47 protein-coding genes and 1 tRNA gene (2 of these 48 running past the window's edge) are annotated in these 57,671 nt (G+C 66.7%); 28 read left to right on the top strand and 20 right to left on the bottom strand.

The features are described from left to right. Positions 1-104 carry the 5' end (the start) of a glycosyltransferase family 2 protein gene (locus AC3A6M_RS01720; protein WP_487851026.1) on the bottom strand. The gene continues 721 nt to the left of window position 1, outside the view, so the window shows 104 of its 825 coding nt (coding positions 1-104); the start codon lies at positions 102-104; its stop codon lies beyond the left edge, outside the window. A gap of 88 nt (positions 105-192) precedes the next feature. On the opposite strand from AC3A6M_RS01720, the gene AC3A6M_RS01715 reads away from it, so the two are divergent. Genes AC3A6M_RS01715 through waaF form a run of 3 tightly spaced genes read left to right on the top strand, consistent with a single transcriptional unit; the run spans position 193 to position 4,158 of the window. Further along, positions 193-1,401, top strand: coding sequence for an O-antigen ligase family protein (locus tag AC3A6M_RS01715; RefSeq protein ID WP_487851025.1), 1,209 nt, complete (start codon positions 193-195; stop codon positions 1,399-1,401). 58 nt (positions 1,402-1,459) lie between these two features. Beyond that, positions 1,460-3,124, top strand: a complete 1,665-nt coding sequence (msbA, locus tag AC3A6M_RS01710; RefSeq protein ID WP_487851217.1) for a lipid A export permease/ATP-binding protein MsbA — start codon at positions 1,460-1,462, stop codon at positions 3,122-3,124. Next, positions 3,121-4,158 (top strand): lipopolysaccharide heptosyltransferase II, encoded by a 1,038-nt coding sequence (gene waaF / locus AC3A6M_RS01705; protein WP_487851024.1) that lies wholly within the window; start codon positions 3,121-3,123, stop codon positions 4,156-4,158. Before msbA ends, waaF begins: the two co-directional genes overlap by 4 nt. Before the next feature lie 98 nt (positions 4,159-4,256). Here the strand turns inward: waaF and AC3A6M_RS01700 are convergent, their stop codons facing one another. After that, positions 4,257-5,201 carry a VirK/YbjX family protein gene (locus tag AC3A6M_RS01700; RefSeq protein ID WP_487851023.1) on the bottom strand — a complete coding sequence of 315 codons (945 nt, stop codon included), beginning with the start codon at positions 5,199-5,201 and terminating at the stop codon, positions 4,257-4,259. Positions 5,202-5,441: 240 nt separating this feature from the next. Beyond that, complete coding sequence (locus AC3A6M_RS01695; RefSeq protein ID WP_487851022.1) at positions 5,442-7,694, bottom strand: family 1 glycosylhydrolase; 2,253 nt, start codon at positions 7,692-7,694, stop codon at positions 5,442-5,444. Positions 7,695-7,885: 191 nt separating this feature from the next. Between AC3A6M_RS01695 and AC3A6M_RS01690 the strand changes: the two genes are divergently transcribed. After that, positions 7,886-8,122 (top strand): hypothetical protein, encoded by a 237-nt coding sequence (locus tag AC3A6M_RS01690; RefSeq protein WP_487851021.1) that lies wholly within the window; start codon positions 7,886-7,888, stop codon positions 8,120-8,122. Here the strand turns inward: AC3A6M_RS01690 and AC3A6M_RS01685 are convergent. After that, positions 8,119-9,615 carry a class I adenylate-forming enzyme family protein gene (locus AC3A6M_RS01685; RefSeq protein ID WP_487851020.1) on the bottom strand — a complete coding sequence of 499 codons (1,497 nt, stop codon included), beginning with the start codon at positions 9,613-9,615 and terminating at the stop codon, positions 8,119-8,121. The two genes, AC3A6M_RS01690 and AC3A6M_RS01685, sit on opposite strands and share 4 nt — an antisense overlap. Before the next feature lie 79 nt (positions 9,616-9,694). Continuing rightward, entirely contained in the window at positions 9,695-10,816 is a 1,122-nt protein-coding gene (locus tag AC3A6M_RS01680; RefSeq protein ID WP_487851019.1) for a substrate-binding domain-containing protein, read from the bottom strand. 128 nt (positions 10,817-10,944) lie between these two features. On the opposite strand from AC3A6M_RS01680, the gene AC3A6M_RS01675 reads away from it, so the two are divergent. The 7 genes from AC3A6M_RS01675 (at position 10,945) to AC3A6M_RS01645 (ending at position 20,613) form a co-directional block, all read left to right on the top strand. Next, positions 10,945-12,639, top strand: a complete 1,695-nt coding sequence (locus tag AC3A6M_RS01675; RefSeq protein WP_487851018.1) for an OFA family MFS transporter — start codon at positions 10,945-10,947, stop codon at positions 12,637-12,639. A gap of 80 nt (positions 12,640-12,719) precedes the next feature. Then, complete coding sequence (locus tag AC3A6M_RS01670; protein WP_487851017.1) at positions 12,720-14,432, top strand: NAD(P)H-dependent oxidoreductase subunit E; 1,713 nt, start codon at positions 12,720-12,722, stop codon at positions 14,430-14,432. Then, entirely contained in the window at positions 14,429-17,245 is a 2,817-nt protein-coding gene (gene fdhF / locus AC3A6M_RS01665; RefSeq protein ID WP_487851016.1) for a formate dehydrogenase subunit alpha, read from the top strand. Before AC3A6M_RS01670 ends, fdhF begins: the two co-directional genes overlap by 4 nt. Then, the gene (locus tag AC3A6M_RS01660; protein ID WP_487851015.1) at positions 17,238-18,107 is read left to right on the top strand and encodes a formate dehydrogenase accessory sulfurtransferase FdhD; all 870 of its coding nucleotides are present in this window, start codon (positions 17,238-17,240) and stop codon (positions 18,105-18,107) included. Before fdhF ends, AC3A6M_RS01660 begins: the two co-directional genes overlap by 8 nt. 226 nt (positions 18,108-18,333) lie before the next feature. Next, the gene (locus AC3A6M_RS01655; protein ID WP_487851014.1) at positions 18,334-19,035 is read left to right on the top strand and encodes an ABC transporter permease; all 702 of its coding nucleotides are present in this window, start codon (positions 18,334-18,336) and stop codon (positions 19,033-19,035) included. A 10-nt stretch (positions 19,036-19,045) separates the two neighbouring features. Then, complete coding sequence (locus AC3A6M_RS01650) at positions 19,046-19,777, top strand: energy-coupling factor ABC transporter ATP-binding protein (RefSeq protein ID WP_487851013.1); 732 nt, start codon at positions 19,046-19,048, stop codon at positions 19,775-19,777. A 17-nt stretch (positions 19,778-19,794) separates the two neighbouring features. Continuing rightward, entirely contained in the window at positions 19,795-20,613 is an 819-nt protein-coding gene (locus tag AC3A6M_RS01645; protein ID WP_487851012.1) for an ABC transporter substrate-binding protein, read from the top strand. Between the two features lie 63 nt (positions 20,614-20,676). Here AC3A6M_RS01645 and AC3A6M_RS01640 read toward each other — a convergent pair whose 3' ends face one another. From AC3A6M_RS01640 to hemF, 7 genes are all read right to left on the bottom strand, one after another. Beyond that, on the bottom strand, positions 20,677-21,780 hold the full coding sequence (locus AC3A6M_RS01640; RefSeq protein ID WP_487851011.1) for a glycosyltransferase family 9 protein: 1,104 nt from the start codon (positions 21,778-21,780) through the stop codon (positions 20,677-20,679). A 300-nt stretch (positions 21,781-22,080) separates the two neighbouring features. Beyond that, entirely contained in the window at positions 22,081-23,547 is a 1,467-nt protein-coding gene (gene rng, locus AC3A6M_RS01635) for a ribonuclease G (RefSeq protein WP_487851010.1), read from the bottom strand. Positions 23,548-23,683: 136 nt separating this feature from the next. After that, the gene (locus AC3A6M_RS01630) at positions 23,684-24,304 is read right to left on the bottom strand and encodes a Maf family protein (protein ID WP_487851009.1); all 621 of its coding nucleotides are present in this window, start codon (positions 24,302-24,304) and stop codon (positions 23,684-23,686) included. A gap of 23 nt (positions 24,305-24,327) precedes the next feature. Next, a complete protein-coding gene (gene rlmH, locus AC3A6M_RS01625; protein WP_487851008.1) occupies positions 24,328-24,798 on the bottom strand; it encodes a 23S rRNA (pseudouridine(1915)-N(3))-methyltransferase RlmH in 471 nt (156 codons plus the stop codon). A 19-nt stretch (positions 24,799-24,817) separates the two neighbouring features. After that, a complete protein-coding gene (gene rsfS, locus AC3A6M_RS01620) occupies positions 24,818-25,534 on the bottom strand; it encodes a ribosome silencing factor (protein ID WP_487851007.1) in 717 nt (238 codons plus the stop codon). After that, positions 25,534-26,193: a nicotinate-nucleotide adenylyltransferase gene (locus AC3A6M_RS01615; protein ID WP_487851006.1), complete on the bottom strand. Its 660-nt coding sequence runs from the start codon at positions 26,191-26,193 to the stop codon at positions 25,534-25,536. The genes rsfS and AC3A6M_RS01615 overlap by 1 nt, the downstream gene beginning before the upstream one ends. Then, a complete protein-coding gene (gene hemF, locus AC3A6M_RS01610) occupies positions 26,190-27,101 on the bottom strand; it encodes an oxygen-dependent coproporphyrinogen oxidase (RefSeq protein ID WP_487851005.1) in 912 nt (303 codons plus the stop codon). Before hemF ends, AC3A6M_RS01615 begins: the two co-directional genes overlap by 4 nt. 207 nt (positions 27,102-27,308) lie before the next feature. On the opposite strand from hemF, the gene AC3A6M_RS01605 reads away from it, so the two are divergent. After that, entirely contained in the window at positions 27,309-27,638 is a 330-nt protein-coding gene (locus tag AC3A6M_RS01605) for a GIY-YIG nuclease family protein (RefSeq protein ID WP_487851004.1), read from the top strand. Positions 27,639-27,704: 66 nt separating this feature from the next. On the opposite strand, the gene purD is transcribed toward AC3A6M_RS01605, so the two are convergent. The 3 genes from purD to AC3A6M_RS01590 form a co-directional block, all read right to left on the bottom strand. Next, entirely contained in the window at positions 27,705-28,973 is a 1,269-nt protein-coding gene (gene purD / locus AC3A6M_RS01600; RefSeq protein ID WP_487851003.1) for a phosphoribosylamine--glycine ligase, read from the bottom strand. 18 nt (positions 28,974-28,991) lie between these two features. Continuing rightward, entirely contained in the window at positions 28,992-29,717 is a 726-nt protein-coding gene (locus AC3A6M_RS01595) for a YebC/PmpR family DNA-binding transcriptional regulator (protein ID WP_487851002.1), read from the bottom strand. Positions 29,718-29,787: 70 nt separating this feature from the next. Then, complete coding sequence (locus AC3A6M_RS01590; protein WP_487851001.1) at positions 29,788-30,558, bottom strand: DUF2182 domain-containing protein; 771 nt, start codon at positions 30,556-30,558, stop codon at positions 29,788-29,790. A gap of 130 nt (positions 30,559-30,688) precedes the next feature. On the opposite strand from AC3A6M_RS01590, the gene AC3A6M_RS01585 reads away from it, so the two are divergent. Genes AC3A6M_RS01585 through AC3A6M_RS01570 form a run of 4 tightly spaced genes read left to right on the top strand, consistent with a single transcriptional unit; the run spans position 30,689 to position 33,148 of the window. Further along, on the top strand, positions 30,689-31,612 hold the full coding sequence (locus AC3A6M_RS01585; RefSeq protein WP_487851000.1) for a DMT family transporter: 924 nt from the start codon (positions 30,689-30,691) through the stop codon (positions 31,610-31,612). 9 nt (positions 31,613-31,621) lie between these two features. Next, entirely contained in the window at positions 31,622-31,999 is a 378-nt protein-coding gene (locus AC3A6M_RS01580) for a methylglyoxal synthase (protein WP_487850999.1), read from the top strand. Between the two features lie 17 nt (positions 32,000-32,016). Next, positions 32,017-32,991, top strand: a complete 975-nt coding sequence (locus tag AC3A6M_RS01575; RefSeq protein WP_487850998.1) for a quinone oxidoreductase family protein — start codon at positions 32,017-32,019, stop codon at positions 32,989-32,991. A 4-nt stretch (positions 32,992-32,995) separates the two neighbouring features. Next, positions 32,996-33,148, top strand: a complete 153-nt coding sequence (locus tag AC3A6M_RS01570) for a hypothetical protein (protein ID WP_487850997.1) — start codon at positions 32,996-32,998, stop codon at positions 33,146-33,148. A 126-nt stretch (positions 33,149-33,274) separates the two neighbouring features. On the opposite strand, the gene AC3A6M_RS01565 is transcribed toward AC3A6M_RS01570, so the two are convergent. Next, the gene (locus AC3A6M_RS01565) at positions 33,275-33,913 is read right to left on the bottom strand and encodes a DUF4136 domain-containing protein (protein ID WP_487850996.1); all 639 of its coding nucleotides are present in this window, start codon (positions 33,911-33,913) and stop codon (positions 33,275-33,277) included. A gap of 213 nt (positions 33,914-34,126) precedes the next feature. Here AC3A6M_RS01565 and pepN point away from each other — a divergent pair, with 213 nt between their 5' ends. The 9 genes from pepN (at position 34,127) to AC3A6M_RS01520 (ending at position 48,223) form a co-directional block, all read left to right on the top strand. Next, positions 34,127-36,781 carry an aminopeptidase N gene (gene pepN / locus AC3A6M_RS01560; protein ID WP_487850995.1) on the top strand — a complete coding sequence of 885 codons (2,655 nt, stop codon included), beginning with the start codon at positions 34,127-34,129 and terminating at the stop codon, positions 36,779-36,781. 83 nt (positions 36,782-36,864) lie between these two features. Then, entirely contained in the window at positions 36,865-37,866 is a 1,002-nt protein-coding gene (locus tag AC3A6M_RS01555; RefSeq protein WP_487850994.1) for a class 1 fructose-bisphosphatase, read from the top strand. A 112-nt stretch (positions 37,867-37,978) separates the two neighbouring features. Continuing rightward, a tRNA-Thr gene (locus AC3A6M_RS01550) sits at positions 37,979-38,054 on the top strand. Positions 38,055-38,254: 200 nt separating this feature from the next. Beyond that, positions 38,255-42,826, top strand: coding sequence for a beta strand repeat-containing protein (locus AC3A6M_RS01545; RefSeq protein ID WP_487850993.1), 4,572 nt, complete (start codon positions 38,255-38,257; stop codon positions 42,824-42,826). Positions 42,827-43,149: 323 nt separating this feature from the next. After that, positions 43,150-43,935 (top strand): ElaB/YgaM/YqjD family protein, encoded by a 786-nt coding sequence (locus tag AC3A6M_RS01540; RefSeq protein WP_487850992.1) that lies wholly within the window; start codon positions 43,150-43,152, stop codon positions 43,933-43,935. Positions 43,936-44,112: 177 nt separating this feature from the next. Then, complete coding sequence (locus AC3A6M_RS01535; RefSeq protein WP_487850991.1) at positions 44,113-45,609, top strand: DUF4331 domain-containing protein; 1,497 nt, start codon at positions 44,113-44,115, stop codon at positions 45,607-45,609. A gap of 12 nt (positions 45,610-45,621) precedes the next feature. Beyond that, a complete protein-coding gene (locus AC3A6M_RS01530) occupies positions 45,622-45,894 on the top strand; it encodes a hypothetical protein (protein WP_487850990.1) in 273 nt (90 codons plus the stop codon). Next, positions 45,891-47,072, top strand: a complete 1,182-nt coding sequence (locus tag AC3A6M_RS01525) for a hypothetical protein (RefSeq protein ID WP_487850989.1) — start codon at positions 45,891-45,893, stop codon at positions 47,070-47,072. Before AC3A6M_RS01530 ends, AC3A6M_RS01525 begins: the two co-directional genes overlap by 4 nt. Then, entirely contained in the window at positions 47,069-48,223 is a 1,155-nt protein-coding gene (locus AC3A6M_RS01520; RefSeq protein WP_487850988.1) for a HupE/UreJ family protein, read from the top strand. Before AC3A6M_RS01525 ends, AC3A6M_RS01520 begins: the two co-directional genes overlap by 4 nt. Before the next feature lie 123 nt (positions 48,224-48,346). Here AC3A6M_RS01520 and AC3A6M_RS01515 read toward each other — a convergent pair whose 3' ends face one another. The 3 genes from AC3A6M_RS01515 to AC3A6M_RS01505 are packed head-to-tail and all read right to left on the bottom strand — an operon-like array spanning position 48,347 to position 53,007. Further along, positions 48,347-51,463 carry an efflux RND transporter permease subunit gene (locus AC3A6M_RS01515; RefSeq protein ID WP_487850987.1) on the bottom strand — a complete coding sequence of 1,039 codons (3,117 nt, stop codon included), beginning with the start codon at positions 51,461-51,463 and terminating at the stop codon, positions 48,347-48,349. Positions 51,464-51,473: 10 nt separating this feature from the next. After that, complete coding sequence (locus AC3A6M_RS01510; RefSeq protein ID WP_487850986.1) at positions 51,474-52,649, bottom strand: efflux RND transporter periplasmic adaptor subunit; 1,176 nt, start codon at positions 52,647-52,649, stop codon at positions 51,474-51,476. Between the two features lie 7 nt (positions 52,650-52,656). Next, positions 52,657-53,007, bottom strand: a complete 351-nt coding sequence (locus tag AC3A6M_RS01505; RefSeq protein WP_487850985.1) for a DUF3147 family protein — start codon at positions 53,005-53,007, stop codon at positions 52,657-52,659. Positions 53,008-53,184: 177 nt separating this feature from the next. On the opposite strand from AC3A6M_RS01505, the gene AC3A6M_RS01500 reads away from it, so the two are divergent. Together AC3A6M_RS01500 and AC3A6M_RS01495 are read left to right on the top strand one after the other, a co-directional pair. After that, the gene (locus AC3A6M_RS01500; RefSeq protein WP_487850984.1) at positions 53,185-54,768 is read left to right on the top strand and encodes a DUF1800 domain-containing protein; all 1,584 of its coding nucleotides are present in this window, start codon (positions 53,185-53,187) and stop codon (positions 54,766-54,768) included. Positions 54,769-54,788: 20 nt separating this feature from the next. Beyond that, the gene (locus tag AC3A6M_RS01495) at positions 54,789-56,036 is read left to right on the top strand and encodes a DUF1501 domain-containing protein (RefSeq protein WP_487850983.1); all 1,248 of its coding nucleotides are present in this window, start codon (positions 54,789-54,791) and stop codon (positions 56,034-56,036) included. A 279-nt stretch (positions 56,037-56,315) separates the two neighbouring features. Here AC3A6M_RS01495 and AC3A6M_RS01490 read toward each other — a convergent pair whose 3' ends face one another. Beyond that, a complete protein-coding gene (locus AC3A6M_RS01490; protein ID WP_487850982.1) occupies positions 56,316-57,068 on the bottom strand; it encodes a 2OG-Fe dioxygenase family protein in 753 nt (250 codons plus the stop codon). 220 nt (positions 57,069-57,288) lie between these two features. Between AC3A6M_RS01490 and AC3A6M_RS01485 the strand changes: the two genes are divergently transcribed. Beyond that, on the top strand, positions 57,289-57,671 hold the 5' portion of the coding sequence (locus tag AC3A6M_RS01485; protein ID WP_487850981.1) for a CehA/McbA family metallohydrolase. It continues 2,116 nt past the right edge of the window; 383 of the gene's 2,499 nt are visible here — the first part of the coding sequence; the start codon lies at positions 57,289-57,291; its stop codon lies beyond the right edge, outside the window.

Here is a 57,671-nt window from a genome sequence, read left to right as displayed (position 1 = left end):
AAATTCTTGTCGTTTTGCATGAAACATGCCCTCACCACGGCTTCCAGCGCGTCCGGCCGGTTATAGGTGGTGATCACGACCGAGATTGTCTGTGCGTGCTGCATATGGTCCGATGTACACTGCTGTATTCAGGGGCAAGAGTATCCCACAACAATATCAATGAACAGTAATCTGACGCATACGAGGGATCCGGTGCAGTTCTGGATTGGCTCCCTGGCCTTCCTGTTTCCTTTTGTAAGCCTCGTCACCAAGTCCGGTGTAAGTGTCGCCAGTTTCTTGTTCCTGATCACCGCTTTGATCCTGTTCAAGCCGTGCCGGCATGCGCTGGCGCGCCACTGGCCGCAGGTGCGCTGGGTCGTGCTAGCCTTTCTGCTGCACTTCCTGTTCGTGCTGGGCTGTGCCCTGGTGCGCGGAGCGAATATGAACACGGTGGACAAGCCGTCACGCATGTTCTTCGCGGTCAGCGCGCTGGCCGCGGTGCTGGTCGCGCGCCCGCAGCGGCGCATGCTGTGGTGGGGCGTGATCGCCGGTGCGCTGGCGGCCTTGCCCTTCGTGGCCTGGCAGCGGCTCGCGCTGGGGATCGAGCGCCCGGGTGGCCTGATCAATGCGATCACCTTCGGCGACATGGCGCTGCTGCTGGCCCTGCTGGCGGTGACGGCCGCGATCGATATGCGCGACGATGCGCGCCAGGCCGGCCTGGCGGCGCTCGGGGCGATCGCCGGCCTGGCGGGGTCGCTGCTGACCGGCAGCCGCGGCGGCTGGGTAGCCCTGGTCGTGGCGGCGTTGTTGTTTCTACGCCATGCGCGCGGGCTCCGGGGACGCTTCGTGCGCATCCTGCTCGCGACCGGGGCGGTGGTGGTGCTGGCCGCCTGGTTCGTCCCGGCCACGGAAATGCAGGCGCGCTTCGACGAAGGCGTGGGCGACGTGCGCACCTGGGCCGAGGGCGGCAACGTCAACACCCGGGTCGGCACCCGGCTCGAGCTGTGGAAGGGCGCATCCATGCTGATCGCCGAGCACCCCGTGTTGGGGATGGATTTCGTGGCTTGCCGCGAACGCCTGGCCGAATTTGCGCGCGACGGCAGGCTCGATCCAGTGGTATTGACGCTGCCGCACCTGCATAATGATGCACTGCAGGAATTGGCGACGGGTGGCGTGGCCGGCTTCGCGCTGTGGGCGGCGATCCTGGTGGCGCCGCTGCTGTTCTTCGCGCGCGAGTTGCGCGCGGGGACGGAGGGGCCGCAGTTCGCGGCCGCGCTGGCCGGGGTATTGGTGGTGACCAGCTATGTGAGCTTCGGCCTGACCGAAGTGATCTTCTGGTCGATGAAGGGCAGCCTGTTTTACGCGCTCATGGTGTTCGTGCTCATGGGCTTCTGCCTGAATGCGAAAGAGAAAATTGGATAACCGTATCATCATCAAGCGCCTCTGGGCGATCCTGAAACCCTATCGCGGGCGCGCCTTCATGGCCTTGCTCGCGATGGCGCTGACGGCCGCTACCCAGCCGCTGCTGGGCGAAGCCTTGCGGCTGCTGATGGACAAGGGTTTCAAGCACAAGGTCCCGTTCTCGCTGTGGTGGATCCCGGGCGTGCTGGTGTCGATCTTCGTCCTGCGCGGCATCGGCACCTTCGCCACGGCCTATTACAACAACTGGGTGCTGAGCCGGGTCACGAACGACCTGCGGGCGATGGCCTTCGAGCGCCTGCTGCGGCTGCCGGTCGGGCGCTTCCACCAGGAGTCGACCGGCAAGGTGATCAATACCGTGGTGGGCGACGTGCGCCAGGTGGTCGACATGATCCAGTCGGTCTTCGTGGCCTTCGTGCGCGACACGCTGGTGGTCACCGGACTGCTCGGCATGCTGCTGTGGCTGAACTGGAAGCTGACCCTGGTCGCGATCGTCGTGGTGCCGTTGACGGCCGTGATCGTGCGCACCACCAGCAAGCGCCTGCGCCACCTGAACCGCGAAAACCAGCGCGTCACCGCCGAGATGACCCAGGTGGTCGAGGAAGCCGCGCGCGGCCACCAGGTGATCCGCGTGTTCGCCGGCGAGCGCTATGAAAGCCGCCGCTTCTTCCAGCGCAGCGAAGCCATGCGCGGCTTTTCGCAGCGCATGACGGTGGCCTTTGCCGCCACCACCCCGGTGACCCAGATCGCCACCTCGCTGTCGCTGTCGCTGGTGGTGGTGCTGGCGCTGCGCGCCAACATGACGGTCGGCGAATTCACGGAATTCGTCACCCTGATGCTGATGCTGCTGACGCCCCTGAAGGCGCTGGCCGAAGTGAACGGCCCGATGCAGCGCGGGATCGCCGCCGCCGAAACCGTCTTCGAACTGATCGACGCGCCCATCGAGCACGATCCGGGCACCCGCGTGCTGGGCCGCGCGCAAGGCCAGGTGCGCTTCGAGAACGTGAAGTTCCGCTACCCGAACTCGCAGTCGATGGCGCTGGACGGCGTCTCGCTCGACGTCAAGCCGGGCCAGACCGTGGCCCTGGTCGGCATGTCGGGCGGCGGCAAGTCCACCTTCGTGAACCTGGTGACCCGCTTCTACGAGCCGGAAGCCGGCCGCATCCTGCTGGATGGCGTGCCCTACCAGGACATCATGCTGCCCAGCCTGCGCGCCCAGCTGGCGCTGGTGAGCCAGAACGTGGTGCTGTTCGACGACACGCTGAAGGCCAACATCGCCTACGGCGTCGAAGAAGTCGACTACCAGCGCCTGGCCGCGGCGATCAAGGCCGCCCACCTGGACGACGTGGTGGCGCGCCTGCCGGAAGGCGTCGAGACGAATATCGGCGAGAACGGCATGCGCCTGTCCGGCGGCCAGCGCCAGCGCGTGGCGATCGCGCGCGCCATCTACAAGGACGCGCCGATCCTGATCCTGGACGAGGCGACCTCGGCGCTGGACAACGAATCCGAGCGCGCCGTGCAGGCCGCGCTCGACACCCTGATGGCCGGCCGCACCACCTTCGTGGTCGCGCACCGCCTGTCGACCATCGAGCGCGCCGACCTGATCGTCGTGATGGAGCGCGGCCGCATCGTCGAGCAGGGTACCCACGAACAATTGCTGGCCGAGGGCGGCACCTACGCCAACCTGTACCGCCTGCAATTCACCACGCCGGCGGAAGCGCTATGAGCGGCCAGGCGCGCACCCTCGTCATCTCGCCGAACTGGATCGGCGACGCCGTGATGGCCCAGCCCCTGCTGCGCCTGCTCAAGCAGGCCCATCCGGAGCGCGCCATCGACGTGCTGGCCCCGCCGCAGGTGGTGCCGGTATGGCGCCGCATCCAGGAAGCCGACCACATCATGGAGACGCCGTTCCGCCACCGCGCCCTGCAGCTGGGCGAGCGCGTGAAGACGGCCAACCGGCTGCGCGAGCGCGGCTACAGCGACGCCTACGTGCTGCCGAACACCCTGAAGTACGCCCTGATCCCGTGGCTGGCGCGGATCCCGAAGCGGGTCGGCTACAAGGGAGAGATGCGCTACGGGATGGTCAACGTGATGCACCACGACGACTGCCCGCCGCGCTCGATGGTGCCGTTCTACGCGGCGCTGGCGGGCGAGCCCGAGCTGCCGCTGCCGGGTCCGCTTTCGCGGCCGTCCCTGGTCGTGGCCGGCGAGGAGAGCGAGGCCGTCGCCCAACGTCTCGACATCGCGCTGGACCGCCCGCTGGTGGCCTTCGCCCCGGGCGCCGAGTTCGGCATCGCCAAGCGCTGGCCGCCGGCCCACTACGGGCAGCTCGCGGCGCGCGTGGCCGAGGTCCTGCCCGACGTGCAGATCGTGCTGATGGGGTCGGCGAACGACCGCGACACCTGCGAGCAGGTCCAGACCCAGGCCGGCCTGGCCGCCGGCATGGTGCGCAACCTGGCCGGCGAGACCTCGCTCGACGAAGCCATCGTCCTGCTGGCGCAGGCGCGCGCCGTGGTCTCGAACGACTCCGGCCTGCTGCACATCGCCTCGGCCCTGAACCGCCCGGTGGTGGCGCTGTACGGCTCGACCGACCCGAATTACGCGCCGCCGCTGTCGGAAGTGGCGCGCACCGTATCGCTGCGCCTGGAATGCTCGCCCTGCCGCAAGCGCGAGTGCCCGCTGGGGCATCACGACTGCATGAACAAGATGAGCGTGGACCGGGTGTGGAGCGAGCTGGCGCCGATCCTGGCGCGGGCCTGACCCGCAACAAACCGGGGTCAGACTCCGGCTTTTGGAAACGTCGCCTGAGAAACTAAAAAATTGCCAAAATCCGGAGTCTGACCCCGGTTTGAGGTTTGTCAGCCGCGGGCCCGCAGTCCGGTTGCCACGCCGTCCGCCAGGCGGCACAGCAATTCGTACCGTTTCCTGGCTTCGGAGCGCTTCTTTGACGGAATGTTGTCCAGGTCCGGGGCCGCGATCGGTGCGCAGTCCAGCTCGTAGTCGCCGCTGGCGTTCTTCCGCGCGCCCAGCTCTTCCCACAGCAGATCGTAATCGGCCAGCACGCGCCCGTGGCGGATCGCTTTATAGATCACGCGGTTGCGGTTCGAGACCAAATGCAGGCGCTCGCAGCCGTACTCGAAGCCGAGCTGGCGCACCAGGCTGACCATCAGCTGCTTCGGACGGATGCCGTGCAGGTCGCGGGTGGCCAGGCGGATCGCTTCGCGCGCGTCCGCGGTCTTGCCGCCCTGGACGCAGCCGATGCTGAGCGCGGCGCGGCCGGCGCGCGGCGCGACCGTGAAGGCGACGGTATAGATGATTTTGTCGCCCTGGGCCAGCTGCAGCACCAGTTCGCCCTCGCGGTCGAACATGTTCACCGTGCGCAGCTGGATCTCGTACGGCAGGCCGCTCTTGCCCTCGGCGGCGGCCAGCATCACCGGCCCCAGGCTGGCGCGCGCCACCGTCTGGCCGAGGCCGCGGCGGAACATGAAGTGGTAATGGGCCTGGATCGCCGCCAGCCTCTGGTCCGGATCCAGGGCCTTGCTGATGTAGGGCCGGTAGACCTTGTACAGGAAGCGCGGACAGTTGCGCACGTATTCCGAAAACGCCGGATGCGAATTCAGCAGGTGCAGCCAGGCCGGTGTCTGCAGCGGGTGCAGCAGGGCGCGCACGCGGATCTTCAGCCGTTCGCGCAGTTGCGGCAGGCGCGACAGGTGGGAAGGCACCGCCGAATCCAGCGTGACCGATGGGGTGGCGGCAGCGAACAGTAGCTCGGCCCAGCCATATTCTCCGCGATAGAGCTTCATGCCGGCTGTCCAGTGCAGGTAAGGGTGGATCGATGTGATGACATGGAAGAGCAGGCAGGCATGGCTGGATACGCTAAGTTTCGCAGAGTAACGCTATGTAACACAGTGTAACGAAAGAAATGACGACGGTAAATATATAGCTATTCGTAAAGCATATAAAACCGCAACAGCCGCGTTTTTGGGGCGCGGCTGTTGCGATTTCGTCAGATTCGTCAGATGAAAGGGACGGCAATCTCCGGATCAGCTGGCGTAGTGGGCGGTTTCCTCCTTGCCGGCGCGCTCCTGGCCCAGCTCCCGTTCACGCAGATAGCGCGCCAGGGCATCGCCGAACGACGGCAGGATCAGTCCGCGCTCGCTGGTCAGGGCACTGTTGAGGGGACGTGGCGCCGTCATGCCCAGCTCGGCGGCAGGACGTTCTTCCAGCCCGGCCGGATCGATGCCGGCGGCGGCGCAGGCGCGCCGGGCCAGCTCGGCCCAGCTCATGGCCTCGCCATTGGTCAGGTGCCAGATGCCGCTTTCCTTGTCGATCAACAGGTCGAGACAGGCATTCACCAGGTCCGGCACATAGGTCGGCGACACCGTCATGTCGCCGGCCGCCGCGAACGGCCGGCCTTCGCCCAGCGCCGCCAGGGCCTGGGTCACGAAGTTGTGCCGGTCCCAGGGACCGAAGAAGGAACTGGTGCGCACCACCAGCGCCTGCGGATCGGAGTCCAGCACGCGGCGCTCGGCCTCGGCCTTGCTGCGGCCATAGGCGTTCAGCGGCGCCACCCGGTCGGATTCGACGTAGGGGCGGCCCAGGGTGCCGTCGAACACCAGGTCGCTGGAGAAGGTCAGGAAGCGCACCGCGTGGCGGATCGCCGCCAGCGCCAGCACGGTCGGGCCGTGGGCGTTCTCGCGCAGGCAGCGCTCGGCTTCGCGTTCGGCATCGTCGACCCGCACATAGCCGCTGGCGTTGATGATGGCCCAGGGCTTGTAGCGCACGATCGCCGCTTCCACCGAGGCCGGGTCGGCAATGTCCATCTCCTGGCGGCTCAGCACGTGGCAGGCCAGGTTGCGCCGCTCGCAGATGCGGGCGAAGGCGCGGCCCAGGGTGCCGGTGGCGCCGGTGATCAGGATCGGCTGCGGGAAGGTCGAACGGAAGGCCCCGCGTTCGGCGAGGTCGGCCACCGTCGTGCGGGTCGCCACCGGCCTGGCCCAGAAGCGGCCCGGACGGCGCCACCAGCCCTGGCCCTGCAGCACCGGATGCGACAGCGGGCGCCCGCTGGCCAGCTCGCGCATCAGGTGCGCCACCGCGGTCGGGCGCGGCTGCGGGCCGCGCACGTCGTAGGGCCCCGGCTCGTAGTAGCCGCGGCATTCGGTGACCAGGCAATTCCAGTCGAAGGAGCCGAGCAGGGCCCAGACGGTGACGGCGCGGATGTCGGCGCCGCTCTGCTGGACGCGCTTGGCGGCGTTCCAGATTTCCACCAGCCAGCGCAACTGGTCTTCGCGGTTGGCGTCGATGTGGGCTTCGGTGACCGCGAGCGGCAGGCCGTAGCGGTCCCAGGTTTCCTGCAGCAGCGGGCCGATGCCCGGGGTCGGCGTGGCCAGCACGCGCGGGCATTCGATGTCGACATGGGGGACGCCGCGATACTGGGTGCGGTGGCTTTCCGGATAACGCTCGAGGCGATGGTCGAGCCAGCGCTCGCTGGTGATGTAGTAGTTGACGCCCATGATGTCGGGCGGGCAGGCGTTGTCCTTGAACCAGAGCAGTTCTTCCGGGGTGGCTTCCGATTCGAGCAGGTAATCCCACAGGGCGTGGCTCTCGTCGACCTTGCCGCACAACAGGTCCCAGCCGAGCCAGCGGCGCTCATTGAAGAAATTCGTGAACTCCGCCATCTCCGGCGTGCCATAGGTGCGCGACAGGTCGTCGGTCTGCACCAGCTTCGCTTCCGGGTTGACCTTGCGGATTTCGCGCATCGCCAGCACGGTTGCGCGGCACTGGATGATGAGGGCGCGCACGAACATCGCTTCGCTGTTGCCGTGCGGGTACCACACGCCGTTCAGTCCCGAGAAGCGGGCAGTGGTGCAGATTTCGTTGACCGGGGTGTAGTACTCGACCCAGGGGTAGCGCCGGGCGACCGCGCCGGCGTATTCGGCCAGTTTTTCCGGGAAGTCCGGGCTGACCAGGCTGGTATGGCGCGGGCCGCTGCCGTGGTGGACCAGGCCGACGATGGGCGTGACGCCCAGTTGCTGCAGCACGGGCAGGCGTTCGTCCGGCCATGACCAGTCTGCGCTGTCGATGCCGTCGGGCGCGGTGCGCTCCCACAGCACTGGATAGCGGATCGCCCGGATACCGAGCGATGCGAAACGCTCCAGGTCCTGCAGGCGTTCTGCATGGCCGTTGCGATCCATCTGGGAGAAGTAATTGTCGCGTACGCGGTTGACGGTGCATTCGAGGCCGCCCCAGAGCTGGAGCGGCGAACTTGCGGGCTGGATATGACTATTAAGATTCATGGGCCTTTCCTGCGTTTTTGATTCAAGGTGCTAGCCTAGTCGGCGGACACAGCTTCTTGTGTGAGGCACCGAACATATAAGGCGGATTTAGGACAAGTCCTACGTACTGTCAGCGTTGTTCAAGACATGCGCCGAGTTCCGTGCTGCCTGTGCGAAAATGCCGGCAAATCGACGAGGAAGGGGAAAAAAGGATGTACATGGTGTACTGGACCACCATCGAGGACGAGGCTGGCGTGCCGCATGCCGAGCCCTTCGACACCAGCGAGATGGTGGCGGCGATGAAGTTCATGGAAGCGCTGCGTGCGCGCCAGCGCGCGGGCGAGCCGGTGCGTTTCATCACCATGTGTTCGGAGCACCCGGACGTGGTCGGGCACGCCGGCGTGGACGTGACCGGACCGGACTACAACTGGAAGAAAAGGCGGCGTTAAAAGTCCGTCACGCTCTTCAGTTTGTGCTTGAGGACCTTGCCGCTGGCCGCCGCCGGCAGGCTGTCCATGAAGACGATGCGGGCCGGGCGCTTGTACGGGGCCAGGCGCGCGCCGGCCCAGTCGCGCAGCGCGTCGGCCGACACCTGCTGGCCGGCGGCCGGCTGGACGAAGGCCACGACTTCCTCGTTGCCATCAGGCAGGCTGCGGCCGACCACCGCCGACTGCGTCACCGCCGGGTGCGCGTTCAGCATGGTCTCGACTTCGAGCGGATAGACCTTGAAGCCGGAGCGGATGATCAGTTCCTTGCTGCGCCCGTCGATGAACAGGGCGCCATCCGGATCCTGGCGCGCCAGGTCGAAGGTAGCGAGCCAGCCATCCTCGCCCAGCACGGCGCGCGTGCCCGCCGGATCGCGGTAATAGCCCTGCATCACGTTCGGGCCGCGCACGTACAGTTGCCCATCCTTTCCAAGCCGGATCCCGACGCCCGGGATCGCATGGCCGACCGAGGTGTCGGCGCGCGGCGCGTCCAGGCGGGTCTGGCTGACCGTGGGCGCGGCTTCGGTCAGGCCGTAGCCGTTGTGCAGCGGAACGCCCAGCAGCGTTTCCACGGCGCGCTTGAGGGTCGGGTCGAGCGGCGAGCCGCCGGCGTAGGCGAAGCGCAGCCTGGAAGCCAGCGGCGGAGCAACACCTTCGGCCGCGCACAGCTCCAGCAGGCGCGCATACATGGCCGGCACGCCCTGCACGATGGTCAGCCCGCCGCCGCGGATCGCTTCAAGCATGGCCTGCGGCGTGAAGCGCGGCGCCAGTTGCAGGCAGGCGCCGGCATATAAAGTCCCCAGCAATACCGAGGTCAGGCCGTAGACGTGCGAGACCGGCAGCACGCCGTAGGCCAGGTCGCCCGGGGCCAGGCCGCGCAGGCGGCTCGACACGGCCGCCACGAACAGCAGGTTGCGGTGGCTGAGCATCACGCCCTTGGGCCGGCCGGTGGTGCCGGTGGTGTAGACCAGCGCCGCGACGGGTTCGCGCGCCAGGGGCTCGGCCGCGCTATCGTCCGCATGCAGGCTGGCCAGCAGTCCGCCATGCGCGTGCGCGTGCGCCCCCGCGTGCGCGGCGTGCGCGGCCGCATCCGGCGAGGCCGCCGCCGTGTACAGCACCACGCGCGCGCCGCAATGCGCGCGGATCGCCGCCAGTTCCGGCGCGGTCAGGCGCGCGTTCACGTTGACGAACCAGGCGTCCAGGCTGGCGATGGCGAACAGCGCGCTCACTTGCGCCGCGCAGTTCTCGCTGACCAGCATCACGCGCTCGCCGGCCCGCACGCCGAGCCCGCGCAGCCAGGCGGCGCAGGCATCGATCCCGTCCGCCAGCTCGCGGTAGCCGAGCGTGCGGCCGTCTTCGCGCAAGGCCGGCGCATCCGGCGTGGCCGCGGCATGCCGGCGCACGATGGCGTCGATGCGCGCCGGCAGCGCTTCCAGCAGGGCGTCCACATCGATCATGGCTGCGCCCTGTCGATCATGTTGCGCACGAAGCGGGCGATGCTGTCCTCCAGCGGGGTCGGGGTTTGCTGGTCGCGGATCATGCCGGCGTGTCCGGTTCGGGCAAGGGTTGTCGGGGTCCGCCGGCGCTGCCGAAGGCTTCCTGGAGCGATTCGATGCTGCCGGTGCGGCCGGCATCGTAGCCGGGCAGGGCGTTCACCAGGCGATGGTAGCCGGGCTGGCGCAGCACCGCCAGCAACTGGGCCATCAGGCTGTCTTCGAGGGCGTCCACGTGCAGGGCGAAAAAATAGCGTTCGCGCACCAGCGGGATGAAGCCGAGCTTGAACTGCTCGGCCGCGGTGCGCATGCCGATGCCGACATCGGCCATGCCGCTGGCGATGTAGGCGGCGACCGCCGAGTGGGTGAACTCGGCGCTGTTCCAGCCGTTGATCGCGTCGAAGTCGATACCGTCGCGCCCGAGCATCATCTCGAGCAGCATGCGGGTGCCGGAGCCGGCCTGGCGGTTCACGAAGCGTACGTTGGGGCGCAGCAGGTCGGCCAGGCCCTGGATGCCGAGCGGGTTGCCGGGCGCGACCAGCAGGCCTTGCTGGCGCCCGCAGATGTGGACCAGGCAGTGCCGCTCCGGGTCGAGCCAGCGCAGGTAGCGGCGCGCCGTCGGTTCTTCGAATTCGCCTTCCGGGACATGGAAGCCGGCCAGGTCGCACTCGCGCTGCGCCAGCGCGGCCACCGCATCCAGGCTGGTGCGGTAGCGCAGCTCGACCGGCAGTTCGAGCTTGTCCAGGTAGCCGGTGAGGGCGGCCACCGCGAAGCCGTGGCTGGCGTCCATCCGGATCGTGCGCAGGCCAATGCCGCGCATGCGCACCTTGCCCAGTTCGGTCTCGAGCTCGGACGCCAGGCTGTCCAGGGTCGGCGACAGGCGCGCGGCGATGCGGCGGTCGGCCCACACCAGCTTTTGCGCGAGCAGGGTCAGGCGGGTGCCGCGCCCGCGCCCGGTCTCGAGCAGGGGCTCGCCGAACAGTTCCTCGGCTTCGCGCAGCAAGCCCCAGGCATAGCGGTAGGACAGCCCGGCATCCTTGGCCGCCGCGGCAATCGAGCCGTGGTCCTGGATCGCCAGCAGCAGCGCCAGCAGGGTCGCCGTGTCGAGCGGCGCGTCATTATTGAAACTTATTTCCCAGTGTGGGCGAATATGGACCTTCAACATCGCTTATATGCTTTATAAAGCCTATTTATGACAGCGAAAGCCCATGATACGCTCGGCGCTGCAGTAAAAGTATGCCGGAAGTATATGCTTTTTAAAACATATTAGTTCAAACAAAAAACGGAGGAGACATGGCTTTACTGGATAAGCTCGACAAAGAGCACACGATCGCGAGACCCGGCTTCAACCGCTGGCTGGTACCGCCGGCCGCCCTGGCGATCCACCTGTGCATCGGCATGGCCTACGGCTTTTCGGTGTTCTGGCTGCCGCTGTCGAAAGCGATCGGCATCAAGGAATCGCTGGCCTGTCCAGCCGACATGGGCTTCTTCGCCGAGATCACGTCCACCACCTGCGACTGGAAGATCTCGATGCTGGGCTGGATGTTCACCCTGTTCTTCGTGTTCCTCGGCCTGGCCACCGCGCTGTTCGGCGGCTGGCTCGAGCATGCCGGTCCGCGCAAGGCCGGCGTCGTCTCGGCCCTGTGCTGGTGCGGCGGCCTGGTGATCTCGGCCCTCGGCATCTACACGCACCAGATCTGGCTGATGTGGATCGGCTCGGGCGTCATCGGCGGCATCGGCCTCGGACTCGGCTATATCTCGCCGGTCTCCACCCTGATCAAATGGTTCCCCGACCGCCGCGGCATGGCGACCGGCATGGCCATCATGGGCTTCGGCGGCGGCGCCATGATCGGCGCGCCGCTGGCCGACAAGCTGATGAAGCACTTCGCCACCGCCGCCTCGGTCGGCGTGTGGGAGACCTTCCTGGCCCTGGCCGTCATCTACTTCGTCTTCATGATGGCCGGCGCGCTGGCCTACCGCGTTCCGGCCAGCGGCTGGAAGCCGGAAGGCTGGACCGCTCCCGCCGCGAAGAGCGGCAATGCGATGATCACCAACCGCCACGTGCACGTGAACCGCGTCTGGGGCATCCCCCAGTTCTGGCTGGTGTGGCTGGTGCTGTTCCTGAACGTCTCGGCCGGCATCGGCATCCTGGCGATGGCTTCGCCGCTGCTGCAGGAAGTGTTCGGCGGCCACCTGATCGGCGTGAACCTCGCCTTCAATGAACTGAGCACCGCGCAGAAAGCGCAGATCGCCACGCTGGCCGCATCGTTCACCGGCCTGCTGTCGCTGTTCAACATCGGCGGCCGCTTCGCCTGGGCCACCTGCTCCGACTACATCGGCCGCAAGATGACCTACTTCGTGTTCCTGGTGCTGGGCTTCGTGCTGTACGCCGCGATCCCGACGCTGGCGCACAACGGCAACCAGGCGCTGTTCATCGCCTCCTTCTGCATCATCCTGTCGATGTACGGCGGCGGCTTCTCGACCGTGCCGGCCTACCTGGCCGACCTGTTCGGCACCCAGATGGTGGGCGCGATCCACGGCCGCCTGCTGACCGCCTGGGCCGCCGCCGGCGTGCTCGGCCCGACCCTGGTCAACTACATCCGCGAGTACCAGATCGGCCACGGCGTCGCCAAGGCCCAGGCCTACGACACCGCGATGTACGCGATGGCCGGCCTGCTGGTGCTGGGCTTCGTCTGCAACCTGCTGGTGCGCCCGCTGGCCGACAAGTACTTCATGAGCGATGCCGAACTGGCGGAAGAGAAGCGCCGCGCCCATGAGCGCGACGTCGCCGCCTCGGCCGGCAGCCGTGCAGCCGCCGCGAATGGCGGCGCCGTGGTGGCCGATGTCTCCGGCGCCGGCGTCATCGCGGCAACCCCGGTGGCGGCAGGCGGCGCGTTCGTCACCCTGCTGGCCTGGGCCGCGGTCGGCATTCCGCTGCTGATCGGCGTGTGGATCACGCTGCAGAAGGCGATCGTGCTGTTCAAGTAAAGGCAATGTACCCGGCGGGGCCGACCAACCCCGGCTCCGCCGCGCGATCCAGAGAACATACGCAACACAGGAATACCGCCATGAACCACCCCGTCATCCCGATCGCCGTGCAAGGCGCCAGCCGCCAGCGCAAGCGCGAAGCCCCGAAGGGCCGCCGCGCCGACCCGCAGGCTTTGCGCGAGGTGCAGGACCTGCTGGGCGACAGCCCGCGCCGGCGCGACCTGCTGATCGAATACCTGCACCGCATCCAGGATGGCTTCGGCGCCCTGTCGGCCGCCCACCTGGCCGCGCTGGCGCAGGAGCTGAAGCTGGCCCAGTCCGAGGTCTACGAGGTCGCCAGCTTCTATCACCACTTCGACGTGCTGCGCGATGGAGAACAGGCGCCGGCATCCCTGACGGTGCGCGTCTGCGCCGGCCTGTCCTGCGAGATGGCGGGCGCCCAGGCCTTGCTGGACAAGCTGCCGGCCATCCTCGGCCTCGATGTGCGGGTGCTGGCCGCGCCCTGCATCGGCCGCTGCGAGCAGGCGCCTGCGGCGCTGGTCGGCCAGCATCCGGTGCCGCGGGCGACGCCCGAGGCCGTGCTGGCCAAGGTGGTGGCGAAGGAAACCTCCGACGTGCACCAGGGCCATGCCGACCTGGCGGCCTACCGCGCCGGCGGCGGCTACGCGCTGCTGCGCGACTGCGCCGAAGGGCGGCGCGACGTCGACGGCGTGATTGCCGCGCTGGAAGCGTCCGGCCTGCGCGGCCTGGGCGGCGCAGGCTTCCCGGCCGGGCGCAAATGGCGCATCGTGCGCGCCGAGCCCGGTCCGCGCCTGATGGCGATTAACATCGACGAGGGCGAACCCGGCACCTTCAAGGACCGCGTCTATCTCGAACGCGACCCGCACCGCTTCCTGGAAGGCGCGCTGATCGCCGCGTGGGCGGTCGGCATCGAGACCGTCTATATCTACCTGCGCGACGAATACCACGGCCTGCGCGCCATGCTGGAAGCCGAGCTGGCGGCGTTGCGCGCCGACCCGCCGGTCGAGAACATGCCCGAGCTGGTCCTGCGCCGCGGCGCCGGCGCCTACATCTGCGGCGAAGAGTCGGCCATGATCGAGTCGATCGAAGGCAAGCGCGGCATGCCGCGCCTGCGCCCGCCCTACGTGGCCCAGGTCGGCCTGTTCGGCCGTCCGACCCTCGAACACAACTTCGAAACCCTGCACTGGGTGCGCGACATCGTCGAGCAGGGCCCGGAACGCTTTGCGAGCTACGGCCGCCACGGTAGAAAAGGGCTGCGCTCGTTCTCGGTCTCGGGCCGGGTGCGCGATCCGGGCGTCAAGCTGGCCCCGGCCGGCATCACGATCACGGAGCTGATCGAGGAATACTGCGGCGGCATGGAAGAAGGGCACCAGTTCTACGCCTACCTGCCGGGCGGCGCCTCGGGCGGCATCCTGCCGGCCTCGATGGGCGACATCCCGCTCGACTTCGACACCCTGCAACCGTACGGCTGCTTCATCGGTTCGGCCGCCGTGGTGGTGCTGTCGCACCAGGACAGCGCGAAGGCCGCGGCCCTGAACACGCTGCGCTTCTTCAAGGACGAATCCTGCGGCCAGTGCACGCCCTGCCGCGCCGGCACCGCCAAGGCCGTGGCCATCATGGAGCAGCCGGCCTGGGACGTCGAACTGCTGGGCGAACTGTCCCAGGTGATGCGCGACGCCTCGATCTGCGGCCTGGGCCAGGCCGCGCCGAATCCCTTCGATTGCGTGATCAAGTACTTCCCGCATGAACTGAATCAGAAGGTGCAAGCATGAACGCCAGTCTTCAAACCGTCAGCTTCACGATCAACGGTCGCGAAGTCCAGGCCCTGCGCCACGAAACATTAATCGAGGTCGCCGACCGCGAAGGCATCTCGATCCCGCGCCTGTGCTACAAGGAAGGCATGGAGGCGGTCGGCAACTGCCGCTCCTGCATGGTCGAGATCGACGGCGAACGCGTGCTGGCGCCGTCCTGCTGCCGCCATCCTTCGCAAGGCATGAAGGTGACCACCGACAGCGAGCGCGCCGTGAAAGCCCAGAAGCTGGTGCTGGAACTCCTGATGGCCGACATGCCGGAGAAGGAGTACACGCGCCACAACGAGGTCGACGAATGGGCGCTGAAGCTCGGCGTCGGCAAGCCGCGCTTCCCGGCCACGCGCGCGGAGCCGCAGCAGGACGCCACCCACGCCGCGATCACCGTCAACCTGGACGCCTGCATCCAGTGCACGCGCTGCGTGCGCGCCTGCCGCGACGAACAGGTCAACGACGTGATCGGCCTCGCTTTCCGCGGCCAGGACGCGAAGATCGTGTTCGACCAGGACGACCCGATGGGGCTTTCCACCTGCGTGGCCTGCGGCGAATGCGTGCAGGCCTGCCCGACCGGCGCCCTGATGCCGGCGCGCGATGCGGCCCTGTCGGTCCCCGACAAGCAGGTCGATTCGGTGTGCCCGTATTGCGGCGTCGGCTGCCAGCTGACCTACAACGTCAAGGACAACAAGATCCTCTACGTGGAAGGGCGCGACGGCCCGGCCAACCACGGCCGCCTGTGCGTGAAGGGCCGCTACGGCTTCGACTACGCGCACCACCCGCACCGCCTGACGAAACCGCTGATCCGCCGCGAAGGCGTGCCCAAGACCGGCGGCTTCACGATGGACCCGACCACCGTGATGGAAGTGTTCCGCGAAGCGAGCTGGGAAGAGGCGCTGGCGCTGGCCGGCGGCACGCTGGCGGGCATCCGCGACGTCCACGGCAAGCGTGCGCTGGCCGGCTTCGGCTCGGCCAAGGGCAGCAACGAAGAGGCTTACCTGTTCCAGAAACTGGTGCGCACCGGCTTCGGCAGCAACAACGTCGACCACTGCACCCGCCTGTGCCACGCCTCCTCGGTGGCGGCGCTGCTGGAAGGGATCGGCTCGGGCGCGGTCTCGAACCCGGTGATGGACGTGACCCGCGCCGAGGTCGTGATCGTGATCGGCGCGAATCCGACCGTGAACCACCCGGTGGCCGCGACCTGGATGAAGAACGCGGTCCGCACCGGCACCAAGCTGATCCTGATGGACCCGCGCCGCTCCGAGCTGGCGCGCCACGCCCACCGCCACCTGCAGTTCAAGCCGGACACCGACGTCGCGATGCTGAACGCGATGATGCACGTGATCGTCACCGAAGGCCTGGTCGACCAGGACTTCATCGCCAGCCGCACCATCGGCTACGACGAGCTGGCGAAGAACGTCGAAGGCTACAGCCCGGAAGCGATGGCGCCGATCTGCGGCATCGACGCGGAGACGCTGCGCTACGTGGCGCGCCTGTACGCGACCTCGAAGGGCTCGATGATCCTGTGGGGCATGGGCGTATCCCAGCACGTGCACGGCACCGACAACGCGCGCTGCCTGATCGCGCTGGCGCTGATGACCGGCCAGATCGGCCGTCCCGGCACCGGCCTGCATCCGCTGCGCGGCCAGAACAACGTGCAGGGCGCCTCGGACGCCGGCCTGATCCCGATGATGTACCCGGACTACCAGCGCGTCGACAACCCGCAAGCCAAGGCGCGCTTCGAGCAGGCCTGGGGCATGCAGCTGGACGACAAGCCGGGCCTGACCGTGGTCGAGATCATGGACGACATCCTGGCCGGCGGCATCAAGGGGATGTACATCATGGGCGAGAATCCGGCCATGTCGGATCCGGATGCGAACCATGCGCGCGAGGCCCTGGCCGCGCTCGAGCACCTGGTGGTGCAGGACATCTTCCTGACCGAGACCGCCTACCTGGCCGACGTGATCCTGCCGGCGTCCGCCTTCGCCGAGAAGGCCGGCACCTTCACCAACACCGACCGCCTGGTGCAGCTGGGCCGCCAGGCGATCCAGCCGCCGGGCGACGCGAAGCAGGACCTGTGGATCATCCAGCAAATGGGCCAGCGTCTCGGGCTGCCATGGAACTACGGCCACGTGTCCGAGGTGTTCGACGAGATGCGCAGGCTGATGCCCAGCATCGCCGGCATCACCTGGGAGCGCCTGGAGCGCGACGGCGCCGTCACCTATCCCTGCATGGTCGAGGGCGACCCCGGCCAGCCGGTGGTGTTCACGGAAGACTTCCCGCGCGGGCAGGGCATCGATGCGGGCAGGGCGCGTTTCGTCCCGGCCGACATCATCCCGGCCAACGAGCGCCCGGACGCCGACTACCCGATGGTCCTGATCACCGGCCGCCAGCTCGAGCACTGGCACACCGGCAGCATGACCCGGCGCGCCGGCGTGCTGGATGCGATCGAACCCGATCCGGTGGCGCTGGTGCATCCGCTCGACCTGGAAGCGATGGGCGGCAAGCCGGGCCAGGTCATCACGATCACCTCGCGGCGCGGCGAAGTCAGCCTGTATGCACGCGCCGACGACAGCTCGCCGCGCGGCGCCATCTTCGTCCCGTTCTGCTATTACGAAGCGGCGATCAACCGCCTCACCAACGCGGCGCTCGACCCCTTCGGCAAGATCCCGGAGTTCAAGTACTGCGCGATCCGCGTGCAGCTGGGCGGGGAGGTGGCGCACCAGGGTTCCTATGGTGGCGGCCAGATTCTGGCAGGCGTGGCACAATCACAACATGAATGAGCAACGCTATCGACCCCGGCTATCCCACGCAAGCGCCAGCCTGACCCATGAAGTGACGGCGGTCGACGAGCGCGGGCGCCGCTCGGCGCTGCACATCCCGGCCGAGCGCCCGCTGACGGTCTACGTCGACAAGCGCGAGCTGGTGACCCTGATGACCCTGGGCGGCGCCCCCGAAGCGCTGACCCTGGGCTACCTGCGCAACCAGCGCCTGGTGCGCTCGCTCGAGGACATCGTCTCGGTCCAGGTCGACTGGTCGGTGGACGCGGTGGCGGTCGTGACCCGCAACGGCATCGCCGGCGTCGAGGAACGCACCGCGAAGAAGGTCGTCACCACCGGCTGCGGCCAGGGCTCGGTGTTCGGCGGCCTGATGGACGAGGTCGACCAGATCCGGCTGCCCGAGGATGCGCGCCTGGCCCAGTCCGTGGTCTACCGCATCGTCGAGACGATCCGCACCCAGCAGTCGATCTACAAGCAGGCCGGCTCGGTGCACGGCTGCGCGCTGTTCTCGAACACGGGCGAGCTGCTGTACTTCGTCGAGGACGTGGGCCGCCACAACGCGGTCGACGCGATCGCCGGCCTGATGTGGCTGGACGGCGTGAGCGGCGAGGACAAGGTGTTCTACACCACCGGCCGCCTGACCTCGGAAATGGTGATCAAGGGCGCCCAGATGGGCATCCCCTTCCTGCTGTCGCGCTCCGGCACCACCCAGATGGGACATATGGTGGCGGAGAAGGTCGGCATGTCGCTGCTGGCGCGCTGCAGCGGGCGGCATTTCCTGCTGCTGTCGGGGGAGGAGCGGCTGGTGTTCGAGCCGGAGTTCCTCGAGGCGCTGGAAGCGGAGCGCCAGCGGCATTATGCGTAACCAGTACGTCGACCGCGCGCGTCATCCCGGCGGCCCCGCGCTTTACCCCGTCGTCCCCGCGCTCTACCCCGTCGTCCCCGCGCTCTACCCCGTCGTCCCCGCGCTCTACCCCGTCGTCCCCGCGCAGGCGGGGATCCAAGTTTGCCCCCGCAACCATGACGCAAACAGCACTTGGCCCCCCGCCTTCGCGGGGGCGACGGTGTGATATCGGGAACGGCGATTCGTCATGCTTGACGCAACACTCCGCGCCTTCGCCCTGCTGTTCTCCGGCGACCCCGACCTGTGGCGCATCATCTGGGTGTCGCTCAAGACCAGCGTGGTCGGCCTGCTGCTGGCCACGCCGCCGGCCATCCTGCTGGGCTACCTGGTCGCCATGCACCGCTTCCGCGGCCGCCGCATCGCGATCTGGCTGGCGCAGGCGGCGCTGTCGCTGCCGACCGTGCTGATCGGCCTGCTGCTCTACCTGCTGCTGTCGCGCCACGGGCCGATGGGCGGGCTCCAGTGGCTGTTCTCGCAGCCGGGCATCATCGCCGGCCAGTTCGTGGTCGCGCTGCCGGTGCTGCTGGCCTTCACGCTGGCGGCGGTGCAGGGCATCGATCCGCGCTATGCCGAAACCGCGGTCGCGCTGGGCGCCTCGCGCTGGCAGACCATGCTGCGCGTGCTGCACGAGGCGCGCTTCGGCGTGATGGCGGCGGTGCTGTCGGGCTTCGGCCGGGTGATCTCGGAAGTCGGCTGCGCGCTCATGGTCGGCGGGAACATCGAAGGCGAGACCCGTACCATCACCACCGCGATCGCCCTGGAAACCAGCAAGGGCGAGTTCGCCCAGGGCATCGCGCTGGGCATCGTGCTGGTGACGCTGGCGCTGCTGATGAACGGCGCGCTGATGCTACTGCAGGGCGACGCCCACGCCGCGCGGGAAAGAGGCTGAGGGAGCGCGGATGAGCTTCACGATCCACACCAGCATCAGCGCGGCCGTCTACGAAAACGAGGGCGTGCAGCCCAGGGACGAGCGGCGCAAGGCCCTGCTGGGCGTGCGCGGCCTGCGCAAGCGCCATGGCGAGCACCTGCTGTTCGACATCGACGTGCTGGACATCGCCACCCACAGCGCCTATGTGCTGACCGGGATGAACGGCGCCGGCAAGAGCACCTTGCTGCGGGTGCTGGGCGGCCTGGAGCGCGCCGAGATCGACAGCCTGCGCTTCGAAGGCGAGGACGTGCTGCGCGCGCACCCGTATCCGCGCGCGCTGCGCGAGGCCATCGTCTACGTGCACCAGCACCCGATCCTGTTCTCGACCAGCGTCGCGCACAACATCGGCTACGGCCTGCAGGTGCGCGGCCTGCCGAAGAGCGAGGTGGCGCGCCTGGCCGGGGAAGCGATGGCCTGGGCCGGCGTGAGCCACCTGGCCGAAACCGATCCCACCAAGCTGTCGGGCGGCGAAAAACAGCGCGTGGCGCTGGCGCGCGCCAGGGTGCTGAGCCCGAAACTTCTGCTGCTCGACGAGCCGACCGCCAACCTGGACGGCCAGGCGCGCGAGCAGGTGATCGCATTGATTCCCACCGTGGTCGAAGCGGGCGGCACCGTCATCATCGCCTGCCACGACCGCGACCTGATCGGCCTGCCCGGCGTGCAGCGTCTCAAGCTGCGCGACGGCCGCCTCGAAGTTCGTTGACAACAAGGAGAACACCCATGCAACGCCGTCTGTTCAGTCTCGCCCTCGTGCTGGGCGCCACCCTCGGGATGCCGTACGCGCCGGCGCAGGCCCAGCAGCAAGTGCTGCGCCTGTCCACCACCACCAGCACCGAGAACTCCGGCCTCCTGAAGTACCTGTTGCCGGGCTTCGAGCAGAAATTCGGGATCAAGGTCAACGTGATCTCGGTCGGCACCGGCAAGGCCCTGGAGCTGGGCAAGAACGGCGACGTCGACGTGACCCTGGTGCATGCGCGCCAGCTCGAAGACAAGTTCGTGGCCGAGGGTTGGGGCATCGACCGCCGCGACGTGATGTACAACGACTTCATCGTGGTCGGCCCGGCCTCGGACCCGGCCGGCATCAAGGGCGGCCATGACGTGCTCGGCGCCTTCAGGAAGATCGCCTCCACCAACGTGAAGTTCATCTCGCGCGCCGACAATTCCGGCACCGACGTGATGGAGAAGGGCTACTGGAAGGAGGCCGGTACCCGGCCGGCCGGCGGCAACTACGTAGCGGCCGGCCTGGGCATGGGCGAGGTGCTGAACATGGCGGCCGAGATGAACGCCTACACACTGACCGACCGCGCCACCTATGGCGCGTACAAGGCCAAGACCGGCCTGGCGATCCTGGTGGAGGGCGACAGGCGCATGTTCAACCCCTACGGCATCATTGCGGTGAATCCGGAGAAGCACAAGGGGATCAACTACAAGGGCGCGAAGCAGTTGATCGAGTGGATCACCTCGCCGGAAGGGCAGGCGAAGATTGCGGCTTTCAGGCCGGACGGGGAGCAGTTGTTTTTCCCGTCGGCGGGTAAATAAAACCAACCCGCGCAAAACAAAGGGCCGCATCGCGGCCCTCGTTACATCAAGCTTCAGAACCGATCACGCCAGCGCGTGCATCACATCCTGCACCGGAATCGCCTTCACCCAATCGCGCCGCTGATGCGCCGTGATGACGGTGCTGTTGGCCTTGTCCACCGGCGCCCATTCCGGCGTCTTCTGGCGCATCAGCGCCACCACCGGCACGCCGACCGCGTTCGCCAGGTGCATCACGGCGGTTTCCACCGAGACGATCAGGTCGCACTGGGCCAGCATGGCCGGCAGCTGGAAGAAGTTCTCGTTGGCGCTGAACAGCTCGGTGCGGTCCAGCTGGCGCTCGGCCAGCAGCGTTTTCACGCGCCCGACTTCCTGCGGCACCGCATTGACGATGAAGCAGGCGTCACGCCATTCCGGCTGGGCGCGCATGGTGGTGATCAGTTCGACCACGCGCTCGACCGGCCAGCAGCGCTTGCGGGTCTTGGCGAAGGGATTGATGAAGACCAGCTTGCCCTGGCGCTTGTCGAAGCCCCATTCGTGCAGGCGGGCCTTGGCGCCCTCGATGAAGCGATCCGGGATGTGGACGAAGGGAATCCGCTCGCGCGGCGGAATGTCCACGTTGGCCAGCTGGCGGAACCATTCGGCGTGCACGTCGCTGATGTGCGGTGCGGCGCTGCGGTCGGCCACGTCCGGGTCGAGGGCGGCGTCCAGCTTGCGGTAGGTAAAGTAGTGGGGCAGGCCGGACAGGCGCATCGGCTTCTTCAGGCCGACCACGAAGCCGTCCGGGCTGATCCGGCGCGCCAGGTTGGCGTAGAAGTGCGGACGCAGGGTGCCGAGCGATACCACGATCGGGTAGTGCTCCTCGCGGGCGGCCTTGACCGAGGCTTCGAACAGCTCGGGCGAATAATTCTGGTTGTAGACCTTGTCGATGAAATCGCAGGCGGCCAGCCAGTCGTACAGCACGTTCTTCTTCAGATGCGGCCATTGCGACGCATCGCTGGTGCGGCGGACCTCGTCGACCCACAGGTGCAGCTTCAGGTGCGGGTAGGCCCGCGCGAATGCCTGGAAGCAATTCTGCAAATAGGTGTAATCGCCCAGCGCCAGATGGGCGATGAACAGGATCTTGTCCGATTTCTTCAGCAAATCGGAAGGGATGAGTGAATCGTTCATTGTCTCTTACGGGTCGCTAGCCAGCACGATATCGACGCCGCCAGTATTCATCAGAAAGCCTGCGGAACAGTTTGCGATTCCGCAGCGCCGGTCGGTCGGCTGGTCGCTCTGCAAGCAAAACGCCTGGAACCGCGGCACCGCCAACTCTCTAAATATCAGCAAATTGTCACGAATTGTAGTCCAAACTGGCCGACTGCGTTACCCCGCATCAGATATTTAACGGTATTGTCCTGTGAGCGCAACAGGAATCGGGCAGTATGACAAATGCAAGCTGCCTGGCCGGCGAACTTGTATGAAAGATCACATCAGGATCACGTCGTATTGTTCCTGGTGATAGCCTTTTTCGACCTGCAGCGAGATTTTCTTGCCGATGAAGTCGCCCAGCATGGCCAGGTGCTGCGATTCCTCTTCCAGGAACAGGTCGACCACTTCCTGGGAGGCCAGGATCCGGAACTCGCGCGGGTTGAACTGCTTGGCTTCGCGCAGCAGTTCGCGCAGGATCTCGTAGCAGATGGTGCGCGAGGTTTTCACCTGTCCGCGGCCAGCGCAGGCGGGGCAGGGCTCGCACAGGATGTGGGCCAGCGACTCGCGCGTGCGCTTCCTCGTCATCTCGACCAGGCCCAGCGCCGAGAAGCCGCTCACCGACACCTTGGTGCGGTCGCGCGACAGGGTCTTCTTGAGCTCCGCCAGCACGGCGTTGCGGTGCTCGTTGTTCTCCATGTCGATGAAGTCGAGGATGATGATGCCGCCCAGGTTGCGCAGCCGCAGCTGGCGCGCGATCGCGTGCGCCGCCTCGAGGTTGGTCTTGAAGATGGTGTCGGCAAAATTGCGCCCGCCGACGAAGCCGCCGGTGTTCACGTCGATCGTCGTCATCGCCTCGGTCTGGTCGACGATCAGGTAGCCGCCCGACTTCAGGTCGACGCGGCGGCCCAGCGCGCGCAGGATCTCTTCCTCGACGCCGTACAGGTCGAACAGCGGCCGTTCGCCGGTATAGTGCTGCAGGCGCGACAGCACGCTGGGCGTGTAGACCTGGGCGAATTCCACCAGCTTCAGGTAGTTTTCGCGCGAGTCGACCAGGATCGCCGCCGTCTCGTCGTGCACGAAGTCGCGCAGCACGCGCTGGGCCAGGTTCAGGTCCTGGTACAGCAGGCTGGTGGCGGGACGGGTGCGCGCGCCGGTGGTGATCGCGCCCCAGGTCTTGCGCAGGTAGTCGATGTCGGCCGCCAGGTCGGCGTCCGAGGCTTCCTCGGCCTGGGTGCGCACGATATAGCCGCCTTTTTCCTCCGGCGGCAGCAGGCCCTGCATGCGCGTGCGCAGCGCCTCGCGCTCGGACTCCTTCTCGATCTTCTGCGAGATGCCGATGTGCTTGTCCTGCGGCAGATAGACCAGCATGCGGCCGGCGATCGAGATCTGGGTCGACAGGCGCGCGCCCTTGGTGCCGATCGGGTCCTTGATCACCTGCACGGTCAGCACCTGGCCGTCGAACAGGATCTTTTCGATCGGGGTCGGCGCGGCATTGCCGTTGCCGTCGTGGGGACGGGCTTCCCAGATGTCGGCCACGTGCAGGAAGGCGGCCCGTTCCAGGCCGATGTCGATGAAGGCGGACTGCATCCCCGGCAGCACCCGCACGACCTTGCCGAGATAGACATTGCCGGCCAGCCCGCGCGTGAGCGTGCGTTCGATGTGCAGTTCCTGCACGGCTCCCTGTACCACCAGCGCGACGCGCGTTTCCTGCGGGGTGATATTGATCAGGATGTCTTCAGTCATGAGGGCCGGCCGTGCGTGAAATGTTCAAGGTGCCATCATACCGTAGGGTGGGCAGCTCGACCATGATCGCAAGAATACCCGCGACCTGAACGCTGCCCACGCGTGACAGACGCACAGTGTTGGCCATCGGCCAGCCCTACATGAACTCGACGCCAGCCTTCCTCAGCAGCCGCGCCGTCTCGAACACGGGCAGGCCCATGATGCCCGAATGGCTGCCCTCGATATGCTCGATGAACAGCGCCGCCAGCCCCTGGATGCCGTAGGCGCCGGCCTTGTCGTAGGGTTCCGGGGTGGCGCAGTAGGCCTTGATGGTCGCCGGCGAAAGGGTGGCGAAGCGCACGTTGGACACCTGGGTCACCTGCTCGGCGACGTCGGTGTGGTGCAGGGCCACCGAGGTCAGCACCTGGTGGGTGCGGCCCGACAGGCGCTCCAGCATGGCGGCCGCTTCATCCTTGTCGGCCGGCTTGCCGAGGATCTGGCCGTCGATGGAGACGGTGGTGTCGGCCGACAGCACCGGGCGCAGCGGCATGCGGCGCAGGTGCAGCACGTTCCAGGCGAACGCGCCCTTTTCGCGCGCCACCCGCGCCACGTAGTCGAGCGGAGACTCGCCGGGACGCTCGTCCTCGCTGACGTCGGCGCCGCGCGCGGGATCGGTACGCAGGCTCAGCAGTTCGAATTCGACGCCGACCTGGCGCAGCAGCTCGCGCCGGCGCGGGCTCTTCGAAGCGAGGTAGATTTTTTTATCGAGCAGTTTCATTTCGAAGAAAGCCGGGAGGCGTCCTAGACTCTGTGGTAGGGATGGTTTTGGGTAATCGACCAGGCACGATATAACTGTTCCGCCAGCATCACGCGCACGATTCCGTGCGGCAGCGTCATGCTGGAGATGCGGATCAGTCCATCGGCGCGGGCCTTCAGCTCGGGATCGAGGCCGTCCGCGCCGCCGATCAGGAAGGCGACATCGCGTCCGTCCTGCTGCCAGGCTTCCAGCTGATGGGACAGGCCGACGCTGGTGAGATCCTTGCCGCGCTCGTCGAGGGCGATGATGCGCACGCCCTTCGGCAGCACGGCTTCGATGCGCTCGCGTTCGAGCGCCATCGCGGTGGCCGCGGTCTTGCTGCCGGAGCGCTCGACCGGCTTGATTTCCTTGAGCACGATGCGCAGCTCCGGCGGCATGCGCTTCACGTACTCGGCAAAACCGGTCTCGATCCAGGCCGGCATCTTGTGGCCGACCGCGACAATCATCAACTGCATCGAAGCTTGTCCGGACCGGTTATTCGTCGGCCTTCTTGATGCGGCGGATGACCTTCTTGGCCGGTGCTGCGCCCTCGGCGGCCGGGGCGGCGGCCCTGGTTGCGCGCTTCGGTGCGGCGGCCTTGGCAGCCTTCGCGGCAGCGGCGGATGCGGCGGCGGTCTTCGATACGGCCACCTTCACGCGGCCACCGGTCGGGATCTTGGCGGCCGTTTTCTTGGCTGCGGCGCCTTCGCCGGCGGCCGTCTTCGAGGCGGCGGTGGCGCGCTTGGCGGCCGGCTTGCGCTCGTTGACCGGCTTGGCTTCCGGCTGCTCCTGGTTGGCGGCCAGGTGCTTGCCCTTGACCGTCTTCGGTGCGGCGGCCGCTTCGACGGCTTCCGCGCTCGACTTGCGCTTGGCCGCGCCCAGCTTGACCGGCTTCTCGCCCCAGATTTCTTCGAGGCGGTAGTACTGGCGGATCGCCGGTTGCATGATGTGCACGATCATGTCGCCCAGGTCGACCAGCACCCATTCGCCGGTGTCTTCGCCTTCGAGGCCGACGACATCGCCGCCTGCTTCCTTGACCTTGTCGCGCACCGAAGCGGCCAGCGCCTTGGTCTGGCGATTCGACGTGCCCGAGACGACCGCGATACGGTCGAACAGGCTGGTCAGGTTCGTCGTGTCGAACAGGGCGATGTCCTGGCCCTTGACGTCTTCGAGGGCGTCGACGACGACCGCTTGCAGTTTCTTGATATCCATTAGTTCTTGTATAAGTGGTGTTGTTGAATATAGTCTAGCACTTGCGGCGCAAGGAGCGCGCTTACCTTTGCCGCTGCATTTTCTTTTAGTGCGGCACGTACTTCGGTGGCCGAAACGTCGACCGCCAGCGTGTGCGCCAGGCATACCTTGCCCGCCTTGCTTGCCCGGACTTCCTCCGGCATGGCGATGCGCGGCGCCAGTTCCCGCGCCACCGCGGGCGGCAGCGCTGCGGCGTCGAGCCGGTAGCCGGGACGGGCGGCGACGCCGAAATTCGCCAGCGCGAACAGGTCCTGCCAGTCGCGCCAGCTGTCCAGCTTCTGCAGCTGGTCGGCGCCCATCAGGAACACGATCGAGGCATCGGGTCCGAGTTCGGCGCGCAGCTCGCGCAAGGTCTCGACCGTGTAGGTCGGGGTCTGGCGCTCGATCTCGCGGGTATCGATCGTGACCGGAAACGCCGCTTTTTCGAATGCCAGTTCCAGCATCGCGACGCGGTCGGCATCGCTGGCCTGCAGGCCGGCCTTCTTTTGCCACGGCTGTCCGGCCGGCAGGATGCGCAATTCGTCGGGAGTCAACTGCCGCGCAAACAGCTCGGCCAGCGCGACATGGCCGTGATGCACCGGGTCGAAACTGCCTCCCAGTAGGGCAATGCAGAAACTCACGGGGCCAGCCAGTCCCGGTGGACGAGGAAGTCGCTGTACAGCTTCGCCTCGGGGCTGCCGGCTTCGGGATGCCAGTCGTAGCGCCACTTCACGATCGGCGGCATCGACATCAGGATCGCCTCGGTGCGTCCGCCCGACTGCAGGCCGAACAGGGTGCCGCGGTCCCAGACCAGGTTGAACTCGACATAGCGTCCGCGGCGGTAAGCCTGGAAGTCGCGTTCGCGCTCGCCGTAGGGCTGGTCCTTGCGCGCCTGCACGATCGGCAGGTAGGCATCGAGGAAGCCGTTGCCGACGCTTTGCATCATCGCGAACGACCGGTCGAAGCCGAGTTCATTGAAGTCGTCGAAGAAGACACCGCCGACGCCGCGCGCTTCCTTGCGGTGCTTCAGGTAGAAGTAATCGTCGCACCAGCGCTTGAAGCGCGGATGCAGGTCGTCGCCGAAGGGCGCCAGAGCATCGCGGCAGATGCGGTGGAAATGCCGCACGTCGCCTTCATCGGCGTAGTAGGGCGTCAGGTCCATGCCGCCGCCGAACCACCAGACCGGATCCTTGCCCTCGGCCGTCGCCTCGAAGAAGCGCACGTTCATGTGCACGGTCGGGGCATACGGATTGCGCGGATGCAGCACCAGCGATACGCCCATCGCTTCCCAGGCGCGGCCTGCCAGTTCCGGCCGCGCGGCCATCGCGGAAGCGGGCAGGCTTTTGCCTTGCACGTGCGAGAAATTGCAGCCGCCGCGCTCGAACACATTGCCTTCCTCGATCAGCCGCGAAATCCCGCCGCCACCCTCGGCACGCTCCCAGGTGTCGCGCAAGAACGGCTTGCCGTCGACGTCCTCCAGCGCCTGCACGATGCGCGCCTGCAGGTCGAGCAGCCAGGCCTTGACGGCGGCAGGATTCGGGGTGGACATGTGGGATGGGGTGGTGGCTGAAAAAATGAACGGGGATTGTACACTACTGCCCATCGGGAAGTCATTCTCGCGGCAGTTGAGTCGTCATTCCCGCGAAAGCGGGAATCCATACTGAGCCAATACCAAGCCAGCTTGTTTGCTTGCCGTACCTCAGCAAAGCATCGCTCGATTAACCCGACCATGCTCCGTCGATATTGGGGAGCAAGCATGGACAAGTCGAGCTACGTATATATCCTGGCGAGCGGTCTGAACGGGACCTTGTACATTGGGGTGACGAGCAACCTGATCAAACGCATCTGGGAGCACCGCGAAGGCGTCGTCGAAGGTTTCTCGAAACAGTATGGCGTCAAGCATCTGGTCTGGTACGAGGTGCACTCGGAGATTGTGGAAGCCATTCGCCGGGAAAAACAGATCAAAAAATGGAATCGGCGCTGGAAGATTGAGTTGATTCAGAAAGACAATCCTCGGTGGCGTGACCTTTATGCTGATATTACTGCTTGGCACGCTCAGCATGGATTCCCGCCTTCGCGGGAATGACGGCGGAAAAACAAAACGGGACGCCGCCTTCGCAAACGTCCCGCTTTTATCGAGTAAGCAGAAGAATTACTGCTTGATCCCACGCCACCCAATATCGCGGCGGTACTGCGCGCCGTTGAAGTGGATCTTCTCGACGGTTTCGTAGGCCTGCTTCTGCGCCATCTTGACGCTGTCGCCCAGGCCCACCACGCATAGCACGCGGCCGCCCGAGGTTTGCAGGGTGCCGCCGACGATGCGGGTGCCGGCGTGGAAGGTGATGCATTCCGGGGTTTCGGCCGGGATGCCTTCGATGACGTCGCCCTTGCTCGGCGCGTCCGGATAGCCGCCGGCCGCCATCACCACGCCCACTGCCGTGCGGCGGTCCCATTCCAGTTCCACCGTGTCCAGCGTGCCGTTGCAGGCGTGTTCCAGCACGGTCACGAAGTCGCTCTTCAGGCGCGACATGATGGGCTGGGTTTCCGGGTCGCCCATGCGGCAGTTGAATTCCAGCGTCTTCGGGTTGCCGGCGGCGTCGATCATCAGGCCGGCGTACAGGAAGCCGGTGTAGGTGATGCCGTCCTTGGCCATGCCCTGGATGGTCGGGTTGATGATCTCGCGCATCACGCGCGCATGCATCGACGGCGTCACGATCGGCGCCGGCGAGTAGGCGCCCATGCCGCCCGTGTTCGGGCCCTGGTCGCCATCCTTCAGGCGCTTGTGGTCCTGGGAGGTGGCCAGCGCCAGCACGTTCTTGCCGTCGCACATGACGATGAAGCTGGCTTCTTCGCCGGCCAGGAATTCCTCGATCACGATGCGCGCGCCGGCGTCGCCCAGGCGGTTGTCAAGCAGCATGTGCTCGACCGCCTCATGCGCTTCTTCCAGCGTCATCGCGACCACCACGCCCTTGCCGGCCGCCAGGCCGTCGGCCTTGATGACGATCGGGGCGCCGTTGGCGTCGATGTAGGCGTGGGCCTGCGCCGCATCCGAGAAGGTCTGGTACTTCGCCGTCGGGATGCCGTGGCGTTCCATGAAGGCCTTGGCGAAGTCCTTCGAGCTTTCCAGTTGGGCCGCTTCGCGGGTCGGGCCGAAGATCTTCAGGCCGCGCGCGCGGAACAGGTTGACGATGCCGGCCGCCAGCGGCGCTTCCGGACCCACCAGGGTCAGCGCGACGTGCTCGGCCACGACGAAGTCGGCCAGCGCGGCCGGGTCGGTGATGTCGACGTTGACCAGGCGCGGATCGCGCGCGGTGCCGCCGTTGCCCGGCGCGACGTAGACCATCTGGACGCGATCGGATTGGGCCAGTTTCCAGGCCAGGGCATGTTCACGGCCACCAGAGCCGACTACCAGGATTTTCATGTGGGGCCTTCTGACTGCTTACTCTTCGATGACGGCGTTGGTATAGACTTCCTGCACGTCATCCAGGTTTTCCAGGGCGTCGAGCAGTTTCTGCATCTTCAGCGCGTCTTCGCCGGTGAACACGGTTTCGGTGTCCGGCTTCATGATCACTTCCGCCGAGTCGGCCTTGAAACCGGCCTTCTCCAGCGCTTCCTTGACGCCGGCATAGGCGTTCGGGTCGCACAGCACTTCGAAGCCGCCTTCGTCGTCCGCGATGACGTCGTCGGCGCCGGCTTCCAGGGCCGCTTCCATCAGCTTGTCTTCTTCGACGCCCGGCGCGAACAGGAACTGGCCGACATGCTTGAACATGAAGGCCACCGAGCCTTCGGTGCCCATGTTGCCGCCGAACTTGCTGAAAGCGTGGCGCACTTCGGCCACGGTACGCACGCGGTTGTCGGTCATGCAGTCGACGATGATCGCCGCGCCGCCGATGCCGTAGCCTTCGTAGCGGATTTCTTCGTAGTTGACGCCTTCCAGGCCGCCCGAGCCGCGCTGCACCGCGCGGTTGACGTTATCCTTCGGCATATTCGCGTCGGCCGCCTTTTCGATGGCCAGGCGCAGGCGCGGATTGGAGTTCACGTCGCCGCCGCCCATGCGGGCAGCCACCGTGATTTCCTTGATGAGTCGGGTCCAGATCTTGCCGCGCTTGGCGTCGGTGGCGGCCTTCTTATGCTTGATATTGGCCCATTTGCTGTGTCCAGCCATGTCGAGAGTCCTTACTTGGTCGGTATACTAAATCCTCGACATTTTAGCATAGGCCCCTTTCTCAAAACTGTCAGGGGAACAACAGGGCAGTGCCCCAGGCGACCAGTCCGAGGCCGGTGGCGCAGGCCAGAAGGTGGCCGCCGGGCAGCAGCTTTTCGGCCAGGATCAGGGCGATCAGGCCGCAGATCGCGGGCAGGTTCAGCACCCCGGCGGGCAGCAGCAGCGCCATGAGCAGCCAGCAGCAGCCGACGCAGTAGCGGGCATCGGTGACGCCCATCCGGAACGCGCCCCAGGCGCCGCGCCGCCAGTGGGTCAGGACGAAGGCCAGCGGCGTGCGGCAGTTGTCCAGGCAGACGTGCTTGGCCGGCGTCCACTGGTAGACCCCGGCGGCCACCAGCGCCAGCGCGCCCGCGGCGGGGTGGGCGATCGCCATGCTTTCGTCCAGCGCGCCGGCGTCGTGCAGCTGCCAGCCCGCCAGCGTGGCCGCCAGCGCGCAGCAGCACCAGACGGACAGGTAGCCGAGCATGAAGGCCAAGGTGCCGGGATAGACCCAGCGCTCGCGCCGCAGGCGCTTGACGCGTGCGTACAGCAGCACCGACGGCGCCGCCGCCGGCAGCATCATGGCCGCCATCACCACCACCCAGAGCGCGTACAGCAGCCCCAGGTCCTTGGCGTGACAAGGCGTGGCCAGCGTCTTGCCGGCTGCGCCGGGACCGATCGGCGCCAGGCGGCCGACGCGGACCAGCAGATATGCCCAGCACAGGACCAGGAGCACGCCCAGCAGGGTCAGGACAACGGTGCGTTCGAAGCCGCTGCCCTTGACGCCGCCCGCGCTGCTCATGGGGATGGGCCCCTTCGGCGAATCATGGAGTTCCTCGTTTGATGTGGTCAGCGGCGGTTGGACCGTAGCGCCCCATCGGCGTTCGCAGCCGCCCTCAGCCGGGAATCCGGATTCGATCTACAATCTTCCGATGAGTAAAAAGCCGCCCGACATTTCCGTTGCGTCGCCCCCACGTTCGGCCCTGGTTGCCGGCCTGGCTATTGCCATCGGCGGCGCTGTCCTGTTTTCCACGAAGGCCGTAGTCGCCAAACTGCTGTATCGCTACCACATCGATGCAGTTACCTTGATCGCCTTCAGGATGCTGTTTTCATTCCCAGTGTTTGCCGGCGTGGCGATCTGGAAGATGCGGACCCAGCCGCCCCTGTCCGTGTCCGACCGCTGGCGCCTGGTGTTCCTGGGCCTGATCGGCTACTACCTGTCCAGCTACCTCGACTTCCTCGGGCTGCAATACATCTCGGTCGGGCTGGAGCGCCTGATCCTGTTCCTGACCCCGACCTTCGTGCTGCTGATTACCGCGGTGTTCCTGAAGCGCCGCATCGGCGGGATGGAGTGGCTGGCGCTGGGGCTGTCCTACTGCGGCATCGTGCTGGTGTTCCTGCACGACATCAGGGGCGGCGCCGGCAGCATCGTGACCGGTTCCCTGCTGGTGCTGGGTTCGGCGGTGGCGTATGCGGCCTACCTGCTGGGCACGGGCGAGATGGTGCGGCGCATCGGCTCGCTGCGCCTGGTCGCGTACGCGATGTGCGTCTCGAGCGCGGCCTGCATCGCCCAGTTCTTCATCCTGCGTCCGGCGTCGATGCTGGTCCAGCCCTGGCAGGTTTACGGCCTCTCGCTCGTGAACGGGATATTCTGTACCATCTTCCCGGTCTTCATGACCATGGTCGCGGTACAGCGCATCGGCGCCGCGACCGCCTCGCAGGCCGGCATGATCGGCCCGGTGTCCACGCTGTTCCTGGGTTGGGCGCTGCTGGGAGAACCGATCACGGCCGTGCAGCTGGCCGGGACCGGCCTGGTGCTGGCGGGGATCTATATGCTGTCTCTTAAAAAAATCTGACGGAGAATCATGAAACCACGCATCGCCCTGATCGCCCACGACAAGAAAAAAGACGACATGATCGCGCTCGCCGCCGAGTACCGGGACTTCCTGGGCCGCTGCACGCTGACCGCCACCGGCACCACCGGCGGACGCCTGATCAACGAGCTCGGCCTCGAGGTCACGCGCATGCACTCGGGTCCGCTGGGCGGCGACCTGCAGATCGGCGCCCACCTCGTCAACGGCGAGATCGATTGCGTGATCTTCCTGCGCGACCCGATGACCCCGCAGCCGCACGAACCCGACATCAACGCCCTGGTGCGCGCCTGCGACGTGCACAACATCCCGTGCGCGACCAATGTGTCGAGCGCGCGCCTGGTCCTGTCCCGATTGAGCGAGTTGTCCTGAACAAGGAGAAACGAGAAATGGCAAAAGCGATCCGTTATGCGCGCACCGGCGGTCCCGAGGTGCTGGAGTATGTCGACGTCGAAGTGGGCGAACCGGGCCCCGGTGAAGCGCGCGTGCGCAACCATGCGATCGGCCTGAACTTCATCGACGTCTATTTCCGCAACGGCCTGTATCCGGCCCCGCTGCCAGGCGGCCTGGGGCAGGAAGGGGCGGGCGTGGTCGAGGCGGTCGGCCCCGGCGTAAGCCATGTGCAGCCGGGCGACCGCGTCGCCTATGCGGCGCGCCCGAACGGCGCCTACAGCGAGCTGCGGGTCATGCCGGCCGACATCCTGGTCAAGCTGCCCGACGCGATCGATTTCGAGACCGGCGCCGCGATGATGCTGCAGGGCCTGACCGTGCAGTATCTGTTCCGCCGCACCTATCCGCTCAAGGCCGGCGACACCATCCTGTTCCATGCGGCGGCCGGCGGCGTCGGCCTGATTGCCTGCCAGTGGGCGCGCGCGCTCGGCGTGAACCTGATCGGCACCGTAGGGTCAAACGAGAAAGCGGAGCTGGCCAGGCAGCATGGCGCGGCGCACGTCATCAACTACAACACCGAGGATGTGGTGCAGCGCGTGCTGGAGATCACGAATGGGGCGAAGGTACCGGTGGTCTACGACTCGGTCGGCAAGGACACGTTCACCCGTTCGCTCGACTGCCTGCAGCCGCTGGGCCTGATGGTCAGCTTCGGCAACTCGTCCGGCGCGGTGCCGCCGTTCTCGCTGAGCGAACTGGTATCGCGCGGTTCGCTCTACATCACGCGCCCGACGCTGCAGACCTATGCCGCGAAGCGCGAAGACCTGGAAGCGATGGCGGCCGACCTGTTCCAGATGGTCACCAGCGGCCAGATCAGGATCGAGATCCACCAGCGCTTCCCGCTGGCGGACGCGGCCCAGGCCCATATCGCGCTGGAAGCGCGGCGCACGACCGGCAAGACCATCCTTCTGCCATGACGCCATGAGAGAGTTCAGCGACGATAACGAACCGGCCGGCGACCAGGCGCCGATCGAGCCGGACAGCCCCCGCTTCGGGCGCCTGCTGGCGGTGCTGGCGCTGGCGATTCTGCTGATTATTGCGATTACGGTGGCGTCGGAGAGGTATCTGGCCTGACGTCACGTACGGGGAGGCCCGCGGCCCGAATACGTCGTTCCCGCGCAGGCGGGAACCCAAGTTTGTTTGCATCACTGCGCATGTAACCTTGGATTCCCGCCTGCGCGGGAACGACGGCGTGCAGGTTCAGCCGTTCTGCTGCTGCTTCAACTCGATCACCCGCGCCCCGCCATTCGGTCCAGGGAAGCCCTCGAACGCGCTCTGCACCAGGGCCGGCATCACGGCCGGGGTCGACAGGGTCTTGCTGACGTTGCGCACGGTAACGTCGAACAGGCGCTTGTTGTCCGTCGCCGAGGCGATCGAGATCTGCACCTGGCGGTGGTAGCGGTGTTCTTCCCGCACGTCATATTGCGGCACCGGACCCCAGAACGGATCGTAGAACGGGTTGTACCAGCCGCCGCCCCAGTAGCGGCGGTGCCAGCCGGCGTAGCCGAAGCGCGCCGAGTAGGGGTAGAACGGCGCCATCGCCGGGTACACGACCTGGGTCGGCACGTCCACCGTGGTGAAGCGCACCGCCACCTTCAGGGCCGGCGACTGCGGCGCCTCGTGGAAGCCGAGGCGCGCCAGCTGGCCGCGCACCAGGTTCTCGTAGTTCTGCAGCTCGAGGGTGTTGTCCTGCGGGGCCGGGGCCACGAAGGCGTAGCTCTTGTCGGCGATCTGGGCCGGCCATTGGTGGAAGGTGGTGACGTCGCTGCGGATCGTGGTCGCGCAGCCGCCCAGCAGCAGGCCCAGCGACACCACTGCGGCGATCATTGTGCGTTTCATGATGAGATGCTCCATCTGGCTATCTTCGATTCAATCGGACTGCTTCAGGGATACAGTTTACCCGCACTGTTCAATTTTCAACATTACATTTACTAGAGGTTACGGCGCGTACAGTGCGATACATATGCATCGAAGCCGAACACTGGAATCGAAGCGCGTCGCCTCTGTTGGTAAAATAAGCATTCATTCCACCATCGTTCGCGGACCCCAACCATGCGCACCGATACGCCCCAGACCATCTACCGGAAGGACTACACTGCCCCCAGCTACCTGGTCGACACCGTCGAACTCGGTTTCGACCTCGACCCCGCCCGCACCATCGTCGCCAACCGCCTGACCTTGCGCCGCAACCCGGACGGCAGCCGGCGCGACATCGAACTGTTCGGCGAGGATATTGAACTGGTGGCGATCCGCCTGAATGGCAAGACCCTGGAAGAGGGCGCCTATGCGATCGAAGGCACCACGCTGCGCATCCCCAACGCGCCGGACGTCGCCATGCTGGAAATCGAGACGGTTTGCGTTCCTGAAAGCAACACCACCCTCAGCGGCCTGTACGTCTCGAACGGCAACTTCTATACGCAGTGCGAGGCCGAGGGCTTCCGCCGCATCACGTATTTCCCGGACCGTCCGGACGTGATGGCGAAGTACACCGTGATGCTGCGCGCCGATAAAGCGAAGTATCCCGTGCTGCTCTCGAACGGCAACCTGGTCGAGGAGGGCGACCTGCCCGACGGCCGCCACTACGCCAAGTGGGAAGACCCGTTCAAGAAGCCGTCCTACCTGTTCGCCCTGGTGGCGGCACGCCTGGTGTGCCAGGAAGAAAAGTTTCCGCTGAAGGATGGACGCACCGCCCTGCTGCAGGTGTGGGTGGAAGAGGGCAACCTCGACAAGACCGATTATGCGATGCAGTCGCTCAAGCACAGCATCCGCTGGGACGAAGAGCGCTGGGACCTCGAGCTCGACCTCGACCGCTTCATGATCGTCGCCGTGGGCGACTTCAACATGGGCGCGATGGAGAACAAGGGCCTGAACATCTTCAACACCAAGTTCGTGCTGGCCAATCCGCGCGTCGCCACCGACATCGACTTCCAGGGCATCGAAGCGGTGGTCGGCCACGAATACTTCCACAACTGGACCGGCAACCGCGTCACCTGCCGCGACTGGTTCCAGCTGTCGCTGAAGGAAGGCCTGACCGTGTTCCGCGACCAGGAATTCTCGGCCGACATGATCGGAACAAGCACCGGCCGCGCCGTCACCCGCATCGACCAGGTGCGCACCCTGCGCCAGGCCCAGTTCCCGGAAGACGCCGGCCCGATGGCCCATCCGGTGCGCCCGGATTCCTTCGTCGAGATCAACAACTTCTACACCGTCACCGTGTACGAGAAGGGCGCCGAAGTGGTCCGCATGTACCAGACCCTGCTGGGCCGCGAAGGCTTCCGCAAGGGCATGGACCTGTACTTCGCCCGCCACGACGGCCAGGCCGTCACCTGCGACGACTTCCGCATGGCGATGGCCGACGCCAGCGGCCGCGACCTGACCCAGTTCGAGCGCTGGTACAGCCAGGCCGGCACCCCGGTGGTGCAGGCCGAGACCCGCTACGACGAGCAGGCAAACACCTACACCCTGCGCCTGGTCCAGTCCTGCCCGGCGACCCCGGGCCAGCCGGAAAAGCTGCCTTTCCACATCCCGGTCGCCGTCGGCCTGCTAGGCAAGGACGGGCGCGACCTGCCGTTGACGATCGACGGCAAGCAGCTCGGCACGACCGCCGTGCTGGAGCTGACGGAAGCAGACCAGACCTTCGTCTTCACCGGCGTGGCGGAGCAGCCGACGCCCTCGATCCTGCGCGACTTCTCGGCGCCGGTGATCCTGAAGCATGGCTATAGCGACGCCGAGCTGGTGCACCTGTTCAGCCACGACAGCGATCCGGTCAACCGCTGGGAAGCCGGCCAGCGCCTGGCGATGGGCCGCCTGCTCAAGCTGACCGGCATGGCCGGCGCCAATGGTGGTCCGGATGGCCTGGACCTGGACGACGTGTTCATCGAGGCCCTGCGCAAGATGCTGGCTGACGAGAGCCTGGACCCGGCCTTCCGCGAACAGGCCCTGCTGCTGCCTTCGGAAACCATGATCGCCGACCAGCTCGACGTCGTGAATCCGCTGGCGATCCATACCGCGCGCCAGTTCGTGCGCGCCGACATCGGCGCCCGCCTGCGCACCGAGCTGCTGGCCCAGTACCAGGCCAACCAGACGCCGGGCGAATACAGCCCGGACGCCGCCTCGATCGGCAAGCGCTCGCTGAAGAACCTGGCGCTGTCCTACCTGTGCGCAGCCCCGGACGCGGAATCCCTGGCGCTGGCCGAGCGCCAGTTCGACGAAGCCACCAACATGACCGACCGCATCGCGGCGCTGGGCGCATTGGTGCATGCACGCGCACCCGCCGCCCAGGATGCGCTGCAGCATTTCTACGACGAATTCCAAAACGAAGCGCTGGTGGTCGACAAGTGGTTCATGATGCAGGCGACTGCCTCGACCACCGACCTGGCCGCCGTCCGCGAACTGATGAAGCACCCGGCCTTCACGCTGCGCAACCCGAACCGCGCGCGCAGCCTGGTCGCCGCCTTCTGCGTCAACAACCCGGTGCAGTTCCACGCCCCGGACGGCAGTGGCTACGCCTTCTGGGCCGAGCAGGTGATCGCGCTGGACGCCCTGAATCCGCAGGTCGCCAGCCGCCTGGCGCGTGCGATGGACCGCTGGCGCCGCTACCTGCCGGCGCTGCAGGCCCACATGAAGAAGGCGCTGCAGCAGGTTGCCGGCCAGGCCCGGCTGTCGAACGACGTAAGAGAAGTGGTAACCAAGGCGCTGGCCAATTGAATGTAGGGTGGGCACCCCGTGCCCACGCGTGACGCATGCATCATGTTGGCCGCAACAGAATCCAAAACAAGCAAAGGAAGTCCATGAAACGTGTCAGCCTGACCCAATACCTGGTTGAGGAGCAGCGCCTCCACAACAACATCCCGGCATCGCTGCGCCTCCTGATCGAGGTGGTCGCGCGCGCCTGCAAGACCATCAGCCACTCGGTCGGCAAGGGCGCGCTCGGCGATATCCTGGGCAGCGCCAACACCGAGAACATCCAGGGCGAGGTGCAGAAGAAGCTCGACGTGATCTCGAACGAAATCCTGCTCGAAGCCAACGAGTGGGGCGGCCACCTGGCGGCCATGGCGTCGGAAGAGATGGAATCGATCCACCCGATCCCGAACCGTTATCCGATGGGCGAATACATGCTGCTGTTCGATCCGCTGGACGGCTCCTCGAACATCGACGTCAACGTCTCGATCGGCACCATCTTCTCGGTGCTGAAGGCGCCGGAAGGCATGACCTCGCCGACCGAAGCCGACTTCATGCAGGCCGGCAGCAGGCAGGTGGCGGCCGGCTACGCCGTCTACGGTCCGCAGACCATGCTGGTGCTGACCACCGGCGACGGCGTGAACTGCTTCACCCTCGACCGCGAGATGGGTTCCTGGGTGCTGACCCAGAAGAACATGCAGATTCCGGAAGAGACCAAGGAATTCGCGATCAATATGTCGAACCAGCGCCACTGGTATCCGCCGGTCCAGCGCTACGTTTCCGAAATGCTCGCCGGCAAAACCGGCCCGCGCGGCAAGGATTTCAACATGCGCTGGATCGCCTCCATGGTGGCCGACGTGCACCGCATCCTGAACCGCGGCGGCATCTTCATGTACCCGGCCGACCTGCGCGATCCGTCCCAGCCGGGCAAGCTGCGCCTGATGTACGAAGCCAATCCGATGGCCTTCATCGTCGAGCAGGCCGGCGGCGCCGCCACCGACGGCCGCCAGCGCATCCTCGACATTCCGCCCACCAAGCTGCACCAGCGCGTGCCGGTCTTCCTCGGCTCGAAGAGCGAGGTGGAGCGCGTCACCGGCTACCACCAGGAATAAGGCCGCCACAGACCGGGCCGCGGGCCCGGTTTGCCCGTATTGTTGACTCGGACGCAAAAATGCCGAGTCGGACTAGCAAGTTTGCAGAGTTGTTTGTTAGAATACGGGTCCCGCCGCTGTAGCTCAGTCGGTAGAGCAGCGCATTCGTAATGCGAAGGTCACCAGTTCGATTCCGGTCAGCGGCACCAGGATAGTAAAAAAGGTCACATCACACGATGTGGCCTTTTTTTTTTCGTCCGTCGCCATCGCGTATGCAAAGAAATTGAACATGGCTTGGCAACAACACCTATTGCAACTATTGCTTTTTCGAAGATTACCGAAATGTAATAATTCGCACCTGAATACTTACTGTAACGACACCTCTCCCGACTACTTCACATAAAACGATATGGCTACGATTCCTGGCACTTCCTCCAACGACATCCTGACTGGCGGCGCTGGCCAGGATACGGCCTCCATCGCCAGCGTTTCGCCGCTGGCGTCCTTCAAGCTGAACTACGAGGGCCGTTGGGTCGTCAGCAGCACGCAGGGCGTGGATACGCTGGTCGACATCGAGAATGTCGAGTTCCAGGATTCGACCTTGACACTCGCGGCATCCGGTCCGGAGCGGATCGCCAAGATGTATTCTTACAACGCAAATGTCGGCCATGGCCCGACGCTTGCCACGTTCGCGGATGGAAGTTACGTGGTCGGCATGTATGCCACCATACAAGGTAATTCGACGCCCAGTTTCTATGCGCAGCGTTTCAGCACTACCGGACAGGCCATCGGCAATCCCATTACCCTTCAATCGAACCCCGTGTCCTACCAGTCGCCGCAGGTCGCCACGCTGAGCGATGGCGGTTTCGTGGCCGTGTTCGCCGCCCGCGACAGCGTTACCGGGCAATATGGCCTCGTCGCCCAGCGCTACGATGCCGCCGGCGCCAAGGTCGGAAACGACATCCAGCTGGCTGGTTCGGACACGGCCATCTCGTCGAATATTTCGGTCACCGGCACGTCGAAGGGCGGCTTCGTCGTCGCATTCGATTCCTCCACCAATGTCCAGCCGTATCACACCGCGCCCAAGATCATCAACGTGAGCGCAGCGGGCGTGCAGACCGCCGGCGATCTCGCGCCCAGCGGGTCGAGTGCCACCACGCCTTACGTCGACGTGGCCTCCCTGTCCGACGGCGGCTATGTCGCGAGCTTCACGGCCAACACCGGTCTGTACAATACGGCGACCCTGTTCCTGCAACGCTATGGCAGCAATGGCGTGGCCAGCGGCGCAGCCGTCCAGGTTTCCGACGCCAACGTGTCGAACAACGTGGATTCGGCGGTCGCCGGACTGGCCGGCGGCGGTTATGTCGTTGCCTGGCAGCGTTCGGATGCCATCGTGGTGCGCACTTACGACGCAAAGGGTGTCGCGCTGGCTCCACTCGTGCTCTCCGACCAGATCAGCTCCCCGCAAACATCCGTCTCCGACCCGGACGTCACGGCCCTGGCGGATGGCGGCTACCTGGTCACCTGGGTCATGTATGACTCCTACGCGTACAACGGCCCGTACACCGTGTATGCCCAGCGCTTCGATCCGAACGGCGTCAAGGTCGGCGACGCGCTGGCGCTGACCCAGGCCAACTCCCTGCCTTCGAAGGTCCAGGTGACCGCCGTCCAGCAAGGCGGATTCGATGTCGCCTGGAGTGGCGCTGACGGCTACTTCCACGTGCAGCGCTACGAGGATGGCCATGCGGTGGCGAATCTCCATTCGCTGGCGGGGGATGCCAACCCGAACACCATCGTGTTCACCGGGCCCGAAGCGGTCAAGCTCGACGGCGGCGCCGGCAACGACACCCTGACCGGGGGCGCCGGTGCCGACGTCCTCATCGGCGGGGCCGGCGCCGACAAGCTGACCGGCGGCGCGGGCAACGATACCTATGTGGCCGACGCGCTCGACACGATCGTCGAAGCGGCAGGCGGCGGCACCGACACGGTGCAGATCGCGGCCGACTATACGCTCGACCGCAACATCGAGAACGCATGGCTGCGCGGCACCGGCAACTTCAATTTGACGGGCAACAGTAGCGACAACTACCTGATCGGCAACACCGGCAACAACGTCCTGAATGGCGGGGGCGGCACCGATACGCTGGAAGGCGGTTCGGGGGACGACACCTATATCGTCGACAGGACCGCGGATATCGTGCGCGAAGATGCGAACGGCGGCACCGACTCGGTCACCAGCTCGGCCAGCTACGCTCTTTCCGCCAACGTCGAGAACCTGCGCCTGTCGGGCACGCAGAACATCAACGGCACCGGTAACGAACTGGACAACCGTATCGTCGGCAACACCGGCAACAACATCCTCGATGGCGGGGCCGGGCACGACCTGCTGGTCGGCGGCGCCGGCAACGACACCTATGTGGTGGATGGCGGCGACACCGTGCAGGAACTCGTGGACGGTGGAGTCGATACCGTCCTGTCCAGTGCCAGCTGGACCCTGGACGACAACCTGGAAGTACTGACCCTGTCCGGCACCGGCAATCTTACCGGCACCGGGAATGAGCTGAACAACACCATCACCGGCAACAGCGGCAACAACGTGCTCGACGGTAAAGAAGGTATCGACATCGTCGACGGTGGCAACGGCAGCGACACGATCTATGTCGACGACAGCGCGGACATCGCGATCGACACCGGCTATACCGGTACCGACCTGGTCAAGTCGACGGTCAGCTACCAGATCGGGAACGGCATCGAGAACCTGACCCTGATGGGCGCGCTCGCGATCGACGGTACGGGCAACAGTGCCAATAACCAGATCGTCGGCAACTCGGCGGACAACGTGCTGGTGGGTGGCTGGGGCAGCGACAAGCTGTATGGCGGCGCCGGCAACGACACGCTGTACGCCAACAACAAGGATGAATTTTTCCTGCGCGGCGACCAGGACGAACTGTACGGCGGCCTCGGCAACGACAAATATTATGTGACTTCCGACTCGGTGGACGTGGTGGAGCAGGCCGGCGAGGGTACCGACACCGTGTACGCGTTCGTGGAAGGGGCCTATGCGCTCGGCGCAAACATCGAGAACCTGGTGCTGGCCGGTGGCGACGTCGATGCGATCGGCAATGCGCTGGCCAACGACATCACCGGCACGGCGGGTTCCAACGTGATCGATGGCGGGGCCGGCGGCGACACCATGCGCGGGCTGGAGGGCGACGACACCTATATCGTCGACAATGCGGCCGACAAGGTCGTGGAGGCGGCGCTGGGTGGCGTGGACACGGTCGTCAGCACGATCAGCTACACGCTCGGCACGGAGGTCGAGAACCTGACGCTGGCTGGCGCGGCGGCGATCTCGGGCACCGGCAACGTCCTGAACAATCAGATCACGGGCAACCGTGCCGCCAACGTCCTGTCTGCAGGCGCAGGCAACGACACCATTATCGGCGGCGGCGGCAACGACAGGATCGATGCGGGCGACGGCAACGACGCCATCTTTTCCTCCGGTACCGAATCCATCGATGGCGGACTGGGAATCGATATCGTGTATTACGGCAGCATCCTCGGCGACGTGATGGTCGACCTGTCCCTGTCGACCGCGCAGAACACCACTGGGGCCGGCAACCAGATCCTGGTCGGGATCGAGAATGTCTCGGGTTCGGGGACCGGTAACGATACGCTGCTGGGCAGCGCGCTGGCAAACCGCCTGATCGGCCGGGGCGGCGACGATCGGCTGGACGGCAAGGGCGGCGACGACGTTCTGGAAGGCGGCACGGGACAGGACATCCTGACGGGCGGCGCGGGCAACGACAAGCTGGTGGGCGGCGCCGATGCCGACTCGGCGAGTTATTTCGCCGAGACGGCCGGCGTGACGGTCAACCTGAACATCCTGGCGGCCCAGAACACGGTCGGCGCCGGCATCGATACCCTGAGCGGCATCGAGAACCTGCTCGGCTCGAACACCGGCAACGATACGCTGGTGGGTGACTTCGAGGACAACATCCTGCGCGGCTACGGCGGCAATGACCGGCTCGAAGGCGGCGAAGGCAACAACCTGCTCGACGGCCGCGACGGCAACGACTTGTTCATTGCGCATCAGGGCAATGACATCATCGAAGGCGGCGCCGGCGTCGACACGGTCGACTACAGCGCGGCGCGCGAAGGCGTCACCGTGATGCTGGCGTCGGCTGTCCGCGACAATGCGAACGGCCTGGGTTATTCGGGGATGCACGACCTGGCGCCGGGCTATGTTCCGGGTGCGACCAGCATCGCCGGCGTGGCCGTCGGCGGCGGCAACGATACCCTGTACGACATCGAGAATGTCAACGGTTCGCGTTTCGACGACCTGCTCGTCGGCAGCGACGCCGCCAACGTTCTCAATGGCCTGGGCGGTGCCGACAAGATGATCGGTGGCAACGGCAACGATACCTATTATGTCGACAATGCCGGCGATGTCGTGCTCGAAACGGCCGGCGGTACCACCGGCGGGACCGATACGGTCTATGCCGCCGTATCGTACGTGCTGGGGACCAATCTCGAGAACCTGCGCCTGACCGGGACCGCAGACATCAAGGCTACTGGCAATACCTTGAATAACGTAATTGTGGGCAATACGGGCGCGAACGTGCTCAGCGGCGGCGCCGGAAAGGATACCCTGACTGGCGGCGCCGGCAAGGATGTCTTCGTCTTCAATACCGCGCTGAGCGCCACGACCAACGTCGACACCATTACCGACTTCGTCGTGGCCGACGATACCATCCAGCTCGAGAATGCAATCTTCAGCAAGCTGACGGCGACCGGCGCGCTGAATCCCTCCTTCTTCAAGATCGGCGTGGCCACCGACGCAAACGATTACATCCTGTATGACAGCACCACCGGCGTGCTGAGCTACGATGCCGATGGTTCGGGCGTGGGCAAGGCCGTGCAGATCGCGCTGATCGGCGCCGGCAAGGCGCTCACCAGCCTCGATTTCGTGGTCATCTGACGCTGGCTGCATCGCGCCGGGCCCCGCGCCCGGCGCATTCTCCTTCTTTTATCTCCCACCACTCCCGGTTCTGCGTTTTTGTTAGGCAGCGCACGGTCGAGTTCTCCATTGCGTTGTATTTTTTCTATCGAGTCTTAGGGGTTCGATGCCGCCTCATGCTGCGCCGCAGAGCGTGCGCCCGGTGCGAACGAAGAGGAATACACTGAAGCATCGTCATTCGTCCTCGTTCCTTCATGCGGTGTCGGCACCATCGAGGAAGAATGTGGTGATGGTCGAGTTTCGGTCTACTCCGCGTCGGTCTACATCTTTACAAGGAATTCATCATGGATAATCAGAAGTCGAGCGAAGGAAAAGGCAGCAATGCTGGAAGCAACGCAAGTAACCTGGGCAGCTCCGGCAGCTCGGGGAACTCGGGCAACTCGGGCAGCCTGAACAAGAGCAGCCAACTGAACCAGGGCAAGGACCAGACTACCTCGACCGGCTCGAGCACCGGCGGCGCCACCGCGTCGAGCACCGGCGCCGTGGGCGGCACCAGCAACGCCGGCTCGTCGTCGACCTCCTCGTCGTCGCAGGGCGTGGGCTCGATGGGCGCGATGAGCGCCAGCGGCTCGACCGCCAGCGGCACCAATAGCGCAAGCAGCGGCTCGACCGGCTCGTCCAACCTCAACCGCGGCGGCTCCAGCATGGGCACCAGCGGTTCGTCGGGCAGCAGCCAGAGCGGCATGGGCGCGAGCGCAGGCACCGGCTCGGGCACCGGCGGCGACATGAAGGACATGGCGGCATCCAAGGCCCAGGACCTGCACTCGAAGATCGACCAGGCAGCCGATGCCGCCAAGCCGATGGTCGACAAGGCCGTCAACAGCGTGCAGCCGATGGTCGACCGCCTGGCCACCACCGCCCACGCCGGCGTGGACAAGCTGCAAGGCATGCTGAGCACCAGCTCCCAGAGCCTGGGCCAGCGCAAGGAACAGCTGACCGACGCCTACGGCCAGTACATGGACCAGGGCCGCGAGTATGTGCGCCAGAACCCGGGTACCGCCGTGGCGATCGCCGCGGGTGTCGGCTTCCTGCTGGCCAAGATCCTGGGTGGCAGCCGCCGCGATTATTGATCTCTCCCGCAGTCCAAGCACCGAAGCCGGCTCCATGCCGGCTTCTTTTTTTGCCTGATTTCACTCAAATAAATCAAATATTTGATGCTTCACCAATCGTGCGACGATGCTTACGAGCGCATACTGGCATGAATTGCCGAAATTGGTAATCAATAACATTAAATAGAGGAGATTGAAATGGCACGTGAAAAACAGACATGGAACCCGGCAGCGGTATTCTTCGCCGGCGCCGCGATCATGGGCGTCATGGCGCCGGCGGGCGCTTCCAGCCACCGCGAGGCGCCATTCCTGACGAATGCGCCGAAAGTCGACGGCACCGATTTCTACATGTTCCGCAGCTACGCCTCCGGGCGCCAGGACTACGTCACGCTGATCGCCAATTTCATTCCCTTCCAGGATCCGCAGGGCGGCCCGAACTTCTACCAGTTCGACCAGAACGCCCTGTATGAAATCCACATCGACAACAACGGCGATGCCAAGGAAGACATCACCTTCCAGCTGCGTTTCAAGAACACTTCCAAGCGCACCGCGCTGAACATCGGCGGCAAGCAGGTCCTGATCCCGCTGATCAACTCCTCGACCATCAGCGGCGTCAACCCGGCCTCGCTGAACGTCCGCGAGACCTATACCATCGACATGGTGAAGGGCGACCGCCGCGGCGGCACCCGCTCGCGCCTGGCCGGCGCCAACGGCGCCACCGAATTCGACAAGCCGGTCGACAATATCGGCGACAAGACCTTCGGCGGCGCCGGCGGCTACGAGACCTATGCCAACCAGCACATCTACGACATCGCGATTCCGGGCTGCGGGACCGGCCGGGTGTTCGTCGGCCAGCGCAAGGAACCTTTCTTTATCGCCGTCGGCAAGATCTTCGACCTGTTCAACCTGGACCCGCTCGGCGCCGAGGCCGGCGGCAACAAGAACGACCTCGAAGGAAAGAACGTCAGCACGATCGCGCTCGAAGTGCCGATCGCCTGCCTGACCGCGGCCGGCGAACCGGTCATCGGCGGCTACGCCACCGCCAGCATGCGCCAGGGCCGCCTGATCAATCCGGCCCCGGCCTCGGGCATCAACAATGCCGTGAAGGAGGGCGGACCCTGGGCCCAGGTGTCGCGCGTCGGCATGCCGCTGGTGAACGAAGTCGTGATCGGCATGGACGACAAGGACCGCTTCAACACCTCGAAGCCGAAGGATGACGCGCAGTTCCTTACCTACGTCACCAACCCGGTGCTGCCGGCCGTGGTCGAGACCCTGTTCCCGGCCGCCAAGGCGCCGACCAACTTCCCGCGCAACGACCTGGTCACCGTGTTCCTGAAGGGACTGCCGGGCGTGAACCAGCCGAAGAGCGTGGTGCCGTCCGAGATGCTGCGCCTGAACACCAGCATCGCGCCGACCGCGCAAGCGGCACAGAACCCGCTCGGCGTGGCGGCCGGCGACAATGCCGGTTTCCCGAACGGGCGCCGTCCGGGCGACGACGTCGTGGATGCCTCGCTGCGCGTGGCGATGGGCGCGCTGTGCGTGCTGACCGGCGCCAACGATGCCCTTGGCGTCGGCTGCAAGCCGGCCGATGCGCCTGCGGGCGGCCTCAAGCTGACCGACGGCGTGCGCAAGACCGCAACCGATTTCAAGCCGGCCTTCCCTTACCTGAACACGCCGCTGCCGGGCAACCAATAAGGGGAGGACACCATGACCAAGCTCCAGACCATGGCGCGCCGTCCGTTCGCGGCGCTGGCCCTGGTGGCGCTGGCGGCCCTGCTGGGCGCCTGCCACCACAATGACGACGACCGCCCGCCGCCCGTGACGGAAACGCCGCCGCCGCCGGTGGCGACCGACGCCTTCATCGCCTATGTGTCGCAGCAGGTGGCGACCCAGAGCGACAGCGCGGAACCGCTCTCGACCGACGGCGTCAGCGTCACCGCGCCGGAGGACACCGAGCCCTTGCCGGTGCCCGGCTCGTGAGGGGAACAGCGCGCGGCCCGGTACTGGCCTTCGCGCTGCTGATGGCCGGCGGGGCGGCCCTGGCGGCGCCGCACATCCCGGCCGACGGCAACCGGGTCGTCGAGCGGCTGCCCAGCCGCAGCGATCCGGCCCAGCGCGAACTGGGCCGGCTGCGCGCCGAACTCGGCGCCAGGCCGGACGATGTGCGGCTTGCGGGTGCGCTGGCCCGGCGCTACATCGAGCAGGCCCGCATCGATGGCGATCCGCGCTACCTCGGCTATGCCCAGGCGGCGCTGGCGCCATGGTGGAAGCAGGACGCGCCGCCGGACGAGGTGCTGGTGCTGCGCGCCACGCTGCGCCAGAGCACCCACCAGTTCCCGGCCGCCCTGGCCGACCTCGACGCGGCGCTGCGGCGCGACAGCGGCAATGTGCAGGCCTGGCTGACCCGCGCCACCGTGCAGATGGTGAGCGGCGACCTGCGCGGCGCGCGCGCCAGCTGCATGCGCCTGTACTCGCGCGCGCCCGCGCTGGTGGTGCAGACCTGCCTGTCGAATGTCGGCAGCGTCAGCGGCCAGGCCGCCGCCAGCTATCGCCAGCTGCTGGAGGCGCAAACCCGCCATCCGCTCGATGCGCCCGGCATCCGGGTTTGGGTGGAGACCCTGCTGGCCGAGATGGCGGAACGCATGGGCGACGCCGCCGGCGCCGAAGCGCATTTCCGCCAGGCCCTCGCAGCCGGGCAGCCCGACAGCTACCTGCTGGGCGCCTGGTCCGATTTCCTGCTCGACCATGGCCGCGCGCCGGAAGTGGTGCGCCTGTTGAAGGACAAGACCCGGGTCGATGCGCTCCTGCTGCGCTACGCACTGGCGCTGCAGGCGACCGGATCGCCGGAAGCGGCGCCGCAGACCGCGGCCCTGCGCGTGCGCTTCGATGCCGCGATGCTGCGCGGCGACACCGTGCACCAGCGCGAACAGGCGCGCTTCGAACTCGCGCTGCGCCACGACCCGGCCGCGGCCGTGCGGCTGGCCAAGGCCAACTGGCAGGTGCAGAAGGAGCCGGCCGACTTGCGGATCCTGGCCGATTGCGCCGTCGCCAGCGGCGATGCGGAAGCGGCCGGGATGGTGCGCGACTGGCTGCAAAGCTCGCGCATCGAAGACCGCCGCATCGCCGCGACCGCCGCCCGCCTGAAGGTGGCGGCATGATCGCGCTCTTCCGTTACCGCCTGCTGGCGGCTCGGTTGCTTGCGGCTTTGCTGACGGCTCTGCTGGCGATGCCGGCCCAGGCCCACAAGCCGAGCGACAGCTACCTCACGCTCGACGTCAAGCAGGGCGGCCAGGTCGACGGACAATGGGACATCGCCTTGCGCGACCTGGAAATGGCGATCGGCCTCGACCAGGACGGCAACGGCGAGCTGACCTGGAACGAAGTGCGCGCGCGCCACGATGCGATCGCCGCGTATGCGCTGGCGCGCCTGAAGCTGGCCAGCGCCGGCGCCGCCTGCCCGCTGCGCGTCACCGAACAGCTGCTCGACGACCACAGCGACGGCGCCTATGCCGTGCTGCGCCTTCACGCCGATTGCGGCGGCGCCATCGACACCCTCGACCTCGACTACCGCCTGCTGTTCGACATCGACCCGCAGCACAAGGGACTGCTCCAGTTGCGGCATGGGGGCCAGGTCTCGACCGCGATCTTCGCGCCCGACAGCGCACGCCAGGCGCTGCGCGTGCTTGACGCCTCCGGCTGGCGCCAGTTCGGCGACTACGTGCGGCACGGCATCTGGCACATCTGGATCGGCTTCGACCACATCCTGTTCCTGCTGTCGCTGCTGCTGCCCGCGGTGCTGGACTACCGGGACCGCCGGTGGCAGGGCAGGAGCACCTTCCGCGCCGCCGCGCTCGACGTGCTGAAGATCGTCACCGCCTTCACGCTGGCGCACTCGATCACGCTGACCCTGGCGACCTTGGGCATGGTGGCGCTGCCGTCGCGGCTGGTCGAGTCGGCGATCGCCGCCTCGGTGGTGCTGGCCGCGCTGAACAACCTGTGGCCGCTGTTCCACGGCCGGCGCGCGCTGGTCGCCTTTGCATTCGGCCTGATCCACGGCTTCGGCTTCGCCAGCGTGCTGCTCGACCTGGGCCTGCCGAAGAGTGCCCTGCTGCTGTCGCTGGTCGGCTTCAACGCCGGGGTCGAGGTCGGGCAGATCGCGATCGTGGCCTTGTTCTTGCCGCTGGCTTTCCTGGTGCGGAATACGGTGGTGTACCGGCGCGGGATTCTCGGGGCGGGGTCGTGCATGATTGCGCTGCTGGCGCTGGCCTGGCTGGCGGAGCGGGGGTTGGATGTGAAGTTGTTGGCATAAAAACCGTCGCCCCCCAACCAACCGTCGCCCCCGCGAAGGCGGGGGCCCAAGTTCTGCATGCGTCACGATAGCGCCAGCAAACTTGGGTCCCCGCCTTCGCGGGGACGACGTTGACAGGCTAACTTATTTAATCGCGCTTTCCTCACTCCGCGCCGGATGCTGCGGATGCTTCCGCAACCTCTTCCCCATCCGCCCGAACCAGTGCTCGGCATCGTCCACATAAGTAAACACCGCCGGCACCACCAGCAAACTCAAAAGCGTCGACGTGATCAGGCCGCCGATCACGGCCACCGCCATCGGTGAACGGAAGCTGGGGTCGCCGGACAGGCCGAGGGCCAGCGGCAGCATGCCGGCGCCCATCGCGATCGTGGTCATGACGATCGGACGCGAGCGCTTGTGGCAGGCGTCGACCAGGGCGTCGAAGCGGTTCATGCCGGCTTTCCGCGCCAGGATCGCGTAGTCGACCAGCAGGATCGAGTTCTTGGTCACGATCCCCATCAGCATGATCAGGCCGATCATGGTCGGCATCGACAGCGCGTTATGCGTCAGCAGCAGCGCCACGAAGGCGCCGCCGATCGACAGCGGCAGCGCCGCCAGGATGGTCACTGGCTGCAGGAAGTCGGTGAACAGCAGCACCAGCACGCCATAGATGCACAGCACGCCGATCGCCATCGCGATGCCGAAGCTGGCGAACAGGTTCTGCATTTCCTGGGCGTCGCCCAGTTCGGCGATCTGTACCGAGGCCGGCAGGTTGCGCAAGGCGGGCAGGGCGCGCGCCTCGGCGTTCACTTCGCCCAGCGAGCGCCCGTTCAGTTCCACTTCCAGGGTCACGTTGCGGCTGCGGTTCAGGCGGTCGATCTGGGCCGGACCGCTTTCCATCGTGATGTCGGCCACGTTCGCGAGGAGTACCGGCCCGTTCTTGCCCGGCACCGTCAGGCGGCCGATGGCGTCGAGGTCGGCGCGCACCGCATCGGGCAGCTTCACGCGGATCGGCACCTGGCGCTCGGACACGTTCATCTTCGCCAGCACCTGGTCGTAGTCGCCCGCGGTGGCCACGCGCACGGTCTCGCCGATGCTGGCCGCGGTCACGCCCAGGTCGGCCGCGCGCGCGAAGTCGGGACGCACGATGATCTCGGGCCGCACCAGCGAGGCGCTGGAGCTGACGTTGCCGATCCCCTGCAGGGTGCGCAGTTCGCGCTCGGCCTGGCGCGCGGCGGCCGTCAGCGCCGCCGCGTCCTCGCTGCGCAGCACCAGCTGCATCTTGATGCCGGTTTCCGGCGGGCCGACCGTGAAGCGCGCGCCCGGGATGTCGGCCAGCTTCGCGCGCAGGCGCGACTCGATGGCGGCCAGCGATTCCTTGCGCTCGTCGCGGTGCACGGTGGTGAGGGTCAGCACGGCGCGCCGGGCCTCGGCCGCCGCGCCGGGGGCGAAGGCGTCGCCGCTGGAGCCGCCGCCGATCGAGCTGAACACGGTCTTGATGTGCGGGACCTGCAGCGCGGCCAGGCGCACCTGCTCGGCCACGGCGCGCGTCTGCGCCAGGGTCGAGCCGGGCGGCAGCTCGACGTTGATCTGGGTCTGGGCGCGGTCGCCGGCCGGCACGAAGCCGGTCGGCAGGAAGCGGATGAGCGAGATCGAGAGGCCGAAGAACAGGGCCGCCGCGAGCATCGTCAGGCCGCGGTGGCGCAGGCACCACTGCATGGTGCGCATGTAGCGCCGCATGATGGGACCGTCCTTTTCCTCGCCATGTTTGGCCGGCTTCAGGAAGTAGGCCGCCATCATCGGCGTCAGCAGGCGCGCCACCAGCAGCGAGGCGAGGATGGCCAGCACCGCGGTCCAGCCGAACTGCTTGAAGAACTTGCCGGGGATGCCGCTCATGAAGGCGGTCGGCAGGAACACGGCGACCAGCGAGAACGTGGTCGCGATCACCGCCATGCCGATCTCGTCGGCCGCTTCGAGCGCGGCCTGCATCGGGCTCTTGCCCATCCTCAGGTGCCGCGAGATGTTCTCGATCTCGACGATCGCATCGTCGACCAGCACGCCCACCACCAGGGCCAGCGACAGCAGCGTCACCATATTGAGCGTGTAGCCGAACAGGTACTGACCGAGGAAGGCCGGGATCACCGACAGCGGCAGGGCGGCGGCGGCGACGATGGTGGCGCGCCAGTCGCGCAGGAACCACAGCACCACCAGCACCGCCAGGATCGCGCCTTCCCACAGCATCTCCATCGAGGCGTCGAAGTTTTCCTCGACCGGCCGGGCGTTGTCGATCACTTCGCGCAGCACCACGTTGGCGTGCTTCGCCTGCAGCTCGCGCATGGCCGCGCGCGCGCCTGCCGCGACCTCGGTCTCGCCGGCGCCGCGGGTGCGGAAGATCTCGAAGCCGACCACGGTGCGGCCATCCTGCTCGGCGACGGCGCGCGGCTCGGCCACCGTGTCCGAGACCTTCGCGATCTCGCTCAGCGTCACGTGGCGGCCGTCCGGCAACGGGATCTCCATGCGCGCCAGTTCCTGCGCTGTCTGCACGGTGGCCAGGGTGCGCACCGACTGCTCGGCGCCGCTGACGTCGCCGCGTCCGCCGGGCTCCTCGCGCTGCACGTTGCGCAGCATGCGCGAGACGTCCAGCGCCGATACCCGCAGCGCCGCCATCCGTGCGTCGTCGAGCTCGACCCGCACTTCGCGGTAGACGCCGCCCACGCGCTTGACCGCGCCCACGCCCGGCACGCTGAGCAGGCGCTTGGCGACCGTGTTGTCGACGAACCAGCTGAGGTCGGGGGCGTCCAGCGCCGGCCTGCCGTTGGCCTGCGCCGCCTCGGCGGTGAAGGTCAGCACCACGCGGCCGGCGGTGGTGGTCTTGGTCACGCTGGGGTCGCGCATCTCGGCCGGCAGGTCGGCGCGCACGCGCGCGACGGCGTCGCGCACGTCGTTGACCGCGTCCGACAGGTCCTTCTCGAGGACGAATTCGACGGTGATGGTGGCGACGCCGTCCAGCACCCGCGTGTAGATGTTCTTGATCCCTTGCAGGGTCGCGACCGAATCCTCGATCTTGCGCGCGACCTCGGTCTCGAGCTGGGCCGGGGCGGCGCCGTCGAGGGTGGCGGTGACGGTCACGATGGGCAGTTCGATGTCCGGGAAGTCCTGCACTTTATTCGCCCTGAAGGCCAGGATGCCGGCCAGGGTGAGCAGGGCGAACAGCATGATCGCCGGGATCGGATTGCGGATCGAGAGGGCCGAGAAATTCATTGCAGCCCCTTCAGCGCGCGGCTACCGGCGCGGTTGCCGGCGCCGGTGAGGCGCGCACCGGATTTGGTACCTGTCGTACCAAATCCCCATCGTTCAGGAAGCCGGCGCCGCTGACCACCACCAGCGCATCGGCCGGCAGTCCGGCCACCACCTCGACCCGCTCGCCGAGCCGGCGCCCGGTCGTGACCTTGACCTGGCTGACGCGATTGTCCGCGCCTTTGCCCGGATTGAGGCGGAACACGTAGGAGAAGCCGTCGCGCACCGCGATCGCCTGCTGCGGCACCGTCAGCGCGCTCGATTCGCCCAGTTCGAACTGGCCGCCGGCGAACATCCCCGCCTTGAGCGGCGCGGACGGCGACAGGCTGGGCGGCAGGTCGACGTAGACCAGGGCCACCCGGGTCTGCGGATCGACGGTCGGCGCCACCGTGCGCACCGTGCCGGTCACCAGCGCGCCGCTGGCGGTCTTGACCTGGGCCTTCAGGCCGGGTTTCATGCGCGGCAGTTCGGCGGACGTGATCTCGGCCCGCCACTCCAGGCGGCCCTGGCGGATCATGCGGAACAATTCGGCGCCCACGCCCGCGACCGCGCCGACGGTGGCGCTGCGCGCCGAGACGATGCCGCTGTCGGGCGCGACCACTTGCGTGTATTTCAGGCGCAGCTGCTGCTGCGACAGCGTGGCGCGCGCGGCCGCCACCCGCGCCGCGGCGGTGCGCTCGGCCGTCAGGTATTGGGTGACCTGCTGCTCGCTCATGGCGCCCGAGCTTTGCAGGGCGCGGGCGCGCTGGGCGTCCGCCCGGGCGGCGGCCGCATTCGCTTCGGCCTCCTGCAGCGCGGCCCTGGCCTGGGCCAGGTCGGCGTTGACCGGGTCGGCATCGAACACGGCCAGCACCTGGCCCTTCCTGACGACGTCGCCCACGTTGACGCGCACTTCGCGCAGGCGCAGGCCGTTCGATTCGCTGCCGATCACGGCTTCCTGCCAGGCGGCGACGTTGCCGTTGGCGGCCAGCAGCAGCGGCAGGCGCGCGGTGGCGGGACGCGCCGTGGTCACGGTGAGCGCGGGCGTCGTCGCCGGCCCTGCGGCCTTCTTGTCGTCGGCGCGGCTGGCGGCGGCGAACACGCCGGCCAGCAGCAGGGCGGGAAACAGGACGGCGAGGATGGCGCGGAACGGGCGGGGAGGTGTCTGCATCGGAGGCTCAGAGAAGGTGGATGCCGAAGCGTTTCATCAGCAGGGCGAACAGGGCGAAGCTGCACAGGGTGATCAGCACCCCGGCGCCCAGCGCGGGCCAGAAGCCGAAGCGCTCCATCAGGAAGGGAAAGGCGGCGAACATCGGCAGCGTCGGCAGCACGTACCAGAGCGTGTACCAGGCATGGTTGGCGATCTTCGCGGACGGCTGCTTTTCCAGGTGCAGCCAGACCAGGGTCAGGATGGTGATCATCGGCAGTGCGCCGATCAGGCCGCCCAGGCGGTCGCTGCGCGCCGCGGCTTCGGATACCAGGACGACGACGAGAGCGGTAAGCAGGTATTTGGTCAGGATCCAGATCATGAACGGAGCAGGCTTGGGTGGATGGTGCGGAACCCCGACAGTGTAGCAAAGGGGACGCGCCGGCCCCGTCACGTATGTACCGGCGGCTGTTACAAATGCTTACTTTTGCAAAGGGGTATCCATTACTAGACTGTGCAGCGGAACTTATCTGTTCGATCACTGCTGGAGTGTCCACCCATGACCCGTCCTTCGCTCCTCATCCTGGCCGCCCTCGTGCTGGCGCCGGTCCTCCATGCGGCGCCGCTGGCCCCCCGGCAGCAGGCGGTACACGTGCTGAACCGCCTGGCCTTCGGCCCGCGCCTGGGCGACGTCGAGCGCGTCGAGCGCATCGGCGTGCAGCAGTACATCGACGAGCAGCTGCATCCCGAAGCCATCCCGATGCCACCGGCATTGAGCGCGCGCCTGGACGCGCTCGAGACCGTCGGGCGCAGCGCCGGCGACTCCCTGGGCCGCTACCTCGAACTGCGCAGGGAGGTGCGCAACGAGGAGGAGGGCGCGAAGCAGCGCCGCCGCATCGAGCAGGGACGCGCGGCGCGCGAGGCGGCCGAGGCGCGCCTGGTGCGCGCGGCCGAGAGCCCGCGCCAGCTCGAGGAAGTGATGGTCGACTTCTGGTACAACCATTTCAACGTCTTCGCCGGCAAGGGCATCGACCGCGCCCTGGTCGCCAGCTACGAGCGCGACGCCATCCGCCCGCATGCGCTGGGCTCCTTCCGTGCGCTGCTGGGCGCCACCGCCAGGCATCCGGCGATGCTGTTCTATCTCGATAACGTGGTGTCCTCGGTGCCCCAGCCGAACGCCAGGGGGCGAGGAAAAAATAGAAGCGAGGGCCTGAACGAGAACTATGCGCGCGAGCTGATGGAGCTGCACACCTTGGGCGTGGACGGCGGCTATACCCAGCACGACGTGACGGAACTGGCGCGCATGCTGACCGGCTGGACCTTCGACCAGCGCCGCCTGGTGCGCAATGGCGAGACCTTCCGTTTCGACGCCGGACGCCATGACAAGGGCGCCAAGACCTGGCTCGGGCAGGAGATCGCACCGGGTGGCCAGGCCGAGGGCGAGTACGCGCTCGACGTGCTGGCCATGCACCCGGCCACCGCACGCCACGTCAGCTACCAGCTGGCCCAGTACTTCGTCAGCGATGCGCCGCCCCCAGGCCTGGTCGAGCGCATGTCCCGCACCTGGCTGGCCAGCCAGGGCGACATCCGCGCCGTGCTCAAGACCCTGTTCGCCAGCAGCGAATTCATGGACAGCGCGGCGGCCGGCGCCAAGTTCAAGACACCCTACCAGTTCGTGGTCTCGGCCGTGCGCGCCAGCGGCACGCCGCTGGCGAACGTGGGACCGCTGGTGAACGCCATGAACCAGCTCGGCATGCCGCTGTACGGCTGCCAGACCCCGGACGGCTACAAGAACATCCAGGATGCCTGGTTGAACCCGGACGCGCTGACGCGCCGCATCGCCTTCGCCACCGCGCTGGCCCAGGGCCGGCTGCCGCTGGCGACCGCTCCGGTGCCCGCGCCGCAGGCTCCGCCGGAGCCGATGCAGAACCTGGCCGGCAGCGATGCTTCCCCGGCGATGTTCATGCCGCCGGCAGCGCCGCCGCCTTCGCCAATGCAACCGCCGGTGCCGCTCGATCCGGCCGCGTTGCAGGCCACGCTGGCGGGCGCGCTGTCGCCGGCCACACTCGACACCGTCGCGCGCCATCCGGACGGTCTGCGCGCCGCGATGGTGCTGGGCAGCCCCGACTTCATGCAGCACTGAGAGCGTCCAGGGAGACAACGATGCAACGCAGGGATTTCCTGAATACGCTGGCGCTGGGCGCCGGCATCGTACTGCCGCTGGGCCGCCACGCCTGGGCCGCCACCAGCATCGCCACCGGCGCGGAGGCAACCCGCAAGAAGCTGGTGGTGGTGATGCTGCGCGGCGCGGTGGATGGGCTGAACGTGGTGGCGCCGGTGGGCGACCAGAACTACCTGCGCCTGCGTCCCGGCATCGGCCTGGCCAGCCCGGGCATGGAGAACGGGGCGCTCGACCTGGACGGCTACTTCGGCCTGCACCCGGCGCTGGCCAGCCTGCAGCCGCTGTGGCAGCAGAAGAAGCTGGCCTTCGTCCACGCCAGCGGTTCGCCGGACGCCACCCGCTCGCACTTCGATGCCCAGGACTACATGGAATCGGCCACGCCCGGCCGCAAGAGCACGCCGGACGGCTGGATGAACCGCCTGGTCGCCACCCTGCCGGGCACGCCCACGCCGAGCCGCCTGCTGGGCATCGGGCCGGTGATGCCGCGCATCCTGGCCGGCCAGGCCGCCGCGGTCAACCTGCCGAACGTGGCCTCGGCGACGCGCGCCGACATCCTCGACCGTCCCGCGCTCGGCGCCGCCTTCGACCAGCTGTACGCGGGTCATCCGCGCTTCGGCCGCGCGTATGACGACGGCCGCAAGGCGCACCGCGAAGTGATGATGGCCGCCGCCGGGACGCCGCAGATGGAAATGGCCGACCGCGGCGCGCCGCTGCCGAACGGCTTCCCCGACGACGCGGCGCGCCTGGCGGCGCTGATGCGCAACGATCCGAAGATCCAGCTGGCCTTCGTCGCGCTGGGCGGCTGGGATACCCACGTGGCGCAGGGCGCCGGCACCGGCCAGCTGGCGAACCGCCTGGCGCCGCTGGGCCAGGGACTGGCGGTGCTGGCCCAGCGCCTCGGCAGCCTGTTCGACGACACCGTGGTGGTGGTGATGTCGGAGTTCGGCCGCACCGCGCGCGAGAACGGCACCGGCGGCACCGACCATGGCCACGGCAATGTGATGTGGGTACTGGGCGGGAAGGTCGATGGCGGCCGGGTGGTCGGCGACTGGCAGGGCCTGGAAGAGGCCGCGCTGAACGAAGGCAGGGATTTGCCGGTCACGACCGATTTCCGTTCGGTGCTGGCGCAGGTCGCCGAACGGCATTTGCTGTTGGACGATAAGCAGCTGGCCCAGGTCTTTCCTGCGATGCCGCAAAAATCGCCGGCCTTCCGTCTGCTGCGCAGCTGAATGTAGGAGCGCTCCCACTCGGGGGCGGGGTCAACGCGCTATCGTAGTTCTACCGTATTGCAGTGCACAATAATTGTGCGCTATAGTGGAACTGTCTCCTCCAGTTTTCTCCGAAACCTGGATTCCGCCCGCTCCGCAAGGTTGCGGGCTTTTTTTTATCCGCTCGTCGTTCCCGGCACTGCCGGAAACAACTTCCCCCCAAGTTCTTTTTGCGTTCTCGATACGCGCGCAAACTTGGGCCCCCGCCTTTGCGGGGGCGACGGTTAGGCGCCCGGCCGCCTAGGCGCCGGTCAGCTCGGCATCATCCCCCTGGAACGCCCCGGCCCGCCAGGTAAGAACGAGCGTATCGCGGTGCCCATGCTCGCCCAGCGGCTGGATCGGCGTCGACTCGTGGATCACGGCCGCGTCGTCGAGCAGCAGCATGGTCCAGGGTTCGAGCATGGTGAAGCGCTGGCCTTTCGGTCCGTCTGCTTCGAACACGCGGGTCTCGCCGCCCTTGATGTTCTCGCGCCCGATCAGGATCACGGCGACGAAGTCGACGCCGTCGCGGTGCGCGCCTTCCGGGGTCGGACGGCCGATGCCGTCGGCGGTGTCGATGCGGAACTGGTGTGCCTCGACATACCAGGTCTGCGCGCCCTTCACGTCGGAGCACACCGCGCCGAGTGCGCGCAGCAGCCGGTTCCAGGCCGGCTGTTCGACGGTTCCCGGCTCGATCGGCACGAACAGGCGGTGCATGCCGCCGTGCAGGGCGTTGTACTCGACCGGCTGCCAGTGCGCGCGGTGCGGGCTCTGGGTCAGCGCAGCGCCGTCGTCGACGAAGCAGGAGTGGCGCCGGCGCCGGTAGCGGCCGCCGTCCTTCAGGTAGTTGTCGAGTTCCAGCCGGTCCCAGCTCGGCGCCAGGGCCTGCAGGTCGTCGAGGGAGCAGCCGGCCAGGCCTGCCACATCTTGCGGACGCAGCAGGGCATAGCCGTCCGTACGCAGCGCATCGACGATGCGCGACGGGTCGGTATAGGGTGGTTGCGGTGTAGTCATCCTCTTAGCGTAGCACTTTTTGAAAGTGGCCGTGTTGCCACAGGCCATCGACATCCGGCGCCATCCGATGTCATCCGGAAGCGCGCTACGCACCACGAATAAAATTTCAACTGTTTCGCAACAGCCAGATTGTCGTACATACGCGGTGCTTGTTTGTCATCTTTGTGTCATACATATTCGTCAATCTTTGTATCTTCCACATGATGAAAACAGGAGACCTATGCGCCGCGTTCACGTCAAGAAGTCCTCGTCATTCGCCCTGATGCTGAGCCTGGCGCTCGGCGCCAGCCATGCGGTTTTTGCGTCGGAGCAGGATCATCGCGAATTCGAGGCGACCCTGCACGCCCCGTACACTGCACAGGCGGCCCAGGAAGGCCGCACCTTCACGCTCCAGTTCAGCTATCCCTTCGTGCGCCAGGCGCAGGACGTGGCATGGCGGCTCGAGCTGCTCGACCCGGCGCAGCGCGTGATCCAGAGCTGGCGCGGCACCGAGCGCCTGTCCGGCAAACCGGTCGAGGTCAAGGTCGGCTGGACCGGCCGCGCCAATGATCCGGCCCTGCGCGATGGCGTCTACCAGGTGCGGCTGGTCGCGGTGGCGAATCC

Source organism: Telluria sp. Soil_C_11, from assembly GCF_057657395.1.
The sequence above is the reverse complement of the archived record's forward strand: the minus strand, read 5'-3'. Positions and strand labels throughout refer to the sequence as shown.

Coding starts and splice junctions, on each gene's coding strand:
- rsfS (WP_487851007.1), bottom strand. CDS start 25,534: ATGGATATCAAGAAACTGCAAGCGGTCGTCGTCGACGCCCTCGAAGAC.
- AC3A6M_RS01640 (WP_487851011.1), bottom strand. CDS start 21,780: ATGAACGATTCACTCATCCCTTCCGATTTGCTGAAGAAATCGGACAAG.
- rlmH (WP_487851008.1), bottom strand. CDS start 24,798: ATGCAGTTGATGATTGTCGCGGTCGGCCACAAGATGCCGGCCTGGATC.
- AC3A6M_RS01520 (WP_487850988.1), top strand. CDS start 47,069: ATGATCGCGCTCTTCCGTTACCGCCTGCTGGCGGCTCGGTTGCTTGCG.
- AC3A6M_RS01565 (WP_487850996.1), bottom strand. CDS start 33,913: ATGAAACGCACAATGATCGCCGCAGTGGTGTCGCTGGGCCTGCTGCTG.
- AC3A6M_RS01580 (WP_487850999.1), top strand. CDS start 31,622: ATGAAACCACGCATCGCCCTGATCGCCCACGACAAGAAAAAAGACGAC.
- AC3A6M_RS01545 (WP_487850993.1), top strand. CDS start 38,255: ATGGCTACGATTCCTGGCACTTCCTCCAACGACATCCTGACTGGCGGC.
- AC3A6M_RS01700 (WP_487851023.1), bottom strand. CDS start 5,201: ATGAAGCTCTATCGCGGAGAATATGGCTGGGCCGAGCTACTGTTCGCT.
- AC3A6M_RS01605 (WP_487851004.1), top strand. CDS start 27,309: ATGGACAAGTCGAGCTACGTATATATCCTGGCGAGCGGTCTGAACGGG.
- AC3A6M_RS01695 (WP_487851022.1), bottom strand. CDS start 7,694: ATGAATCTTAATAGTCATATCCAGCCCGCAAGTTCGCCGCTCCAGCTC.
- AC3A6M_RS01530 (WP_487850990.1), top strand. CDS start 45,622: ATGACCAAGCTCCAGACCATGGCGCGCCGTCCGTTCGCGGCGCTGGCC.
- AC3A6M_RS01540 (WP_487850992.1), top strand. CDS start 43,150: ATGGATAATCAGAAGTCGAGCGAAGGAAAAGGCAGCAATGCTGGAAGC.
- AC3A6M_RS01570 (WP_487850997.1), top strand. CDS start 32,996: ATGAGAGAGTTCAGCGACGATAACGAACCGGCCGGCGACCAGGCGCCG.
- AC3A6M_RS01495 (WP_487850983.1), top strand. CDS start 54,789: ATGCAACGCAGGGATTTCCTGAATACGCTGGCGCTGGGCGCCGGCATC.
- AC3A6M_RS01680 (WP_487851019.1), bottom strand. CDS start 10,816: ATGTTGAAGGTCCATATTCGCCCACACTGGGAAATAAGTTTCAATAAT.
- AC3A6M_RS01515 (WP_487850987.1), bottom strand. CDS start 51,463: ATGAATTTCTCGGCCCTCTCGATCCGCAATCCGATCCCGGCGATCATG.
- AC3A6M_RS01500 (WP_487850984.1), top strand. CDS start 53,185: ATGACCCGTCCTTCGCTCCTCATCCTGGCCGCCCTCGTGCTGGCGCCG.
- fdhF (WP_487851016.1), top strand. CDS start 14,429: ATGAACGCCAGTCTTCAAACCGTCAGCTTCACGATCAACGGTCGCGAA.
- AC3A6M_RS01670 (WP_487851017.1), top strand. CDS start 12,720: ATGAACCACCCCGTCATCCCGATCGCCGTGCAAGGCGCCAGCCGCCAG.
- AC3A6M_RS01685 (WP_487851020.1), bottom strand. CDS start 9,615: ATGATCGATGTGGACGCCCTGCTGGAAGCGCTGCCGGCGCGCATCGAC.
- rng (WP_487851010.1), bottom strand. CDS start 23,547: ATGACTGAAGACATCCTGATCAATATCACCCCGCAGGAAACGCGCGTC.
- AC3A6M_RS01675 (WP_487851018.1), top strand. CDS start 10,945: ATGGCTTTACTGGATAAGCTCGACAAAGAGCACACGATCGCGAGACCC.
- AC3A6M_RS01690 (WP_487851021.1), top strand. CDS start 7,886: ATGTACATGGTGTACTGGACCACCATCGAGGACGAGGCTGGCGTGCCG.
- AC3A6M_RS01590 (WP_487851001.1), bottom strand. CDS start 30,558: ATGAGCAGCGCGGGCGGCGTCAAGGGCAGCGGCTTCGAACGCACCGTT.
- AC3A6M_RS01650 (WP_487851013.1), top strand. CDS start 19,046: ATGAGCTTCACGATCCACACCAGCATCAGCGCGGCCGTCTACGAAAAC.
- AC3A6M_RS01655 (WP_487851014.1), top strand. CDS start 18,334: ATGCTTGACGCAACACTCCGCGCCTTCGCCCTGCTGTTCTCCGGCGAC.
- msbA (WP_487851217.1), top strand. CDS start 1,460: ATGGCCTTGCTCGCGATGGCGCTGACGGCCGCTACCCAGCCGCTGCTG.
- AC3A6M_RS01575 (WP_487850998.1), top strand. CDS start 32,017: ATGGCAAAAGCGATCCGTTATGCGCGCACCGGCGGTCCCGAGGTGCTG.
- AC3A6M_RS01505 (WP_487850985.1), bottom strand. CDS start 53,007: ATGATCTGGATCCTGACCAAATACCTGCTTACCGCTCTCGTCGTCGTC.
- purD (WP_487851003.1), bottom strand. CDS start 28,973: ATGAAAATCCTGGTAGTCGGCTCTGGTGGCCGTGAACATGCCCTGGCC.
- AC3A6M_RS01490 (WP_487850982.1), bottom strand. CDS start 57,068: ATGACTACACCGCAACCACCCTATACCGACCCGTCGCGCATCGTCGAT.
- AC3A6M_RS01660 (WP_487851015.1), top strand. CDS start 17,238: ATGAATGAGCAACGCTATCGACCCCGGCTATCCCACGCAAGCGCCAGC.
- AC3A6M_RS01595 (WP_487851002.1), bottom strand. CDS start 29,717: ATGGCTGGACACAGCAAATGGGCCAATATCAAGCATAAGAAGGCCGCC.
- AC3A6M_RS01535 (WP_487850991.1), top strand. CDS start 44,113: ATGGCACGTGAAAAACAGACATGGAACCCGGCAGCGGTATTCTTCGCC.
- hemF (WP_487851005.1), bottom strand. CDS start 27,101: ATGTCCACCCCGAATCCTGCCGCCGTCAAGGCCTGGCTGCTCGACCTG.
- pepN (WP_487850995.1), top strand. CDS start 34,127: ATGCGCACCGATACGCCCCAGACCATCTACCGGAAGGACTACACTGCC.
- AC3A6M_RS01555 (WP_487850994.1), top strand. CDS start 36,865: ATGAAACGTGTCAGCCTGACCCAATACCTGGTTGAGGAGCAGCGCCTC.
- AC3A6M_RS01645 (WP_487851012.1), top strand. CDS start 19,795: ATGCAACGCCGTCTGTTCAGTCTCGCCCTCGTGCTGGGCGCCACCCTC.
- AC3A6M_RS01585 (WP_487851000.1), top strand. CDS start 30,689: ATGAGTAAAAAGCCGCCCGACATTTCCGTTGCGTCGCCCCCACGTTCG.
- AC3A6M_RS01510 (WP_487850986.1), bottom strand. CDS start 52,649: ATGCAGACACCTCCCCGCCCGTTCCGCGCCATCCTCGCCGTCCTGTTT.
- waaF (WP_487851024.1), top strand. CDS start 3,121: ATGAGCGGCCAGGCGCGCACCCTCGTCATCTCGCCGAACTGGATCGGC.
- AC3A6M_RS01630 (WP_487851009.1), bottom strand. CDS start 24,304: ATGAAACTGCTCGATAAAAAAATCTACCTCGCTTCGAAGAGCCCGCGC.